A 57,671-nucleotide genomic window follows, 5' to 3' on the forward strand; every position below is an offset into this window, starting at 1 on the left:
CAGGCGACGGGATTTCCATGCTCGCCTTGTCGGATTCCAGGGTGATCAGCGACTGATCAGCCTCGACAGTGTCGCCGACCTTGACCTGGATCTCGATGATCTGGGCCTTGCCCGACGAACCGATATCCGGCACGTGCACTTGCTGAACCGAAGCGGCAGCAGGGGCAGCGGCCGGAGCAGCCGGTGCAGGAGCGGCGGCCGGTGCAGCTTCGGCCTTGGCGGCAGGCGCAGCAGCCGGAGCAGGGGCCGCTTGCGCGGCGCCCTCGACTTCCAGTTCCAGCAGTTCGTCGCCTTCCTTCAGGCGATCGCCCAGCTTCACTTTCAGGCTTTTGATGACGCCGGCCTTCGGGGCCGGCACTTCCATGCTGGCCTTGTCCGATTCCAGAGTCAGGATGCTCTGGTCGGCTTCGATACGGTCGCCGACCTTCACAAACAGTTCGATTACTTCACCTTCACCGCTGCCGATGTCAGGTACGCGAATGAGTTCGCTCACAGAGTTTCTCCTCAGCAGTCCAGTGGGTTGCGTTTTTCCGGGTCGATGCCGAACTTGGTAATGGCCTCGGCCACGACTTTAGGTTCGATATCACCACGGTCAGCCAGTGCTTCCAGGGCTGCCAACACCACGAAATGACGGTCGACTTCGAAGAAATGACGCAGTTTCTTGCGGCTGTCGCTACGGCCGAAACCGTCGGTGCCCAGGACTTTGAATTCCTTGGACGGTACCCACTGACGGATCTGCTCGGCGAACAGTTTCATGTAGTCGGTAGAGGCGATGACCGGACCCTTACGGCCGCTCAGGCATTCTTCGACGTAGCTGCGCTTAGGCTTCTGGCCAGGTTTCAGACGGTTGCTTCGCTCTACGGCCAGGCCGTCGCGACGCAGTTCGTTGAAGCTGGTGACGCTCCACACATCGGCGCCGATGTTGAACTCTTCACGCAGAATCTTCGCCGCTTCACGGACTTCACGCAGGATGGTGCCGGAGCCCATCAGCTGTACGTGATGCGCCGCATCGCGGGTGTCTTCTTCGAGCAGGTACATGCCTTTCTTGATGCCTTCTTCGGCACCGGCCGGCATGGCTGGCTGCTGGTAGGACTCGTTCATCACGGTGATGTAATAGAAGATGTCCTGTTGCTCTTCGGTCATCTTCTTCATGCCGTCCTGAATGATCACCGCCAGCTCGTAGCCGTAGGTCGGATCGTAGGTGCGGCAGTTCGGGATGGTGGCAGCCAGCAGGTGGCTGTGACCGTCTTCGTGCTGCAGGCCTTCACCGTTCAGGGTGGTACGGCCGGCGGTGCCGCCGATCAGGAAGCCACGGGTGCGGCTGTCGCCGGCAGCCCAGGCCAGATCGCCGATACGCTGGAAGCCGAACATCGAGTAGAAGATGTAGAACGGCAGCATTGGCTGGTTGTGGCTGGAGTACGAAGTACCGGCGGCGATGAAGGAACTCATGGCGCCTGCTTCGTTGATGCCTTCTTCAAGGATCTGACCTTTCTGGTCTTCCTTGTAGAACATCACCTGGTCTTTATCGACTGGCTCGTAGAGCTGGCCGACGGACGAGTAGATGCCCAGTTGGCGGAACATGCCTTCCATACCGAAGGTACGGGCTTCGTCCGGGATGATCGGAACGATGCGCGGGCCGATTTCCTTGTCCTTGACCAGTTGCGCGAGGATCCGCACGAAGGCCATGGTGGTGGAAATTTCACGGTCGCCGGAACCGTCGAGGATCGCCTTGAGGGTGTCCAGATCCGGAGTCGGTACGCTGAAGCTCTGGGCGCGACGCTGAGGCACGAAACCACCCAATGCGGCGCGACGCTCGGCCAGGTAACGGGCTTCGGCGCTGTTTGGCTCTGGCTTGAAGAACGGCAGGTTTTCCAGCTCTTCGTCTTTCACCGGGATGTCGAAGCGGTCGCGGAACAGCTTCAGGCTGTCGACGTCGACTTTCTTGGTGTTGTGCGCGGTGTTCTTCGCTTCGCCCGCACCGGTACCGTAACCCTTGATGGTCTTGGCCAGGATGACGGTCGGTTGTTCTTTGTGGTTGACCGCTTCGTGGTATGCCGCGTAGACCTTGTACGGGTCGTGGCCGCCACGGTTGAGTTTCCAGATCTCGTCGTCGGACAGGTCTGCAACCATCGCCTTGAGTTCTGGCGTGTTGAAGAAGTGTTCGCGCACGAATGCGCCGTCTTTGGCTTTGTAGTTCTGGTACTCGCCGTCGATGACTTCGTCCATGCGACGTTGCAGGATGCCGTCGACGTCTTTGGCCAGCAGTGGGTCCCAGAAACGGCCCCAGATGACTTTGGTCACGTTCCACTGAGCACCGCGGAACACGCCTTCGAGTTCCTGGATGATCTTGCCGTTGCCGCGAACCGGGCCGTCGAGGCGCTGCAGGTTGCAGTTGATGACGAAGATCAGGTTGTCCAGCTTCTCGCGGCCGGCCAGGGAGATGGCGCCCAGGGATTCCGGCTCGTCGCACTCGCCGTCGCCCAGGAAGCACCAGACTTTCTGTTTGCCCGGCTGAATGAAACCGCGGTGTTCCAGGTACTTCATGAAGCGAGCCTGGTAGATCGCCTGGATCGGGCCCAGCCCCATCGAAACGGTCGGGAACTGCCAGAAGTCAGGCATCAGCCAAGGGTGCGGGTAGGACGACAGGCCCTGACCGTCGACTTCCTGGCGGAAGTTGTTCATCTGGTCTTCGGTGATGCGGCCTTCCATGAATGCACGGGCATAAACGCCTGGCGAGGTGTGGCCCTGGAAGTAGATCAGGTCGCCGCCGTGTTCGTCGGTCGGGGCCTGGAAGAAGTAGTTGAAGCCGATGTCGTACAGGGTCGCACTGGAAGCGAAGCTGGAGATGTGACCACCCAGGTCAGAATCTTTCAGGTTCGTACGCATTACCATGGCCATCGCGTTCCAGCGTACCAGCGAGCGAATGCGGCGTTCCATGAACAGGTCGCCAGGCATGCGTGCTTCGTGGGTAACGGGGATCGTGTTGCGGTAAGGCGTGGTGATGGCGTAAGGGAGCTGCGAACCGCTGCGGGTTGCCAGTTCACCCATACGGGTCATCAGATAGTGAGCACGGTCTTCGCCTTCTTTGTCGAGAACCGATTCCAGGGCGTCCAGCCATTCCTGGGTTTCGACGGGATCGAGGTCTTGCATGGCTTGCTCCAGGGCGGAAAGGCTTCCAGAATCGGTTGCCTGAGTTTGCGACTGGCCTTGTGGGCAGACGATTTAAAATTCTTGGATTGCCGACAGGTTGTTCCGGCGGCGTGTAGTTTTACTACAAATCATCCGGCATTTCAGCCTTTCGAATGTATAGACGAGTAGTAAAACTACAGATGAAAGGCTTGTGGCCTCCGACTGCGTTGTGAGAATAATCGTTAAGGTTGGTCTTTGGCCATCCGAAAAAGGTGAAAGTTTGATGCTGGCTGCCAAAGAAAAAGAAATTTCAGCTATTTCTCACTTTTGTTCGACAGTCCTTCGCGTAGCGGTTTTTCAATCATCACTACAAGCGGCTATTTACACGCCGATCAAGGATAGACCATGACCCTGCCCGCGCTTGCCGAACTGCCCGCCATTCTCCTGCCGTTGGTCAGCCGATCGGAGCAGTCGTTCCGTGCGGCTGTCGCGCAACTGGAAGACGATCACGGCTTCTCGTCCTGGACGCCGGAACGCTGGGCGCAGTTCGCCCGCGTCAGCGCCGCCAGCGATTTCGTCATTGAACAGAGCGTTCGTGACCCATTCATGTTGTTGTCGCTGGTGCAGTCCGGCGAACTGGACCGGCCGTTCGCCCGCGGCGAGTTGTGTGGGCAGATTGCAGAGGCGGTGAGCACTGCGCAGACCGAAGATGAGTTGGGCCGCGTCCTGCGTCGCCAGCGCACCCGGCATCAGGTGCGGATCATCTGGCGCGACCTCAACCGCCAGGCGGATCTGGTGCAGACCTGCCGCGATCTCTCGGACATGGCCGACGCCAGCATCGATCAGGCCTATCAATGGTTGTACCGCCGCCATTGCGACCAGTTCGGCACGCCGACCGGCCGACGCAGCGGCGAACCGCAGCAAATGGTCATCCTCGGCATGGGCAAGCTCGGCGCGGTCGAGCTGAACCTGTCTTCGGACATCGACCTGATCTTCGCCTACCCCGAGGGCGGCGAAACCGTCGGCGTGAAGCGCCCGCTGGACAACCAGGAATTCTTCATTCGTCTCGGCCAGCGCCTGATCAAGGCTCTCGACCCTATCACCGTCGACGGTTTCGTGTTCCGCGTCGACATGCGCCTGCGCCCATACGGATCGTCCGGCGCGCTGGTGCTGAGCTTCAATGCGCTGGAGCAGTATTACCAGGATCAGGGCCGCGACTGGGAACGCTACGCGATGATCAAGTCGCGGGTGGTAGCGGGCGATCATGTGGCGGGCGAGCAGTTGCAGGAAATGCTGCGGCCGTTCGTGTACCGGCGCTATCTGGACTTCTCGGCGATCGAAGCGCTGCGCACCATGAAGCAGCTGATCCAGCAGGAAGTGCGGCGCAAGGGCATGGCCGACAACATCAAGCTTGGCTCCGGCGGTATCCGTGAAGTCGAGTTCATCGCCCAGGCCTTTCAACTGATTCACGGCGGTCGCGACCTGAGTCTGCAGCAGCGCCCTCTATTAAAGGTGTTGAGTACGCTCGAAGGGCAGGGCTATCTGCCGCCGGCGGTGATCAGCGAGCTGCGCGAAGGTTACGAATTCCTGCGTTACACCGAACACGCGATCCAGGCGATCGCCGACCGCCAGACCCAGATGCTGCCGGACAGCGCTCAGGATCAGGCGCGTATCGCATTCATGCTCGGTTTTTCCGACTGGGATGCGTTCCACGAGAAGCTGATGTTCTGGCGCGGCCGCGTGGCCTGGCACTTCGCGCAAGTGATCGCCGATCCCGATGAGGACGAAGGCGTTGAGAGTGAAGTGGTGGTCGGCGGTGAATGGCTGCCGCTGTGGGAAGAGGCGCAGGACGAAGAGGCGGCCTGTCGCCAGTTGGAGGAGGGCGGTTTCGCTGACGCGACCAAGGCCTTGAAAGCACTGGCGAGCCTGCGCGCCAGCCCGCAGTTGCGGGCGATGCAGCGTTTGGGACGCGAGCGTCTCGATGCCTTTATTCCGCGCCTGCTGGCCCAGGCGGTGGAGCATGAAAATCCCGATCTGGTGCTGGAGCGGGTTCTGCCGCTGGTCGAAGCGGTGGCCCGGCGTTCGGCATACCTGGTGTTGCTGACCGAAAATCCCGGCGCGCTGCGGCGTTTGCTGACGCTGTGCGCCGCCAGCCCGTGGATCGCCGAGCAGATCACCCGTTTCCCGCTGCTGCTGGATGAACTGCTCAACGAAGGCCGGCTGTTCAAGCCGCCGCTGGCGCCGGAACTTGCCGCCGAATTGCGCGAGCGCCTGACCCGGATCCCGGAAGACGACCTCGAACAACAGATGGAAGCCCTGCGTCATTTCAAACTGGCGCACCGCTTGCGCGTCGCCGCCTCGGAAATCGCCGGCAGCCTGCCGTTGATGAAAGTCAGCGATTACCTGACCTGGCTGGCCGAAGCAATTCTTGAGCAAGTGCTGGCCCTGGCCTGGCGTCAGACCGTGGCCAAGTACGGCACGCCGCTGCGCACCGACGGCACGCTGTGCGATCCCGGCTTCATCATTGTCGGTTATGGGAAAGTCGGCGGGATCGAGTTGGGGCATGGTTCGGATCTGGATCTGGTGTTCATCCACGATGGTGATCAGCAGGCCGAAACCGATGGCCCGAAACCGATCGATGGCACGCAATTCTTCACCCGGCTCGGCCAGCGGATCATTCACTTGCTGACGGCGCAGACCAACTCCGGTCAGCTGTACGAAGTGGACATGCGCCTGCGTCCGTCCGGGGCGTCCGGGCTGCTGGTCAGTTCGCTCGGCGCGTTTGCGCGCTATCAGGAAAATGAAGCCTGGACCTGGGAACATCAGGCGCTGGTACGGGCCCGGGTGCTGGTGGGCAGCAAGGATGTCGGCCAGGCCTTCGAGAACGTCCGGGCCCAGGTGCTGGGCAAGGCGCGGGATCTGGCGAAACTGCAACAGGAAGTGAGCGAGATGCGCGCCAAGATGCGCGACAACCTCGGCAGCAAGAGCACCGCCGCCGGTACCGGGGCGAATGCCTTCGAGGCCACGGCGCCGTTCGACCTCAAGCAGGACGCCGGAGGTATCGTCGATATTGAATTTATGGTGCAATACGCGGCCCTGGCGTGGTCGCAGACCCACCCGGCGTTGCTGCGCTGGACGGACAATATCCGCATTCTGGAAGAGCTTGAACACGAAGGGCTGATGCCGGCCGAAGACGCCAGCCTGTTGCGCGAGGCCTACAAGGCCTATCGTTCCGCCGCCCACCGGCAGGCCTTGCAGAAGGACGCCGGGGTGATACCGGGCGATCAGTTCGCGGACGAACGGCGGCAGGTGATGCGGATCTGGCGTGAGCTGGGGCTAAGCTGATTCTCGAGACGGGGAGGCGTAAAGCCTCCCCGGTTCGTTTATGGAAACCACATGAATATTCTGATCGTTGGGCCCAGTTGGGTCGGTGACATGGTGATGGCGCAGACACTGTTTCAGTGTCTCAAGCAGCGCCACCCGCAGTGCGAAATCGACGTGCTGGCCCCGGAGTGGAGCCGGCCGATCCTCGAACGCATGCCCGAAGTGCGCAAGGCCTTGAGCTTCCCGCTCGGCCACGGCGCGCTGGAGCTGGCGACCCGTCGGCGGATCGGCAAATCCCTGGCCGGCCAGTACGACCAGGCGATCCTGTTGCCGAACTCCTTGAAGTCGGCACTGGTGCCGTTCTTCGCCGGCATTCCGAAACGCACCGGCTGGCGCGGCGAATTCCGCTACGGCCTGCTCAATGACGTGCGCACGCTGGATAAAGAACGTTATCCGCTGATGATCGAGCGTTTCATGGCGCTGGCGTTTGAACCGAACGCCGAACTGCCGAAACCCTATCCGCGCCCGAGCCTGCAAATCGACCCGGTGACCCGCGAGGCCGCATTGGCCAAGTTCGGCCTGACCCTCGACCGTCCGGTGCTGGTGTTGTGCCCCGGCGCCGAATTCGGTGAAGCCAAGCGCTGGCCGTCTGAGCATTATGCCAAGGTCGCCGAGGCGCGCATCCGTGAAGGCTGGCAGGTCTGGCTGTTCGGTTCGAAGAACGATCACGCGGTCGGCGAAGACATCCGCGCGCGGCTGATTCCGGGTCTGCGTGAAGAGTCGGTGAATCTGAGCGGCGGCACTTCGCTGGCCGAGGCCATCGACCTGATGTCCTGCGCCGACTCGGTGGTCTCCAACGATTCCGGCCTGATGCATGTGGCCGCCGCGCTGAATCGTCCGTTGGTGGCGGTCTACGGGTCGACCTCGCCGGGTTTCACCCCGCCGCTGGCCGAGCACGTGGAAATCGTCCGTCTGGGCCTCGATTGCAGCCCTTGCTTCGACCGCACTTGCCGTTTCGGCCATTACAACTGCCTGCGCCAGCTGATGCCGGACGCGGTCAACGATGCCTTGCAGCGCTTGCAGGGCTCTGTGGTCGAGGTTCATTAACTTGCGGGTATTGCTGATCAAGACTTCATCGCTGGGCGACGTGATTCACGCGTTGCCGGCGCTGACCGACGCCGCCCGGGCGATTCCCGGGATCAGGTTCGACTGGGTGGTGGAAGAGGGTTTCGCCGAGATTCCGACCTGGCACCCGGCCGTAGGCAAAGTGATTCCGGTGGCGATCCGCCGCTGGCGCAAAAATATCTGGAAAACCATCACCGGCGGCGAATGGAAGCGCTTCAAACAGTCCGTTCGGGCGAACAAATATGACCTGGTGATCGACGCTCAGGGCTTGCTGAAAAGCGCCTGGCTGACCCGCTACGTCAAAGCCCCGGTGGCCGGTCTCGACAAGGGCTCGGCCCGCGAGCCGATCGCCGCGCGCTTTTATGACCGCAAACTGGCGGTGGCCCGTGGGCAGCACGCCGTCGAGCGCGTGCGCCAGTTGTTCGCCATTGCTTTGGGTTACGACTTGCCCAAAGGCCTGGGCGATTACGGCCTCAACGTCGAGCGTCTGGTCGAGCTGCCGCGCAAAAATGCTTACGTGGTGTTCCTGCATGGCACCACTTGGGACACCAAACACTGGCCGGAAGCCTACTGGCGCGAGCTGACCGAACGGGTCGGCTACCTCGGCGTCGGGATCAAGTTGCCGTGGGGCAACCCACTGGAGAAGGCCCGGGCCGAGCGCATCGCCGCCGGTTTCAAACACGCCGAAGTGCTGCCGAAACTGAACCTGGCCGGGGTCGGCAAGGTGCTGGCCGGTGCCCAGGCCTGCGTCGCGGTGGACACCGGTCTTGGTCATCTGGCCGCGGCACTCGATGTGCCGACGATTTCCCTGTTCGGCCCGACCAATCCCGGCCTGACCGGCGCCTACGGCAAGTTGCAGATTCACCTCGGCAGCGATTTCCCGTGCGCGCCGTGCCTGCAAAAGAAATGTACGTATCAACCGACCGCGCAGGATGCCGGTCAGTTTGACCTGAAACGCGAGTGGCCTCTGTGCTTCACGCGTCTGAATCCCGAGCGTGTTGCCAGCCGACTGAGCACGTTGTTGATGGCTGAGGAGCTGCGCTGATGCAATTGGCTTTTGTCCTGTACAAGTATTTCCCGTTCGGCGGTTTGCAGCGCGACTTCATGCGCATCGCCCTCGAATGCCAGAAGCGCGGCCATCAAATTCGCGTCTACACCCTGATCTGGGAAGGCGACGTGCCGCCCGGTTTCGAAGTGCTGGTGGCGCCGGTCAAGGCGTTCTTCAATCACCGGCGCAATGAAAAGCTCAGCGCGTGGATGGAAGCGGACCTGGCCAAGCGTCCAGTGGATCGCCTGATCGGCTTCAACAAAATGCCGGGGCTGGACGTCTACTACGCCGCCGACGGCTGCTTCGAAGACAAGGCGCAGAACCTGCGCAATTCCCTGTATCGCCGCTGGGGCCGTTATCGCCACTTCGCTGAATACGAGCGCGCGGTGTTCGCCAAGGATGCGAAGACTGAAGTGCTGATGATTTCCGAAGTGCAGCAGCCGCTGTTCATCAAGTATTACGACACGCCGCTGGAACGCTTCCACCTGCTGCCGCCGGGCATTGCCCAGGATCGTCGCCGTCCGGCGGATGCCGACCAGATTCGCGCCGGTTTCCGCGCCGAATTCAATCTGAAGGACGACGAACTGCTGCTGGTGCAGATCGGTTCCGGGTTCAAGACCAAGGGTGTCGATCGCAGCCTCAAAGCGCTGGCCGCCTTGCCTGCCGAGCTGAAGAAACGCACCCGGCTGTTTGTAATCGGCCAGGATGACCCCAAATTGTTCCAGATGCAGAGTGCGACGCTGGGCCTGGGCGACAACGTGACGTTCCTCAAGGGGCGCAGCGATATCCCGCGTTTCCTGCTCGGCGCCGATCTGTTGATCCACCCGGCGTACAACGAAAACACCGGTACGGTGCTGCTTGAAGCGCTGGTCGCCGGGTTGCCGGTGCTGGTCAGCGCAGTCTGCGGTTACGCCCATTACATCGCCGAGGCCGACGCCGGGCGAGTGCTGGACGAGCCGTTCGATCAGGCGCAACTGACGCAATACCTGACGGACATGTTGAACGACGACGCTGCACGGGCGGCCTGGAGCCGCAACGGTCTGGCCTTCGCCGAGACGGCCGACCTCTACAGCATGCCGCAGCACGCGGCCGATGTGATTCTGGCGGAGCACGCTTAAATGAAGTTGATGCTGGCTGAACCGTTCAAGAGCCTGTGGGCTGGCCGCGATGCGTTCGTGGAAGTCGAAGGCTTGCAGGGCGAGGTGTACCGCGAGCTGGAAGCTCGCAGGACTTTGCGCACGGAAGTCGACGGCAATGGCTTTTTCGTCAAGATCCACCGGGGTATCGGCTGGGGCGAGATCTTCAAGAACCTGCTGACCGCCAAGCTGCCGGTACTCGGCGCGGGCCAGGAATGGAAAGCCATCCAGCGCTTGCAGGAAGTCGGCGTGCCGACCATGACCGCCGTCGCGTACGGCGAGAAGGGCAGCAACCCGGCGGATCAGCATTCGTTCATCGTTACCGAAGAGCTGGCGCCGACCATCAGTCTCGAAGACTTCAGCATCGACTGGGTCAAGCAACCGCCGCAGCCGAAACTCAAGCGGGCGCTGATCGCCGAGGTTGCGCGCATGACCGGCATGATGCACCGCGCCGGGGTCAACCACCGCGACTGCTACATCTGCCACTTTCTGCTGCACACCGACAAACCGGTCACTCCCGAAGATTTCAAACTTTCGGTGATCGACCTGCACCGTGCCCAGACCCGCCCGGCGATCACCCAGCGCTGGCGCAACAAGGATCTGGCGGCGCTGTACTTTTCCGCGCTGGACATCGGCCTGACCCGTCGCGACAAGCTGCGTTTTCTCAAAGGCTATTTTCAGCAACCGCTGCGCCGGATCCTGGCCGAAGAAGCGCCGTTGCTGAGCTGGCTTGAAGGCAAGGCCAACAAGCTCTACGCGCGCAAGCAGCGTTACGGGGATGCGCTCTGATGGCGGGTTGGAATCTGGAGCCTGAATACAGCGATCTTGCACAACACTTCGGTAGCCTCGAAGCGGTATTCGCCCTTCAGGGCGAGCGCCTGACCCGCGATCCTTTGTCCGAAGTCATTCGCGTGCAGCTCAATGGCGTCAATTATTACATCAAGCGCTACGTCGGCGCCGGCAAAGGCTTGCGGCGTTATCTGGGCAAGCCCCGGGTGAAGATGGAATGGCAGAACCTCAAGCGCTTCGCCAAGTGGGGCATTCCCACTGCCGAAGTGGTGGCGTGGGGCCTGGAGCGCAACGGCATGGCCTACGATCGCGGGGCGATGATCACCCGTGAGCTGCCGCGCACCGAAGACCTGTCGGCGCTGGCCGAACGCAACGATCCCAAGCTCAAGGATCGCGCCTGGGTCGACGGCGTCAGCCGGCAGTTGGCCGGTTACACCCGGGTCATGCACGACCACCGCTTTACCCATAACGATCTGAAGTGGCGCAACCTGCTGATCGACGATCAGGCGCAGCTGTTTCTGATCGACTGCCCGAACGGCGATTTCTGGCGTGGCTTCTGGCTCAAGTACCGGATCACCAAGGATCTGGCCTGCCTCGACAAGGTGGCCAAGTATCACCTGTCGAACACCCAGCGCCTGCGCTTCTACCTGCAATACCGCCAGCGTGACCGGCTGAATGCCGCCGACAAGCAACGGATTCGCCACGTGGTGAGATTTTTCGAGGGACGCGAATGACTGATTTTCTGTCCGCTGAAGACCGTGCGCTGCTGGAGCGCCACGGTCTCGGCACGTTCGATGCGCTGTGGTCCAAGCAGCTCGACGCCGTGGATGAGCCCAACACTGATGGCGGCGGCTGGAGCAGCGTGTTTCGTCTGGACCTGGAAGGGCATGGCTATTACCTCAAGCGCCAGTGCAATTACCTGACCCGCACGTTGCACGCACCCTTCGGCGAGCCGACGTTCGCCCGGGAATTTCGCAACATCAGTCGTTACAACAAACTCGGCATTCCGGCGTTGCAGGCGGCGTTCTTCGGTGAGCGCAAAGTCAATGGTGAAGTCCGTGCGATCCTGCTGACCCGCGCGCTGGACGGCTGGGACGATCTCGATTCGTTGCTGCAGCGCTGGTCGGACCTCGATGCCGCGCAGCAGTCGGCGATTCTCAAGTCTTGCGGACTGTTGGCGCGCCATCTCCACGGCATGCGCCAGGTGCACGGCTGCTTTTATCCCAAGCACATTTTCCTGCGTGCCGAGGGCGACGGCTATCAGGCGCAGTTGATCGATCTGGAAAAGACTCGGCCGTTGCTGTTCGGTATGCGTGATCGGGTCAAGGATCTGGAGCCGCTGCTGCGCCGTGCGCCGGAGTGGAGCGAAGCGCAATTGCGTGAGCTGCTGGCGGCGTATCTCGATCAATCGACGGACAGTTCGCTGGTCGACAGCTGGGTCACGCGGCTGACCGCGCGGCGCAGTCGCAAGGAGACCCGCTGATGCAGTTGTCCGACCTGAAAAATGCCGGGCGCACGCCCAGTCTGCCGCTGACGGTTTCGCTGGCCGATGCAGCCGGAGCGGCAGATCTGCAATTGCTCAGCCTGCTGCGGGTGTTGCCGGGGCAGCGTTACGTCGGTGCCGGTGTGTGGCGCGGGCGTGCGGTGCTGGCCAAATTGCTGGTCGGTAGCAAAGCGGCGCGGCACTTTCAGCGTGAACTGGAGGGTGTGAAGCTGCTCGCCGCTCAGGGCATGACCACGCCGTTGCTGCTGGCCGACGGCCTGAAGGACGGCGAAGGCGGCTGGTTGCTGTTCGAGTTCCTTGAAGGCGCCGAGAGTCTGGGCGATGCCTGGAGCAAGGTCGAATCCCTGCCGGTGCTGGCCGACGAACAATCGGCGGTGCTGGCCGAAGCGCTTGGTGCCATCGGTCAGTTGCACGGCAAAGGCCTGTGGCAGGAAGACCTGCACCTGGACAACCTGTTGCGCCACGGCGGTCAGCTGTATCTGATCGATGGCGCGGGTATCTGCGCCGAAAACGCCGGCCAGCCGTTGTCCCGGCAGAAAGTGCTGGAAAACCTCGGGGTGTTCTTCGCCCAGTTGCCCAAGTCGCTTGAGCCGTTCACCGAAGAATTGCTGGTGTATTACCTGCTGAGCAACAGCGAGCACGCGCTGCCGCTGGAAGCCCTGCAAAAGCAGATCGACAAGGTGCGCGCCTGGCGCTTGAGGGATTACCTGATCAAGGTCGGTCGTGAATGCACGCTGTTCAGCGTCAAGCGCGGCGCATTTGCTCTGCGCTCGATTCGCCGCGAGGAAGAGGCCGCGATGCTGCCGGTGCTGGAGCAGGCCGATGCCTTGCTCGATCAGGGGCATCTGTACAAGACCGGCGGCGCGGCCAGTGTCGGCAAGGTCGAGGTTGCCGGGCGTGCGCTGGTGATCAAGCGTTACAACATCAAGAATTTTGCCCATTGGCTCAAGCGCTTCTGGCGTCCAAGCCGCGCCTGGCATTCCTGGCGTGAAGGCAATCGCCTGGCGTTCCTTGGCATCGCCACGCCAAAACCGCTGGCGGTGCTGGAAACCCGGTTTTTCTGGCTGCGCAGCAAGGCCTATCTGATCACCGAGCACCTCGCCGGACCCGACATCATCGAGCGCTTTGCGCCGTACGTCGAAAGTGGCGAGGCGCCGGAAGCCGAGTTGCAGGCGCTGGATCAGTTGTTTGCACGGCTGATCGCCGAACGCATCAGCCATGGCGACTTCAAAGGGCATAACCTGTTCTGGCAGGAAGACCGCTGGGCACTGATCGATCTGGATTCGATGTGCCAGCACGGCTCGCTGGGCAGCTTCGCCCCGGCCTATGCCCGGGATCGCGCGCGGTTCATGCGTAACTGGCCTGAGAACAGTGCGCTGTATCAGGTGATTGATCAGCGTTTGCCCAAGGATGTAGCGGGCGCTGCGTGATTATTTTCGTCAGCGTGTAAGACATTTCTGCTGTTGAAATCGGGTGAGGGTTGTAGCGACAAATCCTTGTGACTTGTCCTACGGCCTTTCCGGAACCCATGAACTGCCCCCCGCAAAATCCCGATGTTAGTTTGCCCCGACGTTCCCGGAGGGCAAATCTTGACCATCAAAACGGCTATCACTATCGGCGCATTTTCCCTTGCACTGGCCGGCTGCGGCACCGCCGTCACTGTGCTGCAGGGCGACGAGGCTGCTACGCGCAGCCTGCGCAAACAGAAGACCTACTGCCAGTCGATTCCGCGCATCTACAGCGGGCTCGCCCATGATTTTTGCCTGCTGCACGCGCCCCCTGATCCTACCGGTATTCTGGTACCGGTCGTCCTGCTCGACCTGACCCTGTCCGGTGTGTTCGACACGGTTTTTCTGCCGTATACGATCTATCGCCAGGCGGTGGACGGGAATATCAGTGTTTATTGGCGGCCAAGCCGTGGATAGGCCCATGGACAAGGGTTCTGTGGGTTGAACGACATGGGGCAATTCGCACAGGGTCATTCCCGCCACGTTTACGCTATAATCCCGCCCTTTAGCTGTCTCTCGCCCGGTGCGAGGGCACATCATTTTTCAAGGCGCATCGCGCCTGAATGCAGACTAAAGAGGCTAGACCCCTGTGGCATTGACGATTCTTGGCCTGTCCGGCGCCCTTAGCCATGATCCTTCAGCAGCCTTGTACATCGACGGCAAGCTGGTCGCGGCGGCTGAGGAAGAGCGCTTCGTACGCGATAAACATGCAAAGAACCGCATGCCCTACGAATCGGCGAAGTTCTGCCTGGAGCAGGCAGGCATCAAGCCGTCCGACGTTGACGTGGTCGCGATTCCGTTCGCCCCGATCAGCATTTTCGGCAAGGCGCGCTGGCAGTACGCCAAGCGTTACTGGTACGCCCCGGACCGCGCACTCGACGCGATCCTGATGGGCAACCGTCGCTACAAGCGCTATCGCAACAAAATCGTCTGGTGCCTGGAACAACTGGGCTTCGATCCGAAGAAAATCAAGATCGAGCCGGTTGAACACCACCTGGCCCACGCTTCCAGCGCCTACCACTGCTCGGGTTTCAAAGAGAAAACCGCGATCCTCGGCATCGACGGCAAGGGCGAATACGCCACGACCTTCTTCGGTTATGGCGAGAACGGCAAGATCCACAAGATCAAGGAATTCTTCGATCCGGACTCCCTCGGCGGCCTGTACGGCGCGATCACCGAGTTCCTCGGTTTCGACATGCTCGACGGTGAGTTCAAGGTCATGGGCATGGCGCCGTACGGCGACGCCAGCAAATACGATTTCTCGCGCCTGGCCTCGTTCGAGAACGGCGAGCTGGTGATCAACACCGACTACGCCAACGTGATCGGCCTGCGTCGCTATAAAGAGAAGGGCAAGGGTTACTACTTCTCGCCGAAGCTGATCGAGTGGCTGGGTCCGAAGCGCGAAGGCGACATCGCCGACGAGCCGTACATCCACTACGCCGCCAGCATTCAGGCGCTGTTCGAAAAAATCGCGCTGCAGATGATCGACTACTACCTGGGCGACGTGCTCAAGGAAACCGGCAAGCTGGCCTACGCCGGTGGCTGTGCGTTGAACGTCAAGCTCAACCAGAAAATCATCGCCCGCGACGACGTCAAGGAACTGTTCGTACAGCCTGCCTCCGGCGACGCCGGTACGGCGGTTGGCGCAGCGGCCTATGTGTCCAACGCCCGTGGCGTGCCGGTCGAGAAGATGGAACACGTCTACCTCGGCCCGTCGTACAGCAACGAAGACGTGATCGCCGCGTGCGCCCGTCACGAGAACAAGCCAACCTGGCGCAAGCTCGACAACATGCCGGAGCAGATCGCCAAAATCATGGTCGATGGCAACCCGGTCGCCTGGTTCCAGGGCCGCATGGAGTTCGGTCCGCGCGCGCTGGGCGGTCGTTCGATCATCGGTTGCCCGAGCGTGGCTGGCGTGGCTGACCGGATCAACCACCAGATCAAGTTCCGCGAGCGCTGGAGGCCTTTCTGCCCGTCGATGCTCGACACCGTTGCGCCACAGATGATCAAGATCGACCACCCGGCGCCGTTCATGACCTTCACCTTCGAAGTGGCTGAAGAGTGGAAGACCCGCGTGCCGGAAGTCGTCCACGAAGACGGTACTTCCCGGGCCCAGGTGCTCAAGCGCGAATACAACCCGCGTTACTACGACATGATGAAGGCGCTGGAAGTGCTGACCGGCAACGGCGTGTCCCTGAACACCTCGCTCAACCGTCGTGGTGAACCGATGATCTGCTCGCCGACCGACGCCCTGAACATGTTCTTCGGCTCGGATCTGCAGTACCTGATCATGGAAGACATCCTGGTGGTCAAAGAAGGCGCAAACGCTTATGACACGCTCGGCTGAACGCCATGTGCTGCAGTTCTGTCACGGCTATGACGGGCCGTTCCTCGACTGCGCGCGGCAGTACGCCAGCCTGTTCGCGGGCACCGGTTATCGGGTCACCACGGTCTTTCTGACCGGGGCTGCCGATAGCGAGGTGGCCGCGGCCTGCGCCTCCGATGAAGTGTTGTTCATGGAATACAGCTCCAAGGCCATTCGTGGCCTGAAGCTGGGCGCCATCGGCGATCTGCGCAAGATCGCCGCTTCACGCAATTTCAGTTTCTGTATCGCCCATCGCTTCAAGCCGATCTACATCGCCTTGCTCGGCACTTCGCTGCCGGTGATCGGCGTGCACCACGCGTTTGGCGATTACAAACGCGGTTCGCGCAAACTCTTTGCGCACATTTTCCGCAAGCGTCTGAGCCTGCTCGGCGTGTCCGATGCGGTGCGCGACGACATGCGCCGCTGCCTGCCGAAATGGCCGGCGACACGAATCCAGACCCTCTACAACCGCATCGATGTCTCTGCGTTGCAGATGAGTCAGGTGTCCGCCCGCGAAGCCCGCGAGACCCTCGGTCTTTCAGCGGATGCGTTCATTGTCGGCAACGTCGGTCGCCTGCACCCGGACAAGGATCAGGCCACGCTGCTGCGTGGTTTTGCCGCGGCGCTGCCCGGTCTGCCGGCCAACAGCCAACTGGTGATTCTCGGCAAGGGGCGTCTCGAGGATGAACTCAAGGCGCAGGCCCGTGAGCTGGGCGTTGGAGATCGGGTGCTGTTCCTCGGCCAGGTGCCGGACGCGCGTAATTATTTCCGCGCATTCGATGTGTTTGCCTTGAGTTCCGACCACGAACCGTTCGGCATGGTGCTGCTGGAGGCCATGGCCGCCGGCGTGCCGTTGCTGGCCACGGCGTGCGGCGGGGCGAAGGAAGTGGTCGAAGGCGTCGGGATCCTGTTTCCGCTGGGTGACGCCGAGCATCTGGCCCAGGGCCTGAAACATCTGGCCGGCATGGACGAGCAGCAGCGTCGTCAGTGCGCCGAGATGATGTTCGACCGCCTGCGCGAGCGCTTCTCCGACCGCGCCGTACGCGACACCTTCTGGCATTTGCCGCAAGTTACCGATCTGGCACCGAGGGGCTGATGCTCAACCGATTTCAAGGCTGGCGCGAACGTGGCTGGTCGCCCGTTGACGCCTCAACTTATGCACAGGCCTGGCAGCGTTTTGGCGGTAGCGTCGCGACTCATCCCATGGTCGTCGAGCGCCTGGCGGATCTGGCCGGTATCCCGGTGCGTTATCTGGCCTGGGAGCAGCAGGGCGAAGTCAAAGCCGCGATCCCGACCTGGGGCCGCGACCTGGCCTTGTCCAAGGACGTGCTCAAGCGCAACGGCAAGAAAGGCCTGTTCGACCTCGGCAACGCCGAGCTGATCCTGCCGGCCGCCGCCGATGCCCAGGCCCCGCTGCGTCATCGCGGGCGCTACCTGTCGGCGCTCAACGAAAACCGCTTCAGCGGCCTCAAGTTGCAGACCGAGCAACTGGCCATGGCCCGCACTCCGGAAGAACTGTCGAAGAAGTTTCGTTACAACCAGCGTCGCGAACTGCGCCTGCTGGAAGAGGCAGGCGGGGTGGTGCGGCCGGTCAGCGATTTTTCCAGTGCCGAACTGGCAGCCATTTATTGCGATCTGTTCCAGCGCCGCTGGGGTTTCCCGGCCACTGGCGCAGCACGCATGGCTGAAGTCATCGAACTGTTGCGCGAGCTGTTGATCGGCTCGGTGATCTTCCTCAACGACGCACCGATCGCCATTCAACTGGTGTATCGCGTCGAAGCGCCGGAGTGGATCAGCGTCGAGTACATCAACGGCGGCGTCGACCCTGAAACCCGTGAATTCAGCCCCGGCAGCGTCCTGAGTTTCCTCAATACGCAATCTGCCTGGGAGCACGCGCGGGCACTGGACAAGCCGCTGCGCTTTTCCTTCGGTCGCGCCGACCGTGAATACAAGGATCGCTGGTGCAATCCTGTGCCGGTCTTCACCGTATGAGTCAGCCCATGAGCCGCAAACAGCAACTGCTCAAGCGTCACCGGCGCAATAAGCGCATCAGCCTGTTGATCGCACTGCTCGTGTTGATTGCCCTCGGCGTGCTGGTGGCCTGGTGGTTGCCGCTGGTGCTGGCGGTGGTCGGCTGGATTGCCCACGAAGCGTGGTTCGCCGATCACCTGTTCTATTCGCCGAAAGACGATTACCAATACAGCTTTCCGCCGTTCACACCGCAGCCAAAAGTGCATTTGAACGGCGAGCAATTGCGCCTCGACGAGGGCGTGATGCTGGTGGACGACGCCACACTGATCCTCGCCGTGAAGGTCAAAAGCAGCTTTCTGGGACGCTTCTTCGACCCTCGGGTCGAGTTGGCCGGCGGCACCCATCCCGACGCGCAGACGTTCGAGCGTGGCGTCAACGGCCTGCGTTATCTGAACCTCAGCGGCCAGGCGCAGGCCTTGTCGCAAGGCCAGTTGCGTCTGCGCGGGCGCTTTTGCCGGGTGTCCGGCGAGCCAGTGCTGTGGGCGCTGGAACAACCGGACTACCGCCAGCAGCGAGTGATGGTCATCGCCCCTCACGCCGACGATGCCGAACTGGCCGCCTACGGTCTGTACAGCCAGGCCAAAGAAGCCTGGATCGTGACCCTGACCGCCGGCGAGATCGAAGCCGAACACTATCAACAGATGGGCCTGAACAAGGTCGAAGCGGCGCGTCTCAAGGGGCGTCTGCGTGCCTGGGACAGTCTTGCCGTACCGCGCTGGGCCGGCGTACCGCAGGAGCATTGCGTGCAGCTCGGGTATTTCTGCCTGCAACTGGCGGCGATGCAGGCTGCGCCGAATCAACCCGTTGGCTCGCGGGAAGCCGATCTGAGCGACACACGCCTGTTCCGTCAGCTGAATCCGTTTGCCTTGCCCGGCGATGCCGACGGCGCGCCGACCTGGAACAATCTGCTGGCCGACCTGCGTGATGTGCTGTTGCGTGCGCGCCCGGATGTGATCGTGTTGCCGCACCCGACGCTGGATCCGCATCCCGACCATATCTGCGCCCAAGAGGCGGTGCTGGAAGCCTTGCGCGGTCTCGATTACCAACCGACGCTGCTCGGTTACGCCAACCACTTGCACGACAACGACCGTTGGCCGATGGGTGACAGCGGGCAGGGCATCGCCTTGCCGCCGACGTTCGATGCGACCCACGCGATGCAGCCGCTGTGCCTGCCGCTGTCGATCCAATTGCAACGCGACAAGGCCATGGCGCTGGGCATGATGCATGACCTGCAGCCACCGGCGCCGTTCAAGCGTCGCCTGCGCCGGCTGTTTCAGCGACTGCTGGCTGGTCGGCGTCCATCGGTATACGGCGAGAACGAATTTTTCCGCAAAGCGGTCAGACGCCAGGAGTTGTTCTGGGTACTGAAGCAGAGCGAAACAGGCGCGACGGGATCGCACCGGGGAGAGGTATGAGTCAACGCGCAAAGGTGCTGCAGCTGCAGCCCGATTACAACGTCAAATCCCATGATTTCGCCGACCTTGCCGAGCAAATCGTCAAGGCGCTGCCGACCGATCGTTACGAAGTGACCGCCGCCTTCCTGCGCGGTAAACCCGGACCGGGCGAGGCGGTCAGCCGTGCCGACCGTTCGGTGTATTTCGAGTTTTCCGACAAGTCCCTCAAAGGCATGCGCCTGCGGGCGATGTGGCAGCTGTACAAGTTCTGCCGCCGGGAAAAGTTCGACGTGGTGATCTGCAACCGCTTCAAACCGGTGAACATGATGCTGACGCTCAACCGCTGGTTGAAGGTGCCGTTGTGCATCGGTATTTCCCACGGCTTCGGCGAGTACGACCGCTTCTACCGTCGTCGCCAGACTCAGCGCCTGATCGACCGGCACTGGCGTTTCGTCGGCGTTTCGCCGGCGGTCAAGCAGTATCTGCTGGATTGCGATTGCGGTTTCACTGACCAGAACACGTACGCAATCACCAACGCCATCGACATCGAACAGGCCGAGGGCTTGCAGCACAGCCGCGAACGCGCGCGCGAGTTGTTGGGTATCGATCCGAATGTGCGCCTGATCGGTGCGCTGGGGCGACTGGTGTCGGTCAAGGGCCACACTTATCTGTTGCAGGCTTTCGCCCAACTCAAAGACAAATACCCGAACGCTCAACTGGCAATCATCGGTGCCGGACGCCTGCAGGCGCCGCTCGCCGCCGAGATCGAACAGTTGGGCCTGAGCGGTCGCGCGCACCTGCTGGGCTTCAAGGAAAACGCCCTGCAATACGTGCGTGCGTTCGATATCTGGACCATGCCGTCGCTGGCCGAAGGCCTGGGCCTGGCCTTGCTGGAAGGCATGAGCGGGCACCTGCCGGTGATCGCCTCGAACGTGCCGGCCATGTTGCCGCTGATCGAAGGTGCCGGTGGTTTGTCGATCACGCCCAAGGACGTACCGAGCCTGGTCGCGGCGCTGGACAGCTACCTCGCGCTGTCGGATGACGAGCTCAAGGCCAAGGGCGAGCAGGCCTACCGCTATTTGCAGGAACAGCACGACATCGAGGTCTTCCGCCAGGAATACCTGAACCTGATCGACTCCGGCCTGGAACAGGCCCGCAAGGAACAGCCATGAGCGATTCAGCAGCCACGAGCGCTGAGCAACCTCTCGTTACCGTCATCATTGCGTCCTACAACCACGGACCGTACATCGAGGAGAGCATCCTCAGCGTCATCAACCAGAGCTACAAGAACATCGAGCTGCTGGTCGTCGACGACGGATCGAAAGATGACAGTGTCGAGCGCATCAATGCCCTGCAGGCCCAATACGGCTTCGATTTCCGGGTGCAGCAGAACCAGGGCCTGACCAATACGCTCAACGGCGCGATCGCTCGGGCCAAGGGCAGCCTGATCGTGCCGTTCGGTTCCGACGACATCATGTACCCGGACCGGATCGACACCCAGGTCGCTTATATGGACGGCAAACCGGAAGTGGGTATCTGCGCCGGCAACATCGAATTGATGGACGCTGACGGCAATCTCTATCCGGAAAAGCGTCAGCGCCGGGACGTGCCGTTCCGGCGCCTGGATTTTGATGACATGTTCCTGGAGCGCAAGCCGTATCCGCCGGCGCCGACCCTGATGATCCGCCGTGAGGCACTGGACAAGGTGGGCGGGTTCGACCCGACGATTCGTCTTGAAGATCTGTACATCGAGCTGAAAATCACCCGCGCCGGTTACTTCATCGACGGTCTGAACGTGGTGATGGCGCGCTATCGCAAGCACGCCACCAACTCCTACAAGAATCACCGTTTCATGATCGAGAACATCCTGCGTACCTACGCGTTGTTCAGCGATCATCCGCTGTACGACGAAGTGCGCTACAAGTCGCTCAACTCGATGTTCCTGAAGACTGCCAACCGCGACCGCAAACTGGCGCGGGAACTGCTGGCGCAAATCCCGTTCAAGGCCTGGAACAAGAAGACCTGGCGCGGGTTGGGCCGGTTGCTGTTTTCGCCGCTGGAAAAAGATTGAGGTCGTTGTCGCTCGCACTCAGCGAGCGACTTTTTCCGACAGGTGCTTGCTGCCCTTCTGACGCTGGCGAATCCACTGCACCACTTTCTTGCCCGCGTTCATGCCTGGCTGCTCGATGTAAAGGAACGTTGCGCTGCTGATCAGTATCAGCAGACAGGTGCAGGCTGCCATCAACGGCAGGTAAACCCAGGTCTCACGGGCATCGAGGTGCAGCAACAGCGGCAGGCGCTGAACCATCAGCCAGAGCACGAAACCATGGAGCAGATAAGTGCTGTAGCTGATCTCCCCCAGCCAGCGGATGCTGCGCGGTTTCAAGGCGCCGAACAGGGTGTTGCCCGAAGCCACGATCACGAAAAACAGCGACAGCAGAAACAGCGGTGCGGTCTTGAAGGCCCGGTTGAACGCGGTGAAGGCCAGTGCCAGAGCCGCCAGGGCGATGATGCTGGCCAGTGTCGTGCGGCTCCAGGCCACCAGCTGCGGGCGTCGAACCCAATAGGCGGCGGTGATCCCGCCGAGAAAGCTGGCCAGAAAATGTTTCTTCAGCGAATGCTCCCAACCGACCAGCTGGTACAGCGCGTAAATCCCGATCAGGCACAGCACGACCTGTCGCCAGTTGCCGCGGTAGACGAATACCAGGGCCGCCAGTGGCAGCGCCAGATAGAAAAACACTTCATAGGCCAGCGTCCAGGTGACGTTGGAGATCAGCATGCCGGTTTGCGGATACTGGTTGACGTCCGGGCGATCGAACGTCAGCCACAACAGGCTCTGTTTGAGCAGTTGTGACACCGGTTCCTTCAGTTGCCAGTCCTGCAGGTAGAACACGGTCACGAACACCGCCAGCATCAATGGCAGGTACAGCGGATACAACCGGAACACCCGAGAAACGCCGAAGGCCAGCCAGTCGTGCTGACGGCCCTGGGTCAGCAGACGGCTCCAGAACAGGAAGCCGGTAATCATGAAGAACAGCGCCACACTGCCCTGGCCAAGCATCGAGTAGAAGTTGCTCGGTGGAAATTCGAACACGCCCGTGCGCAGAAAGATCCAGGTGATGACCGAGTGATGCACGAATACACCGAATGCCAGATAGCCGCGCAGGCCGTCGATGCTGGCATAGCGGCTTTCGCCCGAATGCTGCAGATGGCGTGCGATCTTCGGTACGGCCCGCAGCAGTAAAGCGGCGGATACGATGGCCAGCAGATAGGCGGCCGGCGCAATGAACGGACTGGTCTGAATCATCAATGAACCCTAGCCGGCGTATTGCCGGCCAGCACTTGCCTGTGCAGATTGTCTACGGCGGATTTCGACGCCGTTACGGCGTATCCCTGGAGCAGTGCCTCGAGGTGATCCTCGAACAGCCAGCGTCTGTCGACGGTGTAGCGTTGCATGTGGCGCAGATTGCGCTGGCGCAGTGACAGGCTGAGGGGGGAAGGGTAGATCCGCAGGTCGGCCAGATCGATCAGCCCGAACTCTCCGTCTTCCAGCACCAGCACATTGCCCAGATGCAGCGAGCGGAAATACACGCCTTGCTCATGCAGGCTGGCCATGAATTTGCCGAAACGCTCCACCAGCGCATGACGCACTGCAGGCGCGGTGATCCCCTGCAGCACCTGGCGCAGGGTGTGGCCCGGCAGCGGCGTGTAATGCACGGCGCTGCTGCCGTCGTCGAGGCGATAGAGGTTCAGCACCTGTGGCGTGGGAATGCCCATCCTGCGCAGCTGTTCGCTGTTGACGGCAAACCGCTCGGAATACGGGTTGAAGCTGCCCGATGTATACCAGCGGCGACGGCGAAACAGTTTGAGGAAACTGCCATCGGACAGGCGCAGGACCTTGGGCCCCAATCCATCTTCCTCGATGACCTGGGCGTCGCTGCTCAGCTGTTGCAGAGCGGTTGCCGACAGCTTTTGTACCTGCATTGCCAAAAGCCGTCGGGCACGTTGATTGATGCTCAGGGCCGCAATCAGCGCCAAAGGAATCCACAGCAGGAACCAGTGTTCCTTGGGGCGGGAAATGATTCCGCCGCCTTCGGTCAGCCCGGCACCGATGCCGAACACCAGCCAGGTCGAGGCGATGATCAGCAATGGCTGCACGCGCTGACGCCAGCTGCTCAGCAGCCCCCAGGCCTGGAAAAACAGCCAGGGCAGCATGCCGAGGATGCCGACGTAATAAAGCACTCCCAGCGCAAAGCTGTGCGGTTCCTGGAAGTTGTAACCGACGCCTGGGTCAATCGCCAGAACCGCGTTGTAACCGTGGCCGATCCACGGATGCTCGGCGATTTTTTCCAGGGCTTGCTGCCAGATCTCGAAACGATAGGAGTCACCGCGTTCGATGATCATTTTCGAGAACAGCACCACCACCGTTGCGCCACCAATCGCGAGTGTGCCCAGCAGCACCAGTGAGCGACGGTTCCAGCAAATCAGGCTGAGCCACAATGCGGCCATGGTCAGCGCCACCAGCGGGGTGCGGGAACCGGTTCCGATCACGGCCATGAACATGATCAGCATCGCAGGGATGCTGAGCCAGTACAGCCGGCGATTCTTGCAGGTCATGCTCAGACTGAGCCAGTAGGCGCAGAAAAATCCGAACAGATGGGAGCTGAGCAGCGGGTTGTCGAACGCGCCGCCGCCGATCAGGCGCGCGCCGGGTTCGAAGTGGAGCATGAACGGGATCAGGAAGGCGATCGTTGCGATCAGGGCCACCAGTGCGGCGGCGAACAGCAACGGGGTCAGGATGTCGCTGCGGTAGCGGACCAGCAGAAAACACCCGGCGAACAGCATCAGGGTATGCAACGGAGGTTTGAACATGCCGCCTATCGGTTCATCCTGCGGACCCCAGCAAAGACTGAGTAACGCCCAGCCGGCAAACAGCAGCAGTGCGATGAACACCGGTTCACGCAGCATTTCCTTGAGTTCACGCGGGCGCAGGCACAGGGCGATCAGCGTCGGAATGCTGAACAGGCCGTAAAACAGCTTGTGATGAAGGCTGCGGCCCGGCAGGAAGAACAGCGCGCACAAGAGCAGGAAGTAGCCGACGGGAAGAATCCACAGGCTGATGAAATCGAAAATTCGACTGGACGTACTGCTGAAGCCGCTGAATTGCATGCTGTGTGTTTCAATCCTGAGGTTGATCGGCCATTTGGATGATGGCTATTTGACGCTGAAAAAGACGCCTAACAATAACAGCCTTTGGCCGATTGCCAGAACCCTGAAGAAGCTGTGCTAAAGTCAGCGTCCTTTTTATCGACTTTCGCGTGATATGACCGACTCCAGTCCCGCCGCAAGCCCTTCGAGCTTGAAAATCTACTTCCGCCTGCTCGGCTATGTCCGGCCGTACATCAGTCTGTTCCTGATCAGCATCGTCGGTTTTCTGATTTTTGCCTCGACCCAGCCGATGCTCGGCTACATCCTCAAGTACTTTGTCGACGGTCTGTCCAATCCCGAGGCAGTGCTGTTTCCCACCGTGCCTTACCTGCGCGACCTGCAACTGCTGCAGGCCGTACCGTTGCTGATCATCCTGATCGCCGCGTGGCAGGGGCTGGGATCTTATCTGGGCAACTATTTCCTGGCCAAGGTTTCCCTGGGCCTGGTGCATGACCTGCGGGTTCAGCTCTTCAACAACCTGCTGGTCCTGCCCAACCGGTATTTCGACAAGCATAACTCCGGACATCTGATTTCGCGTATCACCTTCAACGTGACGATGGTCACGGGGGCGGCAACAGATGCGATCAAGGTCGTAATCCGTGAAGGCATGACGGTGATCTTCCTGTTCGCCTCCCTGCTGTTCATGAACTGGAAGCTGACGCTGGTGATGGTTGCGATCCTGCCGCTGATCGCCGTGATGGTGCGCACTGCCAGCAAGAAATTCCGCAAGCAGAGCAAGAAAATCCAGCTGGCCATGGGCGACGTGACCCACGTCGCCTCGGAAACCATCCAGGGCTATCGCGTGGTGCGCAGCTTCGGTGGCGAAGCCTACGAGGAAAAACGCTTTCTCGATGCCAGCCAGGGCAATACCGACAAGCAGTTGCGCATGACCCGCACCGGGGCCATCTACACGCCGCTGCTGCAGCTGGTGATCTACAGCGCCATGGCGATCCTGATGTTCCTCGTGCTGTACCTTCGCGGCGATGCGTCGGCCGGTGACATGGTGGCCTACATCACGCTGGCGGGTCTGCTGCCCAAGCCGATCCGCCAGCTGTCCGAAGTCAGTTCGACCATCCAGAAGGGCGTGGCCGGTGCCGAAAGCATTTTCGAGCAACTGGACGTCGAGCCCGAAGTCGATACCGGCACGGTCGAGCGCGATTCGGTCAGCGGTCGCCTCGATGTGCGCAACCTGAGCTTCACCTACCCGGGCACCGAGCGTCAGGTGCTCGACGACATCAGCTTCTCGGTCGAGCCGGGGCAGATGGTGGCGCTGGTGGGGCGTTCTGGCAGCGGCAAGTCGACCCTGGCCAACCTGATTCCGCGCTTCTATCACCACGACAAGGGCGAGATCCTGATCGACGGCGTGGAAGTGGAGCAATACAAGCTGCTCAACCTGCGCCGCCACATTGCCCAGGTGACCCAGCACGTCACGCTGTTCAGCGACACCGTGGCCAACAACATCGCTTATGGCGATCTGGCCGGGGCGCCGCGCGAAGACATCGAGAAGGCCGCGCGTGATGCTTATGCGATGGACTTCATCGCGCAACTGCCTGAAGGCCTGGACACCCAGGTCGGCGAAAACGGCGTGCTGCTCTCCGGCGGTCAGCGCCAGCGTCTGGCAATTGCCCGCGCCCTGCTCAAGAACGCGCCGCTGCTGATTCTCGACGAGGCTACCTCGGCACTCGACACCGAATCCGAACGGCACATTCAGGCCGCCCTGGATCAAGTGATGAAGGGCCGCACCACGCTGGTGATCGCTCACCGGCTGTCGACCATCGAGAAGGCCGACCTGATTCTGGTCATGGACCAGGGCCGGATCGTCGAGCGCGGCACCCACGACGACTTGCTGGCACAGAACGGCTACTACGCGCGTCTCAATGCCATGGGCCTCGATGCCCCGGCGGAAGACATCGCCTGATCCCGCCACGAAAACGCCGGGCGCGCAATGCGCCCGGCGATTTGTATCCAGACCTTTACCCTTCTTGACCAAACCGGCATAAAACCCGGCATCGCGCTTGTTAAGGTTCCTGAACGAACTCTGACTTCAATCGAAGGGGCCATCCTCTTCGCGCGGGTGCTGGCATGCTGCAACGTTATCTCTGGAAATTGCTGCCCAAGCCGCAGCGGGCCTTTTTGCTGGGGCGTCTGTCGGTGGTTGACCGGCAAGTGGTGAACAAATCGATGTCGGCCAGTCTGGCCTTTCCTGCCGCCTTCGAGCAGCGCGACTGTCTGTTTATCCACGTACCCAAATGCGCCGGAAGCAGCTTGTGTGCGGCGATGTTCGACGGCTGGCGTCCCGGACACTTGCCGTTGTACTGGTACGAAGAGCAATTTCCCGAGCAATATGCCGCCGCCTACAAATTCGCCTTTGTGCGCGACCCGCTGGAGCGCGCCTATTCGGCGTACGCCTTTTTGCATGGCAACACCTTGAGCGGGCGTGATCACGCCGCTCAGCAGATGGTTCGACAATATCGGGATTTCGACGATTTTGTCGCACGCTGGCTGCATCCGGAGACGATCTCGCGGCAGCTGCACTTTGCCGCACAGACCGACTTTCTCACCGACTCGCTGGGGCATCTGGCTCTGGATTTCATCGGTTACCAGGAACATCTGGAACAGGATTTCAAACAGGTCTGTGACCGCTTGGGGATGGTGTGTCAGTTGCCGCACGTCAACAGCTCGCGGCAACGTCAACCACTGAAGGCGCGGGAGTTCTGCTCGGCGCGAACCCGTCGGCTGGTGCGTCGGGCCTATCAGCGCGACTACGAGTTGCTCGGTTATGAATGAGGCGCTGCACAGTCTGGCGACAACGCCCGCCATCAGCCCCTATAACCTGGCGCTGCCGCGCCAGGCCCGGGCCGCGCTCAACGGGCAGCGGCCGCGTTGCCTGTGGCTGACCGGATTATCCGGCGCCGGCAAGTCGACCCTGGCCAATTCGCTGGAGCTGCACCTGCATCAATTCGGGCGGCACACCTTTCTGCTCGATGGCGACAACGTGCGCAATGGCCTGTGCCGGGACCTGGGTATGGACGATGCCGGTCGCCGGGAAAACATCCGGCGCATGGCCGAAGTCGCCCGGCTGATGGTCGATGCCGGGCTGATCGTCATCGTTGCGGCGATTTCCCCGTTTCGAGCCGAACGGGATGCTGCGCGGCGACTGTTTGCCGAGGGCGACTTCGTCGAAGTGCATGTGAGCACTTCGCTCACGGTGTGCGAGCGCCGTGATCCGAAAGGTTTGTATCAGGCGGTGCGTCAGGGTCGTATCCAGCATTTCACGGGCATCGACAGTCCTTACGAGGCTCCGCTGGCGGCGGAATTCCGTATCGACACGGAAGAGATCGAGCCAAGCGAGGCCTGCGAACGGCTGGCGGCTTTGCTGCTTGAAAAATGAGCAAAAAAGCCAGCTGTTTCATCCTGTTGCAGCCACCGCACAAGCCTTCGCCAACCCTGTGTTAATATCGCGCCCCTGTTCATTTTGTATGTGGGTTGCTCCATGAAGTTGTCCATGCCGCGATTCGATCAAGCCCCTGTCTTGGTGGTCGGCGATGTCATGCTCGACCGTTATTGGCATGGTGGTACCTCACGGATTTCCCCTGAGGCGCCGGTTCCTGTCGTTAAAGTCGAGCAAATCGAAGACCGCCCGGGCGGTGCCGCCAACGTTGCCTTGAACATTGCCGCGCTGGGTGCGCCGGCGTCGCTGGTCGGTGTGACTGGTGACGACGAAGCCGCCGACAGCCTGAGCAACAGCCTCAAGGGTGCGGGCGTACGAGCCTTGTTCCAGCGCATCGCGCACCAGCCGACCATCGTCAAGCTGCGGGTCATGAGCCGGCACCAGCAATTGCTGCGTATCGACTTCGAAGAACCGTTCGCCACCGATGCACTGGCCCTTGGCGCGCAGGTCGACGACCTGCTCGAAGGCATCAAGGTGCTGGTGCTGTCCGACTACGGCAAAGGCGCCCTGAAAAACCATCAGGCCTTGATCCAGGCCGCCCGTGCCAAAGGCATTCCGGTGCTGGCCGACCCGAAGGGCAAGGATTTCTCGATCTACCGTGGTGCCAGCCTGATCACCCCGAACCTCAGCGAGTTCGAAGCCATCGTCGGCGGTTGCGCCGATGAGCACGAGCTGGTGACCAAGGGCGCGACGCTGATGCACGACCTGGATCTCGGCGCACTGCTGGTGACCCGTGGCGAACACGGCATGACCCTGCTGCGTCCGGATCATCCGGCGCTGCATTTGCCTGCGCGGGCCCGTGAAGTGTTCGACGTGACCGGTGCCGGCGACACGGTGATTTCCACCCTGGCAGCCGCGATTGCTGCCGGTGAAGAATTGCCGCACGCGGTGGCGCTGGCCAACTTGGCGGCGGGCATCGTGGTCGGCAAGTTGGGTACCGCGGCGATCAGCGCCCCGGAACTGCGTCGCGCCATTCAGCGTGAAGAAGGTTCCGAGCGTGGCGTGCTGGGGCTGGAGCAACTGCTGCTGGCAGTCGCCGATGCCCGTGCGCACAATGAGAAGATCGTGTTCACCAACGGCTGCTTCGACATCCTGCACGCCGGCCACGTGACCTACCTCGAGCAGGCGCGAGCCCAGGGCGATCGCCTGATCGTCGCGATCAACGACGACGCCTCGGTCAGCCGCCTGAAAGGGCCGGGCCGGCCGATCAACAGCGTCGACCGGCGCATGGCGGTTCTCGCCGGTCTCGGTGCGGTGGACTGGGTCATCAGCTTTGCCGAAGGCACCCCGGAAAACCTGCTGCGCGAGGTCAAGCCGGACGTGCTGGTGAAGGGTGGCGATTACGGCATCGACCAGGTTGTCGGCGCTGATATCGTCAAAGCCTACGGCGGCGCCGTCAAAGTGCTGGGGCTTGTGGAGAACAGCTCGACCACGGCGATTGTGGAAAAGATCCGCAAGTCGGAGTGATGCAAACATAAAGACCGCGTCTGCGATGACTCTCCGGAGTCACTCGCAGGCGCGGTCTTTTGCCGTTCAGGAATTCACTTTCTTGCGCGGCACGATCTTCTTCAGCAGTTGTTTGGCCTTGCCGCGCAACCGTGCCAGCCCCGTGTCCCTGGGCGGCGGCGTCAGACCCTGCTGGCGCAGCCAGTCCTTCCAGCGAATCCGCTCATCGCGCACCAGCCAGCCGTCCTGTCTGGCGAAGCTTTCCGCCAGGTACAGACCGCGAGTGCCGGCCGGGTACAACTGACCTTTCTTCAGCGTGTACAGCTCAGGCAGCGGCTCACCGTCCTGCAACGGCATCAAATACAGATCGGGACGTTTGCGGTCGAGCCGGGCGACCAGTTGATCGCCTTCCAGCCGTTCATCGACATGAAACAGGCTGAGGTTTTTGGCTTCCTTGGGCACGTCGAGGCGCAGGTCATAGATCAGTTGCAGGGACGCGGTCGGCAAATGCACGTAGGCCCGTGGCCGTTCGAGCAGTTGCAGATTGGCGCAGCGCACCGGCCGGGCCGAGCCGGACAGCGGCGTCAGGCGAAAGGGCAGGGCCTCGCGATAATGCAGTGCCGATGCGTACGGCGCTGGCAGCCACGTGTCGTTGAAGCGCCCGCCGAGCCAGCCTTCCGGGGTTTCCAGCAGGCATTCTTCGGCGATCTCCTGGATCGCCGTGTGCAGCGGAATGTTCAGTTCATGGGCTGGCACGTAGCCGGAAATCAGCTTGAGCACGACGTCGCCGCGATCCTGCCGCCGCTGGCGCACCAGCACCCAGTAATCGCGATTCTGCCAGTGCAGGGTCAGACGCACCGAAACGCCTAGGTTGGCCAGCTCCAGCGCAAAGCGCTCGGCGTCGGCCACGCTGACCGGTTTGCGCCGCTGCAGGGTCTGGGCGAAATTCAGCGGCATGCCGACGCTCTGGTAGGTCAGGCCTTCCGGCGTGGCTTCGACGAACAGCGGCAGCGTCTTGAAGTTGCTCGGGTTCTTTCTGATGAGCGTACGCGGCATGTCGGCTCCTGCTTAAGGCCGCGAGGCGGCGTCAGTGACCACGAAGGACCTGGGCAACGGTCGCAACGTTGTGGGCGAGGTGCAGCGGATTGATCGTCCCGACGATGGCACTGGCCACGCCGGGCTGGGCGAACAGCAACTCGAAGCTGGCGCGCACCGGATCCACGCCGGGACTCAGGCACACATGACCACTGGCCAGCGCCTTCTTCACCAGAATGGCTTTGCCGTGGGCAGCAGCATAGTCAATGACCGCCTTCTCGTTTTGTTCGTTCAGATTGTAGGTGACCATCGCGCAGTCGCCTTGCTCCAGTGCTTTGAGGCCACCGTCGACGGTTTTGCCGGAAAAACCGAAGCCGCGAATCTTGCCCTCGGCCTTCAGCGCCGCGAGGGTTGCGTAGACTTCGCTGTCGTTGAGGATCGCCAGATCGTTGCCATCGGAGTGCACCAGCACCAGGTCGATAAAATCGGTTTCAAGACGTTGCAGACTGCGCTCCACCGACATCCGGGTGTGAGCGGCGCTGAAATCGTGGGTCGACTGGCCGTCGACGAATTCTTCGCCGACCTTGCTGACGATCACCCAGTCCTGACGCTGGCCACGCAGCAGTGGGCCGAGGCGTTCTTCGCTGCGGCCATAGGCCGGGGCGGTGTCGATCAGGTTGATGCCCAGCTCCCGCGCCTGTTTGAGCAACATGCGCGCAGCGTCATCGTCGGGGATCTGGAAGCCGTTGGGGTATTTCACGCCCTGGTCGCGGCCGAGTTTGACGGTGCCCAGGCCCAGCGGCGAAACCAGCAGGCCGGTGCTGCCCAGTGGGCGATGCAGATCGTGCAGGGTCGGCAGGCTCATGGCAGCAATTGCTCCCAGGCGGGAACGCCCATCGGTGGTTTTGGCAGCTCGGGCAGCGGACCAGGATGGCTCGGCTGGATACCGTCGCGTTCCAGGGAGGCAATCACTCGGTCAGCGAAGTCCGGCGCCAGGGCGAGCTTGGTTGGCCAACCCACCAGCAGGCGACCGTCTTCGGCGAGGAAGGCGTTGTCCGGGCGGGTCAGGCCGGTTTGCAGCGGTTCGGCGCGATCGACGCGCAGGGTCGCCCATTGCACGGTGCTCAGGTCGATCCATGGCAACAACTGGCCAAGTTCTTTCTGGGCGGTGGCGATCTGTTCGGCCGGCTCACGGGCCACGCCTTCGGATTCGGCGATGTCACCACCCAGATACCAGACCCACTGGCCGTCAGCGGCCGGGTGGGTGGTCACGGTGATGCGCGGCTTGGTGCCGCCACCGAGGCAGTGCGCGTACAGCGGCTTCAGGCCCGGACCCTTGGCGATGATCATGTGCAGCGGCCGCCGTTGCATGGCCGGATGAGTCAGGCCCAAAGCGGTCAGCAGATCGGCAGTGCCGGCGCCGGCGCTGAGCACGATGCGCTGGGCACGGATCTCACGGCCATCGACTTTCAGGCCAACCAGCACGCCGCTTTCCAGCAACGGCTCGATGTTCTGGCCGGCGAGCAGACCGTCGCCCGACAGGTCGGCCAGACGCTGGATCAGGCTCGGTACATCGATCACCAGTTCGGCGAGGCGGTAGACCTTGCCTTTGAAGCGCTTGTCTTGCAACGCCAGCGGCAGTTGATCGCCCTTGACCTGATCGACCCGGCCACGCACCGCTTTACTGGCGAAGAAACTGGTGAGGTTGCCGGCGAGGGTGCCCGGCGACCACAGGTAATGGGCTTCGGACAGCAGGCGCACGCCGGTCAGGTCCAGTTCGCCGTTGCCGGCCAGGGCCTCACGCCAGCGGCGCGGCATGTCGGCGATGGCTTCCGAGGCGCCGGTCAACGCACCGTGCAGCGCGTACTTGGCGCCGCCGTGAATGATGCCCTGTGACTTCACACTCTGCCCGCCGCCGAGGCTGGCGCTTTCCACCAGCACGGTCGAGAAACCCTGGCGACGCAGGCGCGCGTTCAGCCAGAGACCGGCGACACCCGCGCCGACAATCAGCACGTCGGTGGAAATTGGAGATGGCATGCAACGACCTCAGTGTTCAAGACGAGGGCGCAGTATACAGACTCGGGGAAAAGGGAATTTGTCGATGATCAACAGAGGGAGGGCATGAGCCTTTGCCGGCGTGATTGCCTGCAAGGGCTCAGGTCAGGATCAATGGCCGGCGGTTTTCGAGAACAGCTGAATCACCACCACGCCGAGCACGATCAGCGCCATCCCGAGCATCGCCGGGATATCCAGCTTCTGCCCATAAATGAACAGCGCCGCGACGCTGACCATCACGATGCCCATGCCGGCCCACACCGCGTAGGCCACGCCCACCGGTACGCTGCGCACCACCAGGGTCAGCATCCAGAACGCGATGCCATAACCGACGACGACCAGCAGCAGTGGCAATGGCGTGCTGAAGCCTTTGACGGCTTTCATCGAGACGGTCGCGATCACTTCGGCACAGATGGCGATGGCCAGGTAGACGTAAGCGTTCATGTTCAAATCCTCGTGTGAAGCGTTGCTTTCTGAGGCGGCATTCTAGTGACTCCCCAGATGGGGTAAAGTCATTACCTATCTGTTTACAAGATGGGTTGGCCGATGAGCATGCAGTGGAATCTGGAGCAATTGCGGGTGTTCGTCGAGGTGGCCGAACAGCGTTCGTTCTCCGCCGTGGCGCGGCAGCAACGCAAGGCACAGTCGGCGATCAGCAGCGCGATTGCCGTGCTCGAGGACGATCTCGGCGTGAGTCTGTTCGAGCGTAGCAGCGGCCGCCAGCCGAGTCTTACCGAAGCGGGGGAGGCGTTGCTGGAAGAGGCGCGGGAAGTGTTGCGCCAATGCGAGCGCCTGAACGGCCGGGCCGTGGCCATGATGCGCGGGCAGGAAGCGCAATTGCGGGTGGCCCAGGACGAGGCGATGCCCTATCAGGCGCTGGTGGAAAGTTTCGGCGCCCTGGCCGAGCAGTTTCCCAGTCTTGAAGTCCAGTTGACCAGCGCCGCCCAGGGCGAGGTTTCGCGCAAGCTAGTGGAGCGCCGGGCCGATCTCGGGTTGTTGTTCTATCACGATGAAATCCCTGAAGCGCTGGAGCGCCGGGTGCTGGGCAGTGTGGAAATGGTCACAGTCTGCGGCGTCAACCATCCCTTGGCATCGCAGGCTTACGTCACCTGCCAGCAACTGGCTCAGCATCGGCAGTTGTTGATGTCGACCCAGACCAGCATTTATCCCGGCAACGAACCGGCCAGTCCGCAGGTGTGGCGCGCTGACAGCTTCTATGTGATGGCCGAATGGCTGGTGCGCGATCTCGGCTGGGCCTGGCTGCCGCGTCACGTGGTGCAGTACTCGGCGTATCAGGGGCTGATGGTGGAGCTCGACAGCGAATGGACGCCGCCGGCGCTGGTGGTGGAACTGGTCTGGCGCCGCGACGAACCGCTTGGCCCGGCCGCTCGCTGGCTGGCGGAGCGATTTGCCATACACCTGCGGGCGATCGGCGGCAAAAGCCGATAAACTCCGCCGCCATGAATAGAACTCTCTACACCGCGCTGTTTTACCTGGGGCTGCCATTGGTGGCGATTCGGCTGTGGCTGCGTTCGCGCAAGGCGCCGGCGTATGCCGAGCGGATTGGCGAACGTTTCTCCTGTGGCATGCCGGCCCTGCAACCGGGCGGCATCTGGGTTCACGCCGTGTCGGTGGGCGAAAGCATCGCCGCCGCGCCGATGATTCGTGCACTGCTGCAACGTTATCCACAGCTGCCGATCACCGTGACTTGCATGACGCCGACCGGTTCGGAACGCATCCTGGCGATGTTCGCCAACGAGCCGCGCATCCAGCATTGCTACCTGCCTTACGATTTGCCCTGCGCGGCGGCGCGTTTTCTGGATCGCGTGCAGCCGAAACTGGCAGTGATCATGGAAACCGAACTCTGGCCGAACCACATCCACCAGTGCGCCAAGCGCGGGATTCCGGTGGCGTTGGCCAACGGGCGGCTGTCCGAGCGTTCGGCCAAGGGCTATGGCCGGTTCAGCAAACTGACCGCGCCGATGCTCGCCGAAATGAGCCTGTTCGCCGTGCAGACCGAGGCCGAAGCACAGCGCTTTCGCGATCTCGGTGCGCGCCCGGAGACAGTCGAAGTCACCGGCTCGATCAAGTTCGACCTGACCATCGACCCGCAACTGCTGCAACGTGCCCATGAATTGCGCGGCCAATGGCAGGCGCTGGAGCGTCCGGTGTGGATCGCCGCCAGCACCCATGAAGGCGAAGACGAAGTGGTGCTGAGCGCTCACCGTCGTTTGCTGGCCAACCATCCCGATGCGCTGCTGATTCTGGTGCCGCGCCATCCGGAGCGTTTCAACTCGGTGTTCGAGTTGTGCCAGCGTGAAGGTTTTGCCACGGTGCGTCGTTCCACTGGCGCGAGCGTCGATGCGCAGACTTCGGTGCTGCTCGGCGACACCATGGGTGAGCTGCTGTTTCTCTACGCATTGGCCGACAGCGCGTTCGTCGGCGGCAGTCTGGTGCCCAACGGCGGACACAATCTGCTGGAACCGGCAGCCTTGGCGAAACCGGTGATCAGCGGGCCGCACCTGTTCAACTTCCTCGACATCGCCGCGCAACTGCGCAGCGCAGGAGCCTTGGCCGAGGTTGACGACGCCGAAGGTCTGGCCACAGAGGTGCAGCGCCTGTTCGAATTGCCCCGCGACGCACAGCGCATGGCCGACGCCGGGCTGAGCGTGATGCGCCGCAATCAGGGCGCGTTGCAGCGCTTGCTCGATGGACTGGGAAGGTTGATCGACCGCCCATAAAAAAACGCAGCCTCAGGGCTGCGTTTCTTGTTTAAGGCCGGGCCTTGAGCTGGGCTTCGGCAGCCTTGGCCAGATCCGGCGGCAGGAAATCCTTGTCCGGGTTGTAGTCGGCCTTCAGGTAGCGGGTCAGATCCTGCAAGTCACCCGGGTTCAACGTCCCCGCCGCCTGCTTCAAGCGCAGATTGTCGAGGATGTAGTCGTAGCGGGTGTTGTTGTAGTTGCGCACCGAGGTGTACAGCTGACGCTGGGCGTCGAGCACGTCGACGATGTTGCGCGTCCCCACCTGATAACCGATTTCCGTGGCTTCCACCGCACTCTGGTTGGAGATGATCGACTGGCGGCGCGCCTGCACCTGCTCGACGTCGGTGTTCACCGCGCGGTGCAGGTTGCGGGTGTTCTCGACCACTTGCCGACGCAGGCCTTCACGCTGCTGTTCGGTCTGGTCCAGCCGTGAGTAGGACTCGCGCACCTGGGAGCTGGTCAATCCGCCACTGTAGATCGGAATGTTCAGTTGCAGGCCCACGGTGCTCTGCTCGACATTGCCACTGTACGGCGTACCGAACGCATTCGGGTTGGAGAAACCCAGGGCGTCGTTGTCGCCCTTTTCGTATTTGGCCACGGCGTCGAGGGTCGGCAGGTGGCCGGCCTTGCGCTGTTTCAGGGTCTGTTCGGCGGAGCTGACCGCATAGTTGCTGGCCAGCAGATTGAGGTTCTGTTTCGCGGCGGTATCGACCCAGGCCTTGGCGTCGTTCGGTGCCGGCGGCAGGATCGGCAGGGTGTGGACGATGCCCTGGATCGAGTTGTACTGGCGGTTGGTCAGGGTGATCAGCGCTTCGAACGCATCATCGACCTGACGCTGGGCGACGATCCGGTTGGCGCGTGCGGTGTCGTAACTGGCTTGCGATTGCAGCACGTCGGTCTTGTCCGACAGGCCCACATCGAAGCGCTCGTTGGACTGATCGAGCTGGCGCTTGAACGCGGCTTCCTCGGCTTTGGTCGAGGCCAGGTTGTCCTGGCTGCGCAGCACGTTGAAATAGCTTTCGGCGGTTTGCAGGATCAGGTTCTGCTCGGTGGCCGAGAGTTGCAGCGCGGCCTGCTCGTTGACGTCCTTGGCGGCCTGGTACTGGAACCAGCGGTCGGCGCGGAACAGCGGCTGCGCCAGCGTCGCCTGATAGGAGTGCGCGCTGCGGTTGGCGATGGCCGAGGGCTGGTCGATCGACGTGCGTACGTTGGCGACTTCAGCGCCGCCGGACAGGTTCGGCAGCAACCCGGCGCGGGCCTGGGGCACGACTTCTTTCTGCGCACCGTACTGGGCGCGGGCGGCGGCCAGGTCGGCGTTGTTGTCGACCGCTTCCTGATAGACGCTGACCAGATCAGTCTTGGTCGATAAAGGCGCTTCTGCTGCCCAGACCGTTGTGGTGGACGCACAAGACACGGCAACAGCCAGTGAGAGTTTGCGCAGCATGAGGCGATCCCTAGCATGAATATTATGGAAATAATCCGGGCGCCAAAGGTAAGGCGCGGCCCATGCAGCGTCAAGGCGCAGCATGGCGTAGCGAGTGTAGTTGCGCCAGCAGCAGGCAACAATCTGCCAATTGCGCCATTCATCATGGTGTTTGCCGCGGTGTTGGCGTTCTTTGCCGGTTGTGTCTAGACTGGCCGGGTTCTTGTCGGGGTGCCTTGCTATGAGGCTGAGATCGAATAATTTCGGATCCCGTTGAACCTGATCAGGTTAGCGCCTGCGTAGGGAACAAGATTTCTCGTCACCCGGCGAGTCCTCTTGTGCTTCGTCCGGGAAATTGTTCGACAATCGAACGCTCGACGACGATGCACAGCACCCGTTCTGGGTGCGTCCGTGCCTTTCAGGTTCTGCTCCGACAATCCACTGCCTGGATGCTGTCTGGAGAGCCCGTGATGACTACAAAATCTAAAAATGCGATCAACCTGAGTGACTCGGCCAAGGTCGACGAGCAGTCGGTCCAACCGTTCACCCGTTCGCAAAAAGTCTACGTTCAGGGCTCCCGCCCGGACATCCGCGTGCCGATGCGCGAAATCACCCTCGATGTGACCCCGACCGACTTTGGCGGCGAAATCAATGCGCCGGTCACCGTCTACGACACCTCGGGCCCGTACACCGATCCGAACGTGGTGATCGACGTGCGCAAAGGTCTGGGCGACGTGCGTTCGGCGTGGATCGACGACCGTGGCGACACCGAGCGTCTGCCAGGCCTGAGTTCCAACTTCGGCCAGGAACGCCTCGCCGACCCAGAGCTGACCAAACTGCGTTTTGCCCACGTCAACAACCCGCGCCGGGCCAAGGCCGGGGCCAACGTCAGCCAGATGCACTACGCGCGCAAAGGCATCATCACCGCCGAGATGGAATACGTCGCCATCCGCGAAAACATGAAGCTGCAAGAGGCCCGCGCCGCCGGCCTGTTGAAGCAGCAACATGCCGGCCACAGCTTCGGCGCGAGCATCCCGAAAGAAATCACCCCTGAATTCGTGCGCGAAGAAATCGCCCGCGGCCGCGCGATCATCCCGGCCAACATCAACCACGTCGAACTGGAACCGATGATCATCGGTCGCAACTTCCTGGTGAAGATCAACGGCAACATCGGCAACAGCGCGCTGGGTTCGTCCATCGAAGAAGAAGTGGCGAAACTGACCTGGGGCATTCGCTGGGGCTCGGACACGGTGATGGACTTGTCCACCGGCAAGCACATCCACGAAACCCGCGAGTGGATCATCCGCAACTCGCCAGTGCCGATCGGTACGGTGCCGATCTATCAGGCGCTGGAAAAAGTGAATGGCGTCGCCGAAGACCTGACCTGGGAGCTGTTCCGCGACACGCTGATCGAGCAGGCCGAGCAGGGCGTCGACTACTTCACCATCCACGCCGGCGTGCTGCTGCGCTACGTGCCGCTGACCGCCAAACGCGTGACCGGCATCGTGTCCCGTGGCGGTTCGATCATGGCCAAGTGGTGCCTGGCGCACCACAAAGAGAACTTCCTCTACACCCACTTCGACGAAATCTGCGAAATCATGAAGGCCTACGACGTCAGCTTCTCGCTGGGCGACGGCCTGCGTCCGGGCTCGATTGCCGACGCCAACGACGAAGCGCAATTCGGCGAACTGGAAACCCTCGGCGAGCTGACCAAGATCGCCTGGAAGCACGACGTGCAATGCATGATCGAAGGCCCGGGCCACGTGCCGATGCAGTTGATCAAAGAGAATATGGACAAGCAGTTGGAGTGCTGCGACGAGGCGCCGTTCTACACCCTTGGCCCGCTGACCACCGACATCGCACCGGGTTACGACCACATCACTTCCGGTATCGGTGCGGCGATGATCGGCTGGTTCGGTTGCGCCATGCTCTGCTACGTGACGCCGAAGGAGCACCTGGGTCTGCCGAACAAGGATGACGTGAAGACCGGGATCATCACCTACAAGATTGCCGCTCATGCGGCGGATTTGGCCAAAGGGCACCCGGGCGCGCAGATCCGCGACAACGCCTTGAGCAAGGCGCGGTTTGAATTCCGTTGGGAAGACCAGTTCAACCTCGGTCTGGATCCGGACACCGCCCGTTCGTATCACGATGAAACCCTGCCGAAGGACTCGGCGAAGGTCGCGCATTTCTGTTCGATGTGCGGGCCGAAATTCTGCTCGATGAAGATCACTCAGGAAGTCCGCGAATACGCGGCCAACCAGCGGATCGACGCGGTCGACGTGGACGTCGCCCAGGGCCTGGCGGAACAGGCCGAGCGGTTCAGGAAGGAAGGCAGTCAGCTGTACAAGAAAGTTTGATCCCGCGCTGATCGTTCCCAAGCTCTGCGTGGGAACGATCACAACGGGTCAGCACAACAACAAATGTCCCTCTGAGATAACACCCTTGAGCATTCAACCCGGTACTTATTCCCCCGACCTCGCCGTGCCCGCCAGCCAGCGAGTATTCGGCGGTCGCGATCTGTTTTCCCTATGGTTCTCCCTCGGCATCGGCCTGATGGTGTTGCAGACCGGTGCATTGCTGGCGCCGGGGCTGGGCCTGTCGGGATCGCTGCTGGCGATTTTCCTCGGCACCCTGGTCGGCGTCCTGTTGCTGGCCGCCGTTGGCGTGATCGGCAGCGACACCGGCCTGTCGTCGATGGCCGCGCTGAAACTCAGCCTCGGCAGCAAAGGTGCGAGCCTGCCGGCGCTGCTCAACCTGCTGCAACTGATCGGATGGGGCTCGTTCGAAATTATCGTCATGCGCGACGCCGCCAGTCTGCTCGGCACCCGTGCGTTCAGCGAAGGTTCGCTGTGGGCCAGTCCGATGTTGTGGACGCTGTGCTTCGGCGCATTGGCGACGTTGCTCGCGATCAGCGGGCCGTTGACGTTCGTGCGCAAGATCCTGCGCAAGTGGGGCATCTGGCTGATTCTGGCCGCGTGCATCTGGCTGACCTGGAACCTGTTCGCCAAGGCTGATCTCGCCGCCTTGTGGGCACAGGCCGGGGATGGCTCGATGTCACTCGCCGTGGGCTTCGACATTGCGATTGCGATGCCGCTGTCGTGGCTGCCGCTGATCGCCGACTACTCGCGTTTCGGCCAGCGGGCGAAGAACGTGTTCGGCGGCACGGCCATCGGGTTTTTCATCGGCAACTTCTGGCTGATGAGTCTCGGCGTGGCCTACACCCTGGCCTTCGCGCCGAGCGGTGAGGTCAACGCGCTGCTGCTGGCACTGGCCGGCGCAGGTCTGGGCATTCCGCTGTTGCTGATTCTGCTGGACGAGTCGGAAAACGCTTTCGCGGACATTCACTCGGCGGCGGTTTCCAGCGGGATTCTGTTGCGTCTGAAAGTCGAGCATCTGGCGCTGGCCATCGGTGTGATCTGCACCCTGATCGCCTTGCTCGCGCCATTGGCGCAATACCAGAACTTCCTGCTGCTGATCGGTTCGGTGTTTGCGCCGCTGTTCGGCGTGGTGCTGGTAGATCACTTCATCCTGCGCAAGCGCAGTGCCCAAGTGGCGTCGGCCGCGTTGCGCTGGCCGGCACTATTGGCCTGGTTGGGTGGCATCAGCACCTATCACTTGCTGGCCAATCTGTATCCGGATGTCGGCGCGACCCTGCCGGCGCTGGTGCTGGCAGGGCTGCTGCAACTGGTGCTCGGCCGGGCTTTCAGTTACGGCCGGGAAACAGCTCGGGCTTGAGAATGCCGTTCAGGCGCGGGTAAGGGATCTTCAGTTCGACGTGGCCCAGCGCATAAGGCGCGATAGTGGTCACGTCGTACTTGAGGATCACACCGCCGTAGGTCAGCGCCACGTTCGGGGTTTTGACGAACGGCCAGCTCTTCACGAACTCCGGTTCCTGATCGAGCTTGGTGCTGATCAGCCAGCTGTTGTGCGCCACTTGCGCCGCTTTCCAGAACGCCTCTTCCTGACCCGGCAGCAGCATGTCCGCCAGGGTCAGCACCTTGTGCTGCTGACGCGAATAGTTGATGAAACCACGGCCAGGCGTACCGTGGGCACCGCCGGTGTCCAGGTAGCTCGACGTTTCGATGATCACCAGACCGTCATGCTGCTCGCGTACTTTCGCCTGCAAATAGCTGCTGTTGCGCGGGCCGGCGGTGGCCAGGAACTGCTCGCGATACGCTGCCAGCGTCGGCGCCACCGGGGCGTTCGGTGCGGTGCGGGTCATTTGCAGCAGGCGTTTTTCGATGATGCCGTCCAGCGCCGGTTCTGCCGGGAAGCGCAACGTATCGATGTTCACCAGTGGGCAGTCCTGGTTGGAGCAACCCGGTTTCAGCGTTTCCGAGGCGTCGCGGGTGGTTTCCAGCGGCGTGCGGTAGTTGGGCTGGAACAGGCTGGCGCAAGCGCCCAGAGTCAGGGCGATGGCGGCCACGGAGGCGATTTTGAAAAGCGACATGGGCGTCCTTTCTGAAGCAGGGGAAGGCAAAAAGTTACCGCTTCGACTCTCAACGAAGCGGTCAGTTCGCCACTAAGCTAATTAGAGTGGGTTTCGCCTCCACCGTCCATCCCGCTGACAGTAAAGGGGCTGCATCAAACATCACGGGCGCGTTAGGATGGCGCGAAGTCGAGGTCGCAGGTAAGGCGCCTCGTATTGGATTTGCAGTAAAGAGGATGCTCATGACCGATTTTGCCAAAGCCATTCCGACCGCCGTCGATATCGTGCGACGCGAACAGTGCTACAAGGGCTTCTACAAGCTCGACCGTCTGCACTTGCGCCACGAACTGTTCGCCGGTGGCATGAGCCGCGAAATCAATCGTGAAGTGTTCGTGCGCCACGATGCCGTGTGCATGTTGCCCTACGATCCGCAGCGCGATGAAGTGGTGCTGATCGAGCAGTTTCGCGTCGGTGCTCTGGGCAAGACGGACAACCCGTGGCTGGTGGAGCTGGTCGCCGGTCTGATCGACAAGGACGAACAGCCGGAAGAAGTTGCTCACCGCGAGGCACAGGAGGAAGCTGGGCTGGACATCAAGGCCCTGTGGCCGATGACCAAATACTTTCCGTCGCCGGGCGGCAGCAACGAATTCGTGCATTTGTACCTGGGGCGTTGCAGCACCGAAGGCGCTGGCGGCCTGCATGGGCTGGAGGAAGAAGCCGAAGATATTCGCGTCACGGTCTGGGCTTTTGAAGATGCCCTGCAGGCCGTACGTGACGGACGGATTGCCAATGCGGCGAGCATCATCGCCTTGCAGTGGCTGGCGCTCAATCGCGCCGAAGTGAGGGGGCTATGGTCGTAAACAAGTTGCGCGATCGCTACCGCGTCGACCTCATGGGCCTGCAAGCCGCCTGCGAGGCGAACTACGCGCGCCTGATGCGACTGTTGCCGGACATGCGCAGCGACCCCGAAGCGCGGCGCATCGCCGTGACCCAGGGCGACCAGATGCTCGGTGTGCTGACCCTGGAAGTGTTGCAGGCCTGTCCGTACACCACGACCCTGCAGGTGCGTCAGGAACACAGCCTGCCGTGGCTGCCGGTGCCGCAACTGGAAGTGCAGGTGTATCACGACGCGCGCATGGCCGAGGTGATCAGCGCCGAGCATGCGCGACGCTTTCGCGGCGTCTATCCTTACCCGAATGCGGCCATGCATCAGCCGGACGAGAAGGCCCAGCTCAATCTGTTCCTGGGTGAGTGGCTGAGTCATTGTCTGGCGTGCGGACACGAATACGCGGCAGTCCGATAACCAGCGCAAGTTGTGAACTGCGTCCGGTTCGCCGGTTTCTCTTTGTGCTGTCCCCCCGCATAATTGCCGCACCTATCCATTCCCGCGATCCCGGGGGAGAACGCCTTGCCGAGCGTATCGACTTTGACCACCGCCGACACGGCGTTGCTGGTGCAACTCTCTGACAGTCACCTGTTCGCCGAAGCGGATGGAACGCTGCTGGGCATGAACACCCGCGAGAGCCTGCAAAAAGTCATCGATCTGGTGCTCGAACAGCAACCGCGGATCGACCTGATCGTTGCCAGCGGCGACCTGTCCCAGGACGGTACGCTGGAGTCCTATCAGCTGTTTCGCCAAATGACGGCGCAGATCGATGCGCCGGCCCGCTGGATCCCCGGCAATCACGACGAACCGCAGATCATGGCGCGGGCGACGGTGAAGAGTGCACTGCTGGAGTCTGTGGTAGATGTCGGCAACTGGCGCGTGACCCTGCTCGATTCGGCAGTGCCCGGTTCGGTGCCGGGATATTTGCAGGATGACCAACTGCAATTGCTCGCCCGTTCCCTGAGCGAAGCGCCGGATCGCCATCATCTGGTGTGCTTCCACCACCATCCGGTGTCGATCGGTTGCGCCTGGATGGAGCCGATCGGCTTGCGCAATCCGGAAGCCTTTTTCGAGGTGCTCGACCGCTTCCCGCAGGCCCGCGCCGTGCTGTGGGGGCATGTGCATCAGGAAATCGACCGCGAGCGCAACGGTGTACGACTGATCGCCTCGCCATCGACCTGCATCCAGTTCGAGCCGGGCAGTGAAGACTTCAAGGTCGGCGAGCAGGCACCGGGGTATCGCTGGTTGCGGCTGCTGCCGGATGGGCGGCTGGAGACCGGCGTGGAGCGTGTCTCCGGTTTTGATTTTCAGGTGGATTACGGCTCCAACGGTTACTGATTGACGGGTGCAGCGCTGATTTCCTCGGGTGCTGGCCCAACACCCCCTGACTCCCTGTAAACTCCGCTTTCTTCAGCCGACGCCCAGGGAGCTCAAATGTCCGGTTCGATTCTCTATATCCATGGTTTCAACAGCGCGCCGGCCTCGAAGAAGGCCTGTCAGCTGGTCGAGGTGATGGAGCGGCTGGGTTTGAGCGATCAACTGCGTGTCCCGGCGCTGCATCACCACCCGCGCGAAGCCATCGGTCAGCTGGAGCAGGCAATCGCCGAACTCGGCCGGCCATTGCTGGTGGGAAGCTCGCTCGGCGGCTACTATGCGACTCACCTGGCCGAGCGCCATGGCCTGAAAGCCTTGCTGGTCAACCCGGCCGTCAGTCCACACCGGATGTTCGACGGATACCTGGGCACCCAGAAAAACCTGTACACCGACGAAACCTGGGAGCTGACCCACGACCACGTGACGGCCCTGGCCGAGCTGGAAGTGCCGGCGCCGCAGGATCCGCAGCGATATCAGGTATGGTTGCAGACCGAGGATGAAACGCTGGATTATCGCCTCGCCCAGCAGTATTACCGGGCCTGTGCCTTGCGCATTCAGGCCGGCGGCGACCATAGTTTCCAGGGATTTGTTACACAATTGCCGGCATTGCTCAGCTTTGCCGGGATTGGCGCCGATACCTATCAGGCAATCGATTTCACCGCACTGTGAAGTCTTGCCCCATTTTCATTGAATCACTGACGACGAGACCCTATGGCCACTCCCAGCGCTAGCTCCTATAACGCCGACGCCATCGAAGTCCTCTCGGGCCTCGACCCGGTGCGCAAACGCCCCGGCATGTACACCGACACCAGTCGGCCGAACCACCTTGCCCAGGAAGTCATCGACAATAGTGTCGACGAAGCCCTGGCCGGCCACGCCAAATCGATTCAGGTCATCCTCCACGCCGACCACTCGCTGGAAGTCTGCGACGACGGCCGTGGCATGCCGGTCGACATCCACCCGGAAGAGGGGGTGTCTGGCGTTGAACTGATCCTCACCAAGCTCCATGCGGGCGGCAAGTTTTCCAACAAGAACTACCAGTTCTCCGGCGGTCTGCACGGGGTGGGTATTTCCGTGGTCAACGCCTTGTCGACCCAGGTACGGGTGCGGGTCAAGCGTGACGGCAACGAATACGAAATGACCTTCGCCGACGGCTTCAAGGCCACCGATCTGCAAGTGATCGGCACCGTCGGCAAGCGCAATACCGGGACCAGCGTGTACTTCGCGCCGGACCCGAAATACTTTGACTCACCAAAATTCTCCATCAGCCGCCTCAAGCATGTGCTCAAGGCCAAGGCCGTTCTGTGCCCGGGGCTGCTGATCAGCTTCGAAGACAAAGGCACCGGCGAAAAGGTCGAGTGGCATTACGAGGATGGCTTGCGCTCCTATCTGGTGGACGCGGTCAGCGAATTCGAGCGTCTGCCGGATGCCCCGTTCTGCGGCAACCTGGCCGGCACCAAGGAAGCGGTCGAGTGGGCGCTGCTGTGGCTGCCGGAAGGCGGCACCTCGGTCACTGAAAGCTACGTCAACCTGATCCCGACGGAGCAGGGCGGCACCCACGTCAACGGTCTGCGTCAGGGCCTGCTCGATGCGATGCGCGAATTCTGCGAGTTCCGCAGCCTGCTGCCGCGCGGCGTGAAGCTGGCGCCGGAAGACGTCTGGGAGCGCATTGCTTTCGTCCTGTCGATGAAGATGCAGGAACCGCAATTCTCCGGCCAGACCAAAGAGCGCCTGTCATCCCGTGAAGCGGCGGCTTTCGTTTCCGGTGTGGTCAAGGACGCGTTCAGCCTGTGGCTCAACGCCAACCCGGAAACCGGTCTGGCCCTGGCAGAGCTGGCGATCAGCAACGCCGGCCGTCGTCTGAAGGCCAGCAAAAAAGTCGAGCGCAAACGCATCACCCAGGGACCGGCATTGCCGGGCAAACTGGCCGACTGTGCCGGGCAGGACCCGATGCGTTCCGAGCTGTTCCTGGTGGAAGGTGATTCCGCCGGCGGTTCGGCCAAACAGGCGCGGGACAAGGAGTTCCAGGCGATCCTGCCGTTGCGCGGCAAGATCCTCAACACCTGGGAAGTCGACGGCAGCGAAGTCCTGGCCAGCCAGGAAGTGCACAACATCGCGGTGGCCATCGGGGTCGATCCGGGCGCCGAGGACATGAGCCAGCTGCGCTACGGCAAGATTTGCATCCTCGCCGACGCCGACTCCGACGGCCTGCACATCGCGACCCTGCTCTGTGCCTTGTTCGTCCAGCATTTCCGCCCGCTGGTGGATGCCGGTCACGTCTATGTCGCGATGCCGCCGTTGTACCGCATCGACCTGGGCAAAGAGATCTACTACGCCCTCGACGAAGCCGAGCGCGACGGGATCCTCGACCGTCTGGTCGCCGAGAAGAAACGCGGCAAGCCGCAGGTCACCCGATTCAAAGGTCTGGGTGAAATGAACCCGCCGCAACTGCGTGAAACCACCATGGACCCGAACACCCGGCGCCTGGTGCAGTTGACCCTCGGGGATGACTTCGCCGAGACCTCGGAAATGATGGACATGCTGCTGGCGAAAAAACGCGCCGGCGACCGCAAGACCTGGCTCGAATCCAAGGGCAACCTCGCCGAGGTTCTGGCCTGATGCGGTTTGGCCGGGCCTTGGCGGGTGCGTTGCTGCTGGGTTCGATGACGGTGTCGGCGGAGCCTGCGCAAGAACTGCGCGTGCTCGCCGAACACCCGGTCGAAGGCATGCGTGGCGGCAACCTGTCGGGGCTGGCCTTGTGCGGCAATGACCTGTGGACCGTTTCGGATCGCGACGATGACCAGATTTATCGTCTCGATACTCGCGATCCCGTCTGGCAGGCGACTGCCGTGCGCATCGACCCGCCGCCAGTACCCGACAGCGGTTTGCCGTGGGGCATCAAGTCGCGGACCTGGGCGGCGTCGTTTGTTCGCGGCGGTGATCTGGATTTCGAAGGGATCACCTGCGACAGCGCCGGCAATCGCTACATTGTCAGCGAAGGCCACGCCGCCGTACTGCAAGTGCCGCCGCAGGGGCCGTCGTCGTGGCTGAAAATCTCGCCGATGATGGTTCGCGAAGCGCGGGCCAGTGGCATGTTGCTGCAATTCAACGCGATATTCGAAGGCCTGGCGATCAATCCGGCGGGCGATCAGATGTGGCTGGCCGCCGAGCGGCAAAGCCGTGGCTTGTTGCTGATCAAGCGCCAGCAGACGGTGTGGGATTGTGACGGTCGCTGCGTACTGCTCAGCGAAGGCGGGATGGAAATGCAACCGCCGCAGTTCCCGAAAGCCCGACCGGTCAATCGGGATTTTTCCGACGTGTCCCTGTTCGACGGCAAACTGTTTACCCTTGAGCGCAACGCCTACCAGATCTGTCGCCGTGATGCGCAGACGGCCAAGGTCGAGCTCTGCTGGTCGTATGCGGCCGAGCTGTTGCAGGCCAATCGGCGTTATTCGCAGAACTTCGGGTTGGAAGAGGCGCTGGTGGTCGATGCTCAAGGTGCCTGGATCGGCGTCGACAACAACTTCGGCCCGCGCGCCGATGGCGAGGTTCGCCCGATCATCTGGCGTTTCGCCGCGCCTGAGGGGGGCTGGAGCGCCAAGCCTTAGGTTTCGATCTCTTGCGTTGCTGATTGTTCGCGATCCGCAGCAGGACTGGAAAACCCTGTAATACTTTGGTCAGGAAAGATTGGCCTGTTACGGAATGACTGGCCGGGCGTTACCGCCGGACAGGCTTGTGATGCGCACGCTGATGATAAGAAGCGCTCAATGATTTACAGCTTTGCTGCGCTGGCCAGTGGTTGAAGTCCTTGGCCTCAAGTGCAGGCAATGAAGCTCTGAAGCAATGCTGTCGAGACAGTAGTGAGGTCGTTGAATTCCGACATGTCGTGCAAGGCTCGGGGAAACTTGAAACGCCGACTGCGGGAGATTCAATGATGAAGCTCAATTATGTTGTTGCGGGTATTTTGTTCGTCTGTAGTTCACTGGTACTGGCCGCTGATCCGGAATTACTGATGCTTTCGGAGCATCCGGTAGATGGCATGCGTGCTGGTAATCTATCCGGCCTGGCCAGGTGCGGTGAGCAGTTGTGGACGATTTCGGATCGAGATGACGATCGCCTGTACAAGCTCGATACACGAGCCACGGTGTGGAAGGCCGAGGCTGTTTTGATTAATGTTCCACCAGCGCCTGACGATGCCAGGCGGACTCTGGGCATGAAAACCCAGAGCTTTTTCAGGTCGCTTGCGGGTAATGGTGCGTTGGACTTTGAGGGGATCACCTGCGACTCTGCCCGGAATCTGTACGTGCTCAGCGAAACGTATTCAGCCATTCTCAAGGTCCCATCAAGTGGAGCCTCGGCCTGGTTTTTGACCATCTCGCCGAACATGCAGATAAAGGCGAGGGAAGCCGGGTTGTTGGCGCACGCCAATGCGCTGTTTGAAGGCTTGGTGATTACTGGCATCGCCAGTACTCAAATCTGGCTGGCAGCAGAGCGGCAAAAAAGAGGGTTGGTAAAAATCGAGCGGCGTATTACTCCGATTTATTACACATGGTATTGCGCTGTCGGTTGTGTGGTGATGACAGAGGGCGGGCTGGCGCCGCAACCGCCCCAATTCCCAGGCTCAAAATTAGTCGAGAAGGACTTTTCGGATATTGCTCTATTCAATAACAAGTTGTTTCTGCTGGATCGCAATGCTTTCAAAATCTGTCGGCATGAAATGTTGACGGGCAAGCAGGAGCGTTGCTGGTCATTCGCTGCGGATGCACTGGTTCCGAGCCGTCAATACGACGCCGAACACGGAATGGCCGAAGCGTTGCTGGTCGATGCGCAAGGCGCGTGGATCGGCGTCGACAACAACTCGGCAACCCGTGCCGATGGCGAGTTTCGGCCGATTGTGTGGCGTTTTGCTGCCCCTGCGGGCGGCTGGGATGCGAGCCCTTGAGTCAGCAACCACCAGGCAAGCGCGCCGGTCGGGTGTTGATGATTCTGGCGTGGTGCTCGGCGCTGTTTCTGGCCACGCGGTTTTTTGGACAGTGGGAAGAACGCCAGCGTAATCCCAATGTGGAAGTGGCTTCGCAGCAGGGCAACGGCTTTATCGAAGTGAAATTGATCGGCAACGCCCAGGGACATTTTGTCGCCAGCGGCCTGATCAACGGTCGGCCGGTGGAGTTCATGCTCGACACCGGCGCGACCGATGTGGCAATCCCGGCCGAGGTGGCGAAAAACCTCAGGCTGGAAGAAGGTTTCGGTGTGACCCTGAGCACGGCCAATGGCCTGAGCCAGGGCTATCGCACCCGAATCGACCGCCTGCAACTCGGCGACATCGTGCTGCGGGACGTCCGCGCACTGGTGGCGCCGGGGCTGCATGGCGATCAGGTGCTGCTCGGCATGAGCGCCCTGAACAAACTTGAATTTACTCAGCGCGGCGGCACCATGCTGCTGCGCCAGACAACGAACCGATGAGGCCCGCATGAGCGACAACCTTGCAGACAGCTTAGATGGCGTAGAACGCCGGTCGCTGGCTGACTTCACCGAAAATGCCTACCTCAACTACTCCATGTACGTGATCATGGACCGTGCCCTGCCGCATATCGGCGACGGTCTGAAACCGGTACAGCGGCGTATCGTCTACGCCATGAGCGAGCTGGGGCTGGACGCCGATTCCAAGCACAAGAAGTCGGCGCGTACCGTCGGCGACGTGCTCGGCAAGTTCCACCCGCACGGCGATTCGGCGTGCTACGAAGCGATGGTGTTGATGGCCCAGCCGTTCAGCTATCGCTACACGCTGGTGGACGGTCAGGGTAACTGGGGTGCGCCGGACGATCCGAAGTCCTTCGCCGCCATGCGTTACACCGAAGCGCGGCTGTCGCGTTATTCCGAAGTACTGCTCAGCGAACTGGGCCAGGGCACCGCAGACTGGGGCCCGAACTTCGACGGCACCCTGCAGGAGCCGTTGGTGTTGCCGGCACGTTTGCCGAACATCCTGCTCAACGGCACCACCGGCATCGCCGTGGGTATGGCCACCGACGTACCGCCGCACAACCTGCGCGAAGTCGCCACCGCGTGCGTGCGCCTGCTCGATGAGCCGAAAGCTACGGTTGAACAGCTCTGCGAGCACATTCAGGGCCCGGACTATCCGACCGAAGCGGAAATCATCACGCCGCGCGCAGACCTGCTGAAAATGTACGAAACCGGCAAGGGCTCGGTGCGCATGCGCGCCGTGTACCACGTCGAGGACGGCGACATCATCGTTACCGCGCTGCCGCACCAGGTCTCCGGGGCCAAGGTACTGGAACAGATCGCCGCGCTGATGCAGGCCAAACCGTCGAAAGCGCCGCAGATCGCCGATCTTCGCGACGAATCCGACCACGAAAACCCGTGCCGCATCGTGATCATCCCGGTCAACAGCCGTGTCGATCACGAAGCACTGATGCAGCACCTGTTCGCCAGCACCGAGCTGGAGTCGACCTACCGGGTCAACGTCAACATCATCGGTCTGGACGGCAAGCCGCAGCTGAAAAACCTCCGTGCGTTGCTGGTGGAGTGGCTGGAATTCCGCGTGCTGACCGTGCGTCGCCGTCTGCAATTCCGACTCGACAAGGTCGAGCGTCGCCTGCACCTGTTGGACGGTTTGCTGATCGCCTACCTCAATCTGGATGAAGTGATTCATATCATCCGCACCGAGGAGCATCCGAAAGCCAAGCTGATCGAGCGTTTTGCCCTCAGCGAAATCCAGGCCGACTACATCCTCGACACCCGTCTGCGTCAGTTGGCGCGACTGGAAGAGATGAAGCTGCGCGACGAGCAGGACGAACTGCTCAAGGAACAAGCCAAGCTGCAAGCCCTGCTGAGCAGCGAAGCCAAGCTGAAGAAGCTGGTTCGCAGCGAACTGCTGAAAGACGCCGAAACCTACGGCGATGACCGTCGGTCGCCAATCGTTGAACGTGCCGAAGCCAAGGCGTTGACCGAACACGATCTGCTGCCGAACGAGAAGGTTACCGTCGTACTGTCGGAAAAAGGCTGGATCCGTTCGGCCAAGGGCCACGAGATCGACGCCACTGGCCTGTCGTACAAGGCCGGAGACGGCTTCAAGACTTCGGCGGCGGGGCGTTCGAACCAGTCAGCCGTGGTCATCGACTCCACGGGCCGCAGTTACTCGCTGGCCACCCACACCCTGCCATCGGCACGGGGTCAGGGCGAGCCGTTGACCGGCCGTCTGACGCCACCGCCGGGCGCAACGTTCGAGTGTGTGCTGATGCCTGAGGAGGACTCGCTGTACGTGATCGCCTCCGACGCCGGTTACGGTTTTGTGGTGAAAGGTGAAGACCTGCAGGCCAAGAACAAGGCCGGCAAGGCCCTGTTGAGCCTGCCCAACAACGCCAAGGTGATCGCGCCGCGTCCGGTGGCCGATCGCGAGCACAACTGGCTGGCCTCGGTGACGACCGAGGGTCGCCTGCTGATCTTCAAGATCAGCGATCTGCCACAATTAGGAAAGGGCAAAGGCAACAAGATCATCGGTATTTCCGGTGAGCGTGTGGCCAGTCGCGAAGAATATGTCACGGACATCGCCGTTCTTCCGGAAGGCGCCACCTTGGTGCTGCAGGCCGGAAAACGCACCTTGTCGCTGAAAGCCGACGACCTCGAACACTACAAAGGTGAACGTGGTCGCCGTGGTAACAAACTGCCACGTGGCTTCCAGCGGGTGGATGCGCTGCTCGTCGAAAACCTCAATTAAGCGGCCAGGAAGCGTTCGTACTGTTTTCTCCTTCGGGGAAAATGACTGAGAACGCCTCTCTAGAGCGTCCGATCTACGATTTAACCCGTAGATCGGCGCTTTGGCGCTGGAGTCGGAACGCATATTCACGGATGATATGGCCTTTCCAAGCGCCGGCGTGGCCGAGCGTTCTTCATATTTGTTGAGTATTTTCACTGTGGTCAGCCTTGTGGCGGCCACCTGGACGGGATGATGACTTCTCTGCGCCCCCTTATTTTCCTGCTCGCCGGCGTTCTTGGCCTGGCGGGTTGCAGTGTTCACCAGCCGGTGTCGCTGTATCAGCTGGACAGCGGAAGTCCGGCTCAGCCTGCGCAAAGCGCGGGCATGGCAGTTTTGCTGGGCCCTGTAATCGTTGCCGATTACCTGCAACGTGAAACCCTGTTGCAGCGTCAGCCGGACGGCAGCCTGCAGGCCTCGGTCGATGGCCGCTGGGCCGGCAGCCTGTCTTCGGACATCGATCAGTTGCTTCTGCGTCAGGTTGCCGGGCATCTGGACAGTCAACGCGTAGTGCTGGCGCCAGCGACCCTGGGCTTCACCCCGGATGTGCAGGTGCTGTTGACCATCACTCGTCTGGATTCCGGTGCCAAGCAACCGGCGATTCTGGACGCGCAGTGGCGCCTGATCGACCGTCGTGGTCAGGTGCGGGACAACCGCATCGTGCATCTGCAGGAACAGCATGCCGGCACCACCGCCGCGCAGGTGCAGGCGCAGGGCGTGTTGTTGCAGCGTCTGGCCGAGCAGCTGTCGGTGGCGCTCAAGCCGTTGGCCAATCAGCCACCGGTTGCCGAAGCACCGCGCAAACCGGCACCGAAGCCGGCAGCACCGGCGGCGGAAGCCGAGAAACAGCCGAAGATCCCGATGGCTTCACCTATTCGTACGGATATGGAAGTGTTTCGCTTCTAAGGCTGGATCGAGTCAGAACAGAGCCCGCCTTGTGCGGGCTTTGTTGTTTCTGAGGTCGGAAGATCAAAAGCTACCCTCACCCCAGCCCTCTCCCGGAGGGAGAGGGAGCTGACCGAGGTGTCTGGCGTCATACGTCGACCTGAAAGATCCAAGCGATTATGGATTTTGCGCAGATTGGTCTTTCGATTATGGATTCGGCAAAGCACGTTCAGGTCGGTGTAGATCCCGAGTATCCCCCAATCGGTTCCCTCTCCCTATGGGAGAGGGCTAGGGTGAGGGGGGCTCCAAAGCCGGGCGCAATCACGAAAACACCACGCACAAAAAAGCCCACAGACAATCACTCGTCTGCGGGCTTCTTCACATCAAGGGCAGGGCCTCAGGCCCGACGCTCATGCATCCGCGCCAGTTGCCGCTCAAGCATCGACGGATAAGGCTCCATCAACCGCTCCACGCAGCAAGCCCCCTCAGGGCTGGCAATCGGCCGGATCCGTGCACGTTGGCGGATCAGCGCGTCGTCACCGATCTTGCGCTCCACCAGCAGCAGGTTGCGGCTGTGTTGCGACAGGGCCAGGGCGTCCTGGGCGGAATCGGTCAGCAACAAGTCGATCTGGCTCAGACCGAACAGTTCGTCACCAAGGGTCAGTCCCAGCTGCAATTGCAGGGTGATGCCGCTGTCGGCGACTTCGATCTGCAACTGGTGGCCCAGCGCCCGCAGCAGCTCGCCGCAGCAGATGGCATTGGTCAGGTAATCGTCGCCGCTGTCTTCGGTATGGAACAGCATCAGCGTGCTGCCGTCGTTCAGGGTTTCGATTTCGCCCTGATACAACGAGGCAGCCTGGTCCAGGCAATCGCGATAGCGATCCTGCAACTCTTCCAGGCGTGCACGCGGCAAACGGCGCAGTTGCTCCTGCGAGCCCAGTTGTACCGCCAGCACCGCCGTGTGTTGCGGCACGCTTGGGGTCGGTCGGCGCACCGCCGGTTGTGCAGCTTCGCTCAGCGACTCGTCACGCAGGTCGGCGAACGGGTCTTCGTCATCGTCGTCTTCAACGGTGCTGACCACATGGCGTGGCGCAGGCTTCTGCGCAGCCATCGGGCGGCTCTCGTCGAAGCTCGGATCACGCAGGTTGCGCACTTCGAATTCCGGCTCGATGTCGTCGTCCTCGAACTCGGGTTCCGGCTCGGGCTCCGGTTCAGCCGGCTCCGGGGCATAGTTGGCGTGCAACTGGCGGGCAAGATCGCCGATCTCGTCCTGACGCTCGATCCCCGGCGTGTATTCGTCGATCCGGCGCAGCCATACACGCAATTGCAGCAGCGGCGTGGAGATGTGTCGGCCCAGACGCAGGCTCAGGGCCAGGGACAGCGCCAGCAGGATCGCACTCAGAATGCCCATGCTTTGCAGGCTGATGGTCATCGGCTGCTGGAACTGATCCATGTCCAGGCTGATGCGCAGTTGCCCGGCGGTCACGTCCTGGAAGGTGATCTTGCTCTCGTACATGCCCTCGGCTTCGCCGAGCAGGCCGTGCTTGGGCCGCTGACCGGACTCGGCCAGGATGCGGTTGTCCACGCTGTAGATGGCGGCGTGGGCCACCAGCTTGTTCTTGGTCAGGTTGTTGAGCAGCACGTTGAGGCTGAGGATGTCGTTGGACACCAGCAGCTCGGTGGCGGAGGTGGCGGTCTGCGTGGTCAGGCTTTCGCCCAGCGCATCGGCCTGCTCGTGCATGGCCTGCTTGAACTGCAGGCCCATCACGCAGGCATAGATCACCAGGGCCAGAGCGACCAGGATCACGTTATGGCTGGCAATGCGCAATGCAATCGGTACACGGCGGTGGCGCAGTGCACGGAAGATCAGCAGAAAGAAGTTATCGGTTTTAACTGGCGTGGGCCGGTTCACTGAGCTCGGCTCTTTTGTCCGTGAAGTTGACGCGCAGTATAGCGACAGGCCCTAGACCGGCAAAGCGCTGGCGGTGCCCGATGGTCACTGAAAGTGGGTAGAATGCGGTTTTTTTCCAGTTGCGGGGGTGCGCGTTGCGCGAAATCGTCCTGATTAACATCACGGGAGTCGACCGTCCTGGTCTGACGGCGGCCATTACCGGTGTACTGGCCCAGGGTGGTGTGAATATCCTCGACATCGGTCAGGCGGTGATCCACGACATGCTGTCGTTCGGCATCCTCGTGGAAATTCCCGACTCCGAGCAAGGCAAGTCGGTGCTCAAGGACATCCTGTTCAAGGGCTATGAGCTCGACCAGCAGGTGCGCTTCACCCCGGTGTCCGAAGAGGATTACCAGCAATGGGTGGGCAATCAGGGCAAGAAACGCCACATCGTTACCCTGCTGACCCGCAAGGTCACCGCCGGCCAGTTGCAGGCCGTGAGTTCGATCACCGCCAAATACGGCCTGAACATCGACCATATCGACCGTCTGTCGGGTCGCATGCCGCTGGACACCCCGGCTGACAAGGGCAAGGGTTGCATCGAGTTCTCCGTGCGTGGCGAAGCCGCCGATCCACAGGCCCTGCGCGCCGAGTTCCTCAGCGTGGCTCAGGAGCTGAACGTCGACATCGCCTTCCAGGAAGATTCGCTGTTCCGTCGCAACCGTCGTCTGGCGGTGTTCGACATGGACTCGACCCTGATCGAAGCCGAAGTCATCGACGAACTGGCCAAAGCCGCCGGCGTCGGCGATCAGGTTTCGCAAATCACCGAGCGGGCAATGGCCGGCGAGCTGGACTTCCGCGCCAGCTTCAAAGAGCGCCTGGCGCTGCTCAAGGGCCTGGATGTCAGCGTGCTCGATTCGATCGGCGCGTCGCTGCGCCTGACCGAAGGTGCCGAAACCCTGTTCGCCGAACTCAAGCGTCTGGGTTACAAGACTGCGATCCTGTCGGGCGGCTTCACCTACTTCGCCAAGCAATTGCAGGCCAAGCTCGGCATCGACTACGTGTTTGCCAACGAACTGGAAGTGGTCAACGGCAAGTGCACCGGCGTGGCGATCGAGCCGATCGTCGATGCCCAGCGCAAGGCCGATCTGCTGAAACAGCTGGCCGAAAAAGAAGGTTTGCGTCTGGAGCAGACCATCGCCGTGGGCGATGGCGCCAATGACCTGCCGATGCTGGCGATTGCCGGCCTGGGCGTGGCGTTCCGCGCCAAACCGCTGGTCAAGCAGTCGGCGAAGCAGGCAATATCGACCCTGGGGCTGGATGGCGTTCTGTACCTGCTGGGCTTCCGCGATCGCGACGGACAGCTCTGACGTCGGCGCAGGATCGCAGCCCTCGGCTGCGGTCCTGGCTCAAAGGGATTTCCACAACGAGTCGAAATCCTCTTCACTCTCGCCATTTTTGGCGGTCTCCAGCGAGCGATAGGCGAACTGATTGAAACTGTGTGTGCTCGCCACCCGCCGATCCAGCCCGGCGCGGTGTTCTTCACCCTGGGTGTTGATCAGCACTTTATTGCCTTCCTGAAACGGCAGCCGTGGCGCCAGTAACGTCGCCGGCAAGTCGATCGCACTGATTTCCGGCAATAACAACCCTCGCAGGTAATGGCTGTGATCATCCCGGGTGCGCACCAGCTGCAAGCCGCAGGGCTGAGCGTGGGGCGCCACCAGTTCGATGCCCATTTGCGTACCGGCGCCGCGCACCTGGCGGATCCAGCGCACCACGGCAATGCTCCAGCCCTGATTGAGGCTGTCCTGAATCCCGACCATTTCCCCGGCCTGCAATTCGGCAGGTACTTCTTTTGGCCAGGCCAGGCAGTAACCGCCGGGGCTGTGGTTGATGACGGGCAAGGCATAGGTCGGATAATGCGGCGGGCTGTCGGTGCCGCTTTCGTCGTCGGCCAGCGGTTCGTAGCGGATTTCTTCGTAGGGCAACAATTCGTCGGACGTGCCCTGTGGCGCGGCATCGAACGCCTGGCTCCAGCTGTCCTTTTCCCCCTGAACCACCGCGCGGCTGAAATTCGCCGCGCGGGCCCCGGGGTGCTTGAGCAGTTCGCTGAAGGTGCGTTCGCCGCCGAGGTAGAAGTGCAGGGCGCTCATGCCGACGCACACGGTCAGGTTGCCCTGGCCGACGGTGCGCTGAAAGCTGCGCTCGGCGGTTTCGCCCCAGGTCGCGTGCAGGTGTTGCAGGGTGTCGAGGGTCAGGCCGGCCGGCACGGGCAGCGGCGTCGTTGTGTCCTGATGCTGAAGGTGCGCCTCGATGGCGTTCACCAGCGGTTGCGGATCGAAACCGAGCAGACTGGCCTGTTGCTCGCTACGGAATTGGGAGCGGTAGCGCGGGCCGGCGTCTATCTCTGCCGAGACCGCGAACAAACCCTCGCCCGGATGGGCGGGATGCAGTTTCAGCCACGCGCTCCACGGTTCCACTACTTGGGCCAGGCGCGCGATCTGGTTCTGCCGCAACTGATTGCAACGGGCGCAGCCCAGCAGCAGGGCGGCGAGGTAGGTCTGCTCGACACTCAACTCGCCGGTCAGGCTGGCAAGATCGTCGCGTACCCGGCGATGCTGCAGTTGCAGCTCGCAGGCGCAGCGAAACAATTGATGCAGTTCGAACCACAGCTGTTCCGGCGCCGGGCTGTACAGCTGCGTGGCGCGAACCAGTTGCCCTTTCAGCGCGTGGGCCGCCCGCTGCAGCGCTTCGCTCACCAGGGCTGCGCGATCCCGGGAGTACTTGGGCGCGATCCGCAGAATGATGTGTTTGTAACCGATGGCCAACTGACTTTGCAGGGCCTGGCACAGATTGCTGATCTTGCGTGAGCGCTCATCGAGCATGATCGCCTGATGCAGAAAATGCCGTTCCAGATGCTGGCAGACGAAGTAAACCTCGGGTCGCAACAGTTCCAGCAGATGCAGGCGGTTGTCGCTGGGGGTCAGCAGTTGATTGAGTTCGCCGAGGCCTTGATACAGCAGGCGTGCGGTTTCGCCGATGTTGGCCTTGGGCAGGCCGGCGATCCAGCGCTTGAGGTCGCGCGGGGTGGCTTCACAGAAGGACAGGCGCAACTGCGTGGGCGTCGGGGCGCTCAGTTGGGGGCGGGATCGTGGCTCACTCATGCCGTGGCAAGCTCCGGCGGCGAATAGGGCAATGCCAAAAACTCTAGCAGTTGTGGTTTTTTTCGCAGGCGATTGCCAGGCTTTTTTACCGTTGGTCTGCTGGCCTGATGCCATTTCGGCAGGCGCTACTAGGCTCTCAGACGTGCGATCGGAAACGCACGGTTGCACGGCCTGCCGTCAACGTCGGGGCAGGTCTCCCGAAACTTCAAGGAGATGAGGTTCATGTCTAAATACGCAGTGGCAAATCAATGGGGCGGTAGTTCGGCACCTTGGCATCCGGGTGGAACCTGGGTGCTGGGCGCGCGGGACAACCAGAACGTCGTCGCGATCGAGATCAAGTCCGGCGACGGTGGCAAAACCTTTACCGGCACCATGACCTACGCCGGTGAAGGCCCTATTGGCTTCAAGGCTCAGCGCACTGGCCAGAACCAGTACAACGTCGAGAACCAGTGGGGTGGTAACGATGCCCCGTGGCACCCAGGTGGCAAGTGGGTGATCGGCGGGCGGGATAACCAGAATGTTATCGCGTTGAGCG

Annotated in this window: 48 protein-coding genes and 1 riboswitch (1 of these 49 running past the window's edge); of the genes, 36 read left to right on the forward strand and 12 right to left on the reverse strand. The window is 61.7% G+C overall.

Features of this window, described 5'->3' with window-relative positions; genetic code table 11:
- Both ACODTD_RS26015 and aceE read right to left on the reverse strand, forming a co-directional pair.
- Window positions 1-493: biotin/lipoyl-containing protein (locus ACODTD_RS26015; protein ID WP_489105351.1), on the reverse strand; the 493-nt coding region annotated here is incomplete at its 3' end.
- An 11-nt stretch (window positions 494-504) separates the two neighbouring features.
- Window positions 505-3,150: a pyruvate dehydrogenase (acetyl-transferring), homodimeric type gene (gene aceE / locus ACODTD_RS26020; protein ID WP_011332129.1), complete on the reverse strand. Its 2,646-nt coding sequence runs from the start codon at window positions 3,148-3,150 to the stop codon at window positions 505-507.
- A 262-nt stretch (window positions 3,151-3,412) separates the two neighbouring features.
- Between aceE and ACODTD_RS26025 the strand changes: the two genes are divergently transcribed.
- The 16 genes from ACODTD_RS26025 to ACODTD_RS26100 all read left to right on the forward strand — a co-directional run bounded on the left by ACODTD_RS26025 (window position 3,413) and on the right by ACODTD_RS26100 (window position 21,424).
- A complete protein-coding gene (locus tag ACODTD_RS26025) occupies window positions 3,413-3,538 on the forward strand; it encodes a hypothetical protein (protein ID WP_255261909.1) in 126 nt (41 codons plus the stop codon).
- The gene (glnE, locus tag ACODTD_RS26030; protein ID WP_489105352.1) at window positions 3,535-6,474 is read left to right on the forward strand and encodes a bifunctional [glutamate--ammonia ligase]-adenylyl-L-tyrosine phosphorylase/[glutamate--ammonia-ligase] adenylyltransferase; all 2,940 of its coding nucleotides are present in this window, start codon (window positions 3,535-3,537) and stop codon (window positions 6,472-6,474) included. Before ACODTD_RS26025 ends, glnE begins: the two co-directional genes overlap by 4 nt.
- A gap of 51 nt (window positions 6,475-6,525) precedes the next feature.
- On the forward strand, window positions 6,526-7,560 hold the full coding sequence (gene waaF, locus ACODTD_RS26035) for a lipopolysaccharide heptosyltransferase II (protein ID WP_011332131.1): 1,035 nt from the start codon (window positions 6,526-6,528) through the stop codon (window positions 7,558-7,560).
- Between the two features lies 1 nt (window position 7,561).
- Window positions 7,562-8,623: a lipopolysaccharide heptosyltransferase I gene (waaC, locus tag ACODTD_RS26040; RefSeq protein WP_489105353.1), complete on the forward strand. Its 1,062-nt coding sequence runs from the start codon at window positions 7,562-7,564 to the stop codon at window positions 8,621-8,623.
- A complete protein-coding gene (locus tag ACODTD_RS26045; protein ID WP_285357157.1) occupies window positions 8,623-9,744 on the forward strand; it encodes a glycosyltransferase family 4 protein in 1,122 nt (373 codons plus the stop codon). The genes waaC and ACODTD_RS26045 overlap by 1 nt, the downstream gene beginning before the upstream one ends.
- Complete coding sequence (gene rfaP / locus ACODTD_RS26050; protein WP_201817182.1) at window positions 9,745-10,551, forward strand: lipopolysaccharide core heptose(I) kinase RfaP; 807 nt, start codon at window positions 9,745-9,747, stop codon at window positions 10,549-10,551.
- Complete coding sequence (locus tag ACODTD_RS26055) at window positions 10,551-11,285, forward strand: lipopolysaccharide kinase InaA family protein (RefSeq protein ID WP_201817184.1); 735 nt, start codon at window positions 10,551-10,553, stop codon at window positions 11,283-11,285. Before rfaP ends, ACODTD_RS26055 begins: the two co-directional genes overlap by 1 nt.
- On the forward strand, window positions 11,282-12,034 hold the full coding sequence (locus tag ACODTD_RS26060) for a lipopolysaccharide kinase InaA family protein (protein ID WP_011332136.1): 753 nt from the start codon (window positions 11,282-11,284) through the stop codon (window positions 12,032-12,034). The genes ACODTD_RS26055 and ACODTD_RS26060 overlap by 4 nt, the downstream gene beginning before the upstream one ends.
- The gene (locus ACODTD_RS26065) at window positions 12,034-13,485 is read left to right on the forward strand and encodes a lipopolysaccharide kinase InaA family protein (protein WP_011332137.1); all 1,452 of its coding nucleotides are present in this window, start codon (window positions 12,034-12,036) and stop codon (window positions 13,483-13,485) included. Before ACODTD_RS26060 ends, ACODTD_RS26065 begins: the two co-directional genes overlap by 1 nt.
- A 159-nt stretch (window positions 13,486-13,644) precedes the next feature.
- On the forward strand, window positions 13,645-13,980 hold the full coding sequence (locus ACODTD_RS26070) for a YceK/YidQ family lipoprotein (RefSeq protein WP_489105354.1): 336 nt from the start codon (window positions 13,645-13,647) through the stop codon (window positions 13,978-13,980).
- Window positions 13,981-14,152: 172 nt separating this feature from the next.
- Complete coding sequence (locus ACODTD_RS26075) at window positions 14,153-15,910, forward strand: carbamoyltransferase family protein (protein ID WP_007952261.1); 1,758 nt, start codon at window positions 14,153-14,155, stop codon at window positions 15,908-15,910.
- Complete coding sequence (locus ACODTD_RS26080; RefSeq protein WP_011332139.1) at window positions 15,894-17,024, forward strand: glycosyltransferase; 1,131 nt, start codon at window positions 15,894-15,896, stop codon at window positions 17,022-17,024. Before ACODTD_RS26075 ends, ACODTD_RS26080 begins: the two co-directional genes overlap by 17 nt.
- Complete coding sequence (locus ACODTD_RS26085; RefSeq protein WP_011332140.1) at window positions 17,024-17,920, forward strand: antimicrobial resistance protein Mig-14; 897 nt, start codon at window positions 17,024-17,026, stop codon at window positions 17,918-17,920. The genes ACODTD_RS26080 and ACODTD_RS26085 overlap by 1 nt, the downstream gene beginning before the upstream one ends.
- A gap of 8 nt (window positions 17,921-17,928) precedes the next feature.
- The gene (locus ACODTD_RS26090; protein ID WP_041475124.1) at window positions 17,929-19,374 is read left to right on the forward strand and encodes a PIG-L deacetylase family protein; all 1,446 of its coding nucleotides are present in this window, start codon (window positions 17,929-17,931) and stop codon (window positions 19,372-19,374) included.
- Window positions 19,371-20,525, forward strand: a complete 1,155-nt coding sequence (locus ACODTD_RS26095; RefSeq protein ID WP_011332142.1) for a glycosyltransferase family 4 protein — start codon at window positions 19,371-19,373, stop codon at window positions 20,523-20,525. Before ACODTD_RS26090 ends, ACODTD_RS26095 begins: the two co-directional genes overlap by 4 nt.
- Complete coding sequence (locus ACODTD_RS26100) at window positions 20,522-21,424, forward strand: glycosyltransferase (protein WP_011332143.1); 903 nt, start codon at window positions 20,522-20,524, stop codon at window positions 21,422-21,424. Before ACODTD_RS26095 ends, ACODTD_RS26100 begins: the two co-directional genes overlap by 4 nt.
- An 18-nt stretch (window positions 21,425-21,442) precedes the next feature.
- Here the strand turns inward: ACODTD_RS26100 and ACODTD_RS26105 are convergent, their stop codons facing one another.
- Both ACODTD_RS26105 and ACODTD_RS26110 read right to left on the reverse strand, forming a co-directional pair.
- A complete protein-coding gene (locus ACODTD_RS26105; protein ID WP_201817191.1) occupies window positions 21,443-22,660 on the reverse strand; it encodes an acyltransferase family protein in 1,218 nt (405 codons plus the stop codon).
- On the reverse strand, window positions 22,660-24,522 hold the full coding sequence (locus ACODTD_RS26110; RefSeq protein ID WP_489105355.1) for an O-antigen ligase family protein: 1,863 nt from the start codon (window positions 24,520-24,522) through the stop codon (window positions 22,660-22,662). Before ACODTD_RS26110 ends, ACODTD_RS26105 begins: the two co-directional genes overlap by 1 nt.
- Window positions 24,523-24,676: 154 nt before the next feature.
- Here ACODTD_RS26110 and msbA point away from each other — a divergent pair, with 154 nt between their 5' ends.
- The 4 genes from msbA to hldE all read left to right on the forward strand — a co-directional run bounded on the left by msbA (window position 24,677) and on the right by hldE (window position 29,479).
- Window positions 24,677-26,479, forward strand: coding sequence for a lipid A export permease/ATP-binding protein MsbA (gene msbA, locus ACODTD_RS26115; RefSeq protein WP_011332146.1), 1,803 nt, complete (start codon window positions 24,677-24,679; stop codon window positions 26,477-26,479).
- A gap of 164 nt (window positions 26,480-26,643) precedes the next feature.
- Entirely contained in the window at window positions 26,644-27,348 is a 705-nt protein-coding gene (locus ACODTD_RS26120) for a sulfotransferase family 2 domain-containing protein (protein ID WP_011332147.1), read from the forward strand.
- A complete protein-coding gene (gene cysC / locus ACODTD_RS26125) occupies window positions 27,341-27,952 on the forward strand; it encodes an adenylyl-sulfate kinase (RefSeq protein ID WP_221615489.1) in 612 nt (203 codons plus the stop codon). Before ACODTD_RS26120 ends, cysC begins: the two co-directional genes overlap by 8 nt.
- A gap of 102 nt (window positions 27,953-28,054) precedes the next feature.
- Window positions 28,055-29,479, forward strand: coding sequence for a bifunctional D-glycero-beta-D-manno-heptose-7-phosphate kinase/D-glycero-beta-D-manno-heptose 1-phosphate adenylyltransferase HldE (gene hldE, locus ACODTD_RS26130; RefSeq protein WP_011332149.1), 1,425 nt, complete (start codon window positions 28,055-28,057; stop codon window positions 29,477-29,479).
- Between the two features lie 66 nt (window positions 29,480-29,545).
- Here hldE and ACODTD_RS26135 read toward each other — a convergent pair whose 3' ends face one another.
- The 4 genes from ACODTD_RS26135 to ACODTD_RS26150 all read right to left on the reverse strand — a co-directional run bounded on the left by ACODTD_RS26135 (window position 29,546) and on the right by ACODTD_RS26150 (window position 32,992).
- The gene (locus ACODTD_RS26135; protein WP_011332150.1) at window positions 29,546-30,514 is read right to left on the reverse strand and encodes a hypothetical protein; all 969 of its coding nucleotides are present in this window, start codon (window positions 30,512-30,514) and stop codon (window positions 29,546-29,548) included.
- A gap of 31 nt (window positions 30,515-30,545) precedes the next feature.
- Window positions 30,546-31,358 carry an aldo/keto reductase gene (locus ACODTD_RS26140; protein ID WP_011332151.1) on the reverse strand — a complete coding sequence of 271 codons (813 nt, stop codon included), beginning with the start codon at window positions 31,356-31,358 and terminating at the stop codon, window positions 30,546-30,548.
- Window positions 31,355-32,530 carry an NAD(P)/FAD-dependent oxidoreductase gene (locus ACODTD_RS26145; protein WP_011332152.1) on the reverse strand — a complete coding sequence of 392 codons (1,176 nt, stop codon included), beginning with the start codon at window positions 32,528-32,530 and terminating at the stop codon, window positions 31,355-31,357. The genes ACODTD_RS26140 and ACODTD_RS26145 overlap by 4 nt, the downstream gene beginning before the upstream one ends.
- Before the next feature lie 129 nt (window positions 32,531-32,659).
- Window positions 32,660-32,992: a DMT family transporter gene (locus tag ACODTD_RS26150; protein ID WP_011332153.1), complete on the reverse strand. Its 333-nt coding sequence runs from the start codon at window positions 32,990-32,992 to the stop codon at window positions 32,660-32,662.
- 102 nt (window positions 32,993-33,094) lie between these two features.
- On the opposite strand from ACODTD_RS26150, the gene ACODTD_RS26155 reads away from it, so the two are divergent.
- Together ACODTD_RS26155 and waaA are read left to right on the forward strand one after the other, a co-directional pair.
- Window positions 33,095-33,997, forward strand: a complete 903-nt coding sequence (locus ACODTD_RS26155; protein WP_285357149.1) for a LysR family transcriptional regulator — start codon at window positions 33,095-33,097, stop codon at window positions 33,995-33,997.
- Between the two features lie 11 nt (window positions 33,998-34,008).
- Entirely contained in the window at window positions 34,009-35,289 is a 1,281-nt protein-coding gene (gene waaA / locus ACODTD_RS26160) for a lipid IV(A) 3-deoxy-D-manno-octulosonic acid transferase (RefSeq protein ID WP_011332155.1), read from the forward strand.
- A gap of 31 nt (window positions 35,290-35,320) precedes the next feature.
- On the opposite strand, the gene ACODTD_RS26165 is transcribed toward waaA, so the two are convergent.
- The gene (locus ACODTD_RS26165) at window positions 35,321-36,754 is read right to left on the reverse strand and encodes a TolC family outer membrane protein (protein WP_011332156.1); all 1,434 of its coding nucleotides are present in this window, start codon (window positions 36,752-36,754) and stop codon (window positions 35,321-35,323) included.
- A 196-nt stretch (window positions 36,755-36,950) separates the two neighbouring features.
- Window positions 36,951-37,056: riboswitch (TPP riboswitch) on the forward strand.
- A 147-nt stretch (window positions 37,057-37,203) separates the two neighbouring features.
- Between ACODTD_RS26165 and thiC the strand changes: the two genes are divergently transcribed.
- Together thiC and cytX are read left to right on the forward strand one after the other, a co-directional pair.
- Entirely contained in the window at window positions 37,204-39,093 is a 1,890-nt protein-coding gene (gene thiC, locus ACODTD_RS26170; RefSeq protein ID WP_108559280.1) for a phosphomethylpyrimidine synthase ThiC, read from the forward strand.
- Window positions 39,094-39,178: 85 nt separating this feature from the next.
- Window positions 39,179-40,471 (forward strand): putative hydroxymethylpyrimidine transporter CytX, encoded by a 1,293-nt coding sequence (gene cytX, locus ACODTD_RS26175; RefSeq protein ID WP_489105356.1) that lies wholly within the window; start codon window positions 39,179-39,181, stop codon window positions 40,469-40,471.
- Here cytX and ACODTD_RS26180 read toward each other — a convergent pair.
- The gene (locus ACODTD_RS26180) at window positions 40,440-41,186 is read right to left on the reverse strand and encodes an RsiV family protein (protein WP_201817198.1); all 747 of its coding nucleotides are present in this window, start codon (window positions 41,184-41,186) and stop codon (window positions 40,440-40,442) included. The genes cytX and ACODTD_RS26180 overlap by 32 nt on opposite strands.
- 221 nt (window positions 41,187-41,407) lie before the next feature.
- On the opposite strand from ACODTD_RS26180, the gene ACODTD_RS26185 reads away from it, so the two are divergent.
- The 10 genes from ACODTD_RS26185 (at window position 41,408) to ACODTD_RS26230 (ending at window position 52,102) form a co-directional block, all read left to right on the forward strand.
- Window positions 41,408-42,025: an NUDIX domain-containing protein gene (locus tag ACODTD_RS26185; RefSeq protein WP_011332160.1), complete on the forward strand. Its 618-nt coding sequence runs from the start codon at window positions 41,408-41,410 to the stop codon at window positions 42,023-42,025.
- Window positions 42,016-42,468, forward strand: coding sequence for a DUF1249 domain-containing protein (locus ACODTD_RS26190; protein WP_489105357.1), 453 nt, complete (start codon window positions 42,016-42,018; stop codon window positions 42,466-42,468). The genes ACODTD_RS26185 and ACODTD_RS26190 overlap by 10 nt, the downstream gene beginning before the upstream one ends.
- 105 nt (window positions 42,469-42,573) lie before the next feature.
- Window positions 42,574-43,389 carry a 3',5'-cyclic-AMP phosphodiesterase gene (gene cpdA, locus ACODTD_RS26195; protein WP_489105358.1) on the forward strand — a complete coding sequence of 272 codons (816 nt, stop codon included), beginning with the start codon at window positions 42,574-42,576 and terminating at the stop codon, window positions 43,387-43,389.
- Between the two features lie 96 nt (window positions 43,390-43,485).
- Window positions 43,486-44,094, forward strand: coding sequence for a YqiA/YcfP family alpha/beta fold hydrolase (locus tag ACODTD_RS26200; protein ID WP_489105359.1), 609 nt, complete (start codon window positions 43,486-43,488; stop codon window positions 44,092-44,094).
- 42 nt (window positions 44,095-44,136) lie between these two features.
- Complete coding sequence (parE, locus tag ACODTD_RS26205; RefSeq protein ID WP_489105360.1) at window positions 44,137-46,044, forward strand: DNA topoisomerase IV subunit B; 1,908 nt, start codon at window positions 44,137-44,139, stop codon at window positions 46,042-46,044.
- Window positions 46,044-47,033, forward strand: a complete 990-nt coding sequence (locus tag ACODTD_RS26210) for an esterase-like activity of phytase family protein (RefSeq protein WP_011332164.1) — start codon at window positions 46,044-46,046, stop codon at window positions 47,031-47,033. The genes parE and ACODTD_RS26210 overlap by 1 nt, the downstream gene beginning before the upstream one ends.
- 326 nt (window positions 47,034-47,359) lie before the next feature.
- Window positions 47,360-48,367 carry an esterase-like activity of phytase family protein gene (locus tag ACODTD_RS26215; protein WP_489105366.1) on the forward strand — a complete coding sequence of 336 codons (1,008 nt, stop codon included), beginning with the start codon at window positions 47,360-47,362 and terminating at the stop codon, window positions 48,365-48,367.
- Complete coding sequence (locus tag ACODTD_RS26220) at window positions 48,364-48,888, forward strand: retropepsin-like aspartic protease family protein (protein WP_489105361.1); 525 nt, start codon at window positions 48,364-48,366, stop codon at window positions 48,886-48,888. Before ACODTD_RS26215 ends, ACODTD_RS26220 begins: the two co-directional genes overlap by 4 nt.
- A 7-nt stretch (window positions 48,889-48,895) precedes the next feature.
- Window positions 48,896-51,160 carry a DNA topoisomerase IV subunit A gene (gene parC / locus ACODTD_RS26225; protein WP_011332166.1) on the forward strand — a complete coding sequence of 755 codons (2,265 nt, stop codon included), beginning with the start codon at window positions 48,896-48,898 and terminating at the stop codon, window positions 51,158-51,160.
- Between the two features lie 231 nt (window positions 51,161-51,391).
- The gene (locus tag ACODTD_RS26230; protein WP_041475125.1) at window positions 51,392-52,102 is read left to right on the forward strand and encodes a PqiC family protein; all 711 of its coding nucleotides are present in this window, start codon (window positions 51,392-51,394) and stop codon (window positions 52,100-52,102) included.
- A 376-nt stretch (window positions 52,103-52,478) separates the two neighbouring features.
- On the opposite strand, the gene ACODTD_RS26235 is transcribed toward ACODTD_RS26230, so the two are convergent.
- On the reverse strand, window positions 52,479-53,993 hold the full coding sequence (locus tag ACODTD_RS26235) for an AhpA/YtjB family protein (RefSeq protein ID WP_011332168.1): 1,515 nt from the start codon (window positions 53,991-53,993) through the stop codon (window positions 52,479-52,481).
- Window positions 53,994-54,127: 134 nt separating this feature from the next.
- Between ACODTD_RS26235 and serB the strand changes: the two genes are divergently transcribed.
- The gene (serB, locus tag ACODTD_RS26240; protein WP_011332169.1) at window positions 54,128-55,342 is read left to right on the forward strand and encodes a phosphoserine phosphatase SerB; all 1,215 of its coding nucleotides are present in this window, start codon (window positions 54,128-54,130) and stop codon (window positions 55,340-55,342) included.
- Between the two features lie 39 nt (window positions 55,343-55,381).
- Here serB and ACODTD_RS26245 read toward each other — a convergent pair whose 3' ends face one another.
- Window positions 55,382-57,136, reverse strand: a complete 1,755-nt coding sequence (locus ACODTD_RS26245; protein WP_201817201.1) for a molecular chaperone — start codon at window positions 57,134-57,136, stop codon at window positions 55,382-55,384.
- Window positions 57,137-57,358: 222 nt separating this feature from the next.
- On the opposite strand from ACODTD_RS26245, the gene ACODTD_RS26250 reads away from it, so the two are divergent.
- Window positions 57,359-57,671, forward strand: partial view of a lectin OAA family protein gene (locus ACODTD_RS26250; protein WP_039766619.1) — the 5' portion only. The gene runs 89 nt beyond the window's last position; only the first 313 of its 402 coding nucleotides appear in the window; it begins with the start codon at window positions 57,359-57,361; its stop codon lies beyond the right edge, outside the window.

The sequence above is a fragment of the Pseudomonas sp. FG35 genome (assembly GCF_057809295.1).

What these genes read in the sequence shown, in the direction of transcription:
- aceE (WP_011332129.1), bottom strand. Translation starts at nt 3,150, where the DNA reads ATGCAAGACCTCGATCCCGTCGAAACCCAGGAATGGCTGGACGCCCTG.
- ACODTD_RS26025 (WP_255261909.1), top strand. Translation starts at nt 3,413, where the DNA reads ATGCTGGCTGCCAAAGAAAAAGAAATTTCAGCTATTTCTCACTTTTGT.
- glnE (WP_489105352.1), top strand. Translation starts at nt 3,535, where the DNA reads ATGACCCTGCCCGCGCTTGCCGAACTGCCCGCCATTCTCCTGCCGTTG.
- waaF (WP_011332131.1), top strand. Translation starts at nt 6,526, where the DNA reads ATGAATATTCTGATCGTTGGGCCCAGTTGGGTCGGTGACATGGTGATG.
- ACODTD_RS26045 (WP_285357157.1), top strand. Translation starts at nt 8,623, where the DNA reads ATGCAATTGGCTTTTGTCCTGTACAAGTATTTCCCGTTCGGCGGTTTG.
- rfaP (WP_201817182.1), top strand. Translation starts at nt 9,745, where the DNA reads ATGAAGTTGATGCTGGCTGAACCGTTCAAGAGCCTGTGGGCTGGCCGC.
- ACODTD_RS26055 (WP_201817184.1), top strand. Translation starts at nt 10,551, where the DNA reads ATGGCGGGTTGGAATCTGGAGCCTGAATACAGCGATCTTGCACAACAC.
- ACODTD_RS26060 (WP_011332136.1), top strand. Translation starts at nt 11,282, where the DNA reads ATGACTGATTTTCTGTCCGCTGAAGACCGTGCGCTGCTGGAGCGCCAC.
- ACODTD_RS26065 (WP_011332137.1), top strand. Translation starts at nt 12,034, where the DNA reads ATGCAGTTGTCCGACCTGAAAAATGCCGGGCGCACGCCCAGTCTGCCG.
- ACODTD_RS26080 (WP_011332139.1), top strand. Translation starts at nt 15,894, where the DNA reads ATGACACGCTCGGCTGAACGCCATGTGCTGCAGTTCTGTCACGGCTAT.
- ACODTD_RS26085 (WP_011332140.1), top strand. Translation starts at nt 17,024, where the DNA reads ATGCTCAACCGATTTCAAGGCTGGCGCGAACGTGGCTGGTCGCCCGTT.
- ACODTD_RS26090 (WP_041475124.1), top strand. Translation starts at nt 17,929, where the DNA reads ATGAGCCGCAAACAGCAACTGCTCAAGCGTCACCGGCGCAATAAGCGC.
- ACODTD_RS26095 (WP_011332142.1), top strand. Translation starts at nt 19,371, where the DNA reads ATGAGTCAACGCGCAAAGGTGCTGCAGCTGCAGCCCGATTACAACGTC.
- ACODTD_RS26100 (WP_011332143.1), top strand. Translation starts at nt 20,522, where the DNA reads ATGAGCGATTCAGCAGCCACGAGCGCTGAGCAACCTCTCGTTACCGTC.
- ACODTD_RS26105 (WP_201817191.1), bottom strand. Translation starts at nt 22,660, where the DNA reads ATGATTCAGACCAGTCCGTTCATTGCGCCGGCCGCCTATCTGCTGGCC.
- ACODTD_RS26110 (WP_489105355.1), bottom strand. Translation starts at nt 24,522, where the DNA reads ATGCAATTCAGCGGCTTCAGCAGTACGTCCAGTCGAATTTTCGATTTC.
- msbA (WP_011332146.1), top strand. Translation starts at nt 24,677, where the DNA reads ATGACCGACTCCAGTCCCGCCGCAAGCCCTTCGAGCTTGAAAATCTAC.
- ACODTD_RS26120 (WP_011332147.1), top strand. Translation starts at nt 26,644, where the DNA reads ATGCTGCAACGTTATCTCTGGAAATTGCTGCCCAAGCCGCAGCGGGCC.
- cysC (WP_221615489.1), top strand. Translation starts at nt 27,341, where the DNA reads ATGAATGAGGCGCTGCACAGTCTGGCGACAACGCCCGCCATCAGCCCC.
- hldE (WP_011332149.1), top strand. Translation starts at nt 28,055, where the DNA reads ATGAAGTTGTCCATGCCGCGATTCGATCAAGCCCCTGTCTTGGTGGTC.
- ACODTD_RS26135 (WP_011332150.1), bottom strand. Translation starts at nt 30,514, where the DNA reads ATGCCGCGTACGCTCATCAGAAAGAACCCGAGCAACTTCAAGACGCTG.
- ACODTD_RS26140 (WP_011332151.1), bottom strand. Translation starts at nt 31,358, where the DNA reads ATGAGCCTGCCGACCCTGCACGATCTGCATCGCCCACTGGGCAGCACC.
- ACODTD_RS26145 (WP_011332152.1), bottom strand. Translation starts at nt 32,530, where the DNA reads ATGCCATCTCCAATTTCCACCGACGTGCTGATTGTCGGCGCGGGTGTC.
- ACODTD_RS26150 (WP_011332153.1), bottom strand. Translation starts at nt 32,992, where the DNA reads ATGAACGCTTACGTCTACCTGGCCATCGCCATCTGTGCCGAAGTGATC.
- ACODTD_RS26155 (WP_285357149.1), top strand. Translation starts at nt 33,095, where the DNA reads ATGAGCATGCAGTGGAATCTGGAGCAATTGCGGGTGTTCGTCGAGGTG.
- waaA (WP_011332155.1), top strand. Translation starts at nt 34,009, where the DNA reads ATGAATAGAACTCTCTACACCGCGCTGTTTTACCTGGGGCTGCCATTG.
- ACODTD_RS26165 (WP_011332156.1), bottom strand. Translation starts at nt 36,754, where the DNA reads ATGCTGCGCAAACTCTCACTGGCTGTTGCCGTGTCTTGTGCGTCCACC.
- thiC (WP_108559280.1), top strand. Translation starts at nt 37,204, where the DNA reads ATGACTACAAAATCTAAAAATGCGATCAACCTGAGTGACTCGGCCAAG.
- ACODTD_RS26180 (WP_201817198.1), bottom strand. Translation starts at nt 41,186, where the DNA reads ATGTCGCTTTTCAAAATCGCCTCCGTGGCCGCCATCGCCCTGACTCTG.
- ACODTD_RS26185 (WP_011332160.1), top strand. Translation starts at nt 41,408, where the DNA reads ATGACCGATTTTGCCAAAGCCATTCCGACCGCCGTCGATATCGTGCGA.
- ACODTD_RS26190 (WP_489105357.1), top strand. Translation starts at nt 42,016, where the DNA reads ATGGTCGTAAACAAGTTGCGCGATCGCTACCGCGTCGACCTCATGGGC.
- ACODTD_RS26200 (WP_489105359.1), top strand. Translation starts at nt 43,486, where the DNA reads ATGTCCGGTTCGATTCTCTATATCCATGGTTTCAACAGCGCGCCGGCC.
- parE (WP_489105360.1), top strand. Translation starts at nt 44,137, where the DNA reads ATGGCCACTCCCAGCGCTAGCTCCTATAACGCCGACGCCATCGAAGTC.
- ACODTD_RS26210 (WP_011332164.1), top strand. Translation starts at nt 46,044, where the DNA reads ATGCGGTTTGGCCGGGCCTTGGCGGGTGCGTTGCTGCTGGGTTCGATG.
- ACODTD_RS26215 (WP_489105366.1), top strand. Translation starts at nt 47,360, where the DNA reads ATGAAGCTCAATTATGTTGTTGCGGGTATTTTGTTCGTCTGTAGTTCA.
- parC (WP_011332166.1), top strand. Translation starts at nt 48,896, where the DNA reads ATGAGCGACAACCTTGCAGACAGCTTAGATGGCGTAGAACGCCGGTCG.
- ACODTD_RS26230 (WP_041475125.1), top strand. Translation starts at nt 51,392, where the DNA reads ATGACTTCTCTGCGCCCCCTTATTTTCCTGCTCGCCGGCGTTCTTGGC.
- ACODTD_RS26245 (WP_201817201.1), bottom strand. Translation starts at nt 57,136, where the DNA reads ATGAGTGAGCCACGATCCCGCCCCCAACTGAGCGCCCCGACGCCCACG.